This window comes from Faecalibacterium prausnitzii (genome assembly GCF_003287495.1).
GTDB classification, from domain to species: domain Bacteria; phylum Bacillota; class Clostridia; order Oscillospirales; family Ruminococcaceae; genus Faecalibacterium; species Faecalibacterium prausnitzii_I.
Genome location: NZ_PRLE01000001.1, coordinates 226259 through 283187 on the forward strand (window position 1 = coordinate 226259; position 56929 = coordinate 283187).

Sequence of the window (56929 nt, forward strand, 5' to 3'; positions counted from 1 at the left end):
TTCAAAAATGGCAGAGTCTCCTAACTTGCTCAAAATATATTGACAATTTATGAAAACGGGGCTAAAGTATACACAATCATTCGGCAAATGCAATGAACAGGACATGACCCTTTGCACACCCGCTTTGAGAGAGTCGCCGGTCTGATGCGAGGCGACAGCGAAGCACAAAGGGCCCTCACCTGCGAGCAGCCTGCGCGAACAGAACGGTACAGCGCCGTTTCCAGTAGTACATGGCCGTGCAGCCTACGTTACAGGGCGGCGTATCGTTCCCGTTGTTGTGTGGGGAGCTGTACGTTCACAAGCGGCTGTTTTGCAAAACAGCAAACGAAGTGGTACCGCGGAGATCTCAGTGCAGATGCACTGTAGCAAGCCTTCGTCTTCGATGGATGGATGTTTCCTGCATTCCATCTTTTGGAGAGGGAGGCTTTTTTCGACCCCCGCGCCGCCGTTCCGTCTGTGGTTTTGCAAGGCAGCTGCCGTGTCACGGACGCGTTGCCGTTTGAAAGAAAGGAAAGAGGTTCAAAAGAAATGAATACGCTGGTCATCGTTTTGATTGCAGCGGTGTGTCTGTTGGGCGCTTACACGTTCTACGGCCGCTGGCTGGCAAACAAATGGGGCATCGACCCCAAAGCAAAGACCCCTGCTGTCGTCCATGAGGACGGCCGCGACTATGTTCCCACCAATGGCTGGACCGTGTTTGCACACCAGTTCAGCTCCATTGCAGGTGCAGGCCCTGTCACCGGTGCCATCCAGGCTGCCGCTTTCGGCTGGCTGCCCGTCCTGCTGTGGGTCCTGATCGGCGGCATCTTCTTTGGTGCTGTCACCGACTTCGGCGCTCTGTACGCTTCCGTCAAGAATGATGGCAAGTCCATGGGTATGCTGATTGAGAAGTACATCGGCAAGACCGGCCGCAAGCTGTTCCTGCTGTTCTGCTGGCTGTTCTGCGGCATCGTTATTGCCGCTTTCGCAGACATGGTTGCCGGTACCTTTAATGCTTATGGTACCGATGGCGCTCTGTCCGCTGCTGCTCAGACTAACGGCGCTGCCGGCATGGTTTCCATCATGTTCATGGTCTTCGCCGTGATCTTTGGCCTGATCCAGAAGAAGTTCAACTTCTCCGGTTGGAAAGAAAGCGTTATCAGCATCGTCTTCATTGTGCTGTCTTTCGTCATCGGCGCAAATGTTCCCCTGGTCTTCGGCAAGGCAGCCTGGAGCTATATCACCTTTGTTTACATCTTCTTTGCAGCTGTCCTGCCCATGTGGCTGCTCAAGCAGCCCCGTGATCACATGACTACCTTTATGTTCGTGGCCATGATCGCCGGTGCCGTGGTCGGCCTGCTGGTCGCTCACCCCACCATGAACCTGCCTGTCTTCACTGGTTTTACCAACGAGAAGCTGGGCACCATGTTCCCCATCCTGTTCGTCACGGTTGCCTGCGGCGCTGTCTCCGGCTTCCACAGCCTGGTTTCTTCCGGTACTTCTTCCAAGACCGTTGAGAACGAGAAAGACATGCTCAAGGTTGGTTACGGTGCCATGATCCTGGAGAGCCTGCTGGCTGTTCTGGCCCTGTGCGTTGCCGGTGCCGCCGCTGCTGCCGATGGCACCCCTGCTGCCGGTACCCCGTTCCAGATCTTCTCTACTGGTGTTGCCGGTTTCTTTGAGATGTTCGGCGTTCCCGTGTATGCCGCTACTGTCTTTATGACCATGTGCGTTTCCGCTCTGGCACTGACCAGCTTGGATGCTGTGGCCCGTATCGGCCGCATGAGCTTCCAGGAACTGTTCAGTGTGGACGACATGGAGCATGCTGAGGGCTGGCGCAAGCTGTTCTGCAATGTCTATTTCTCCACCTTTATCACCCTGGCTTTCGGCTTCCTGCTGACCAAGATCGGCTATGCTAACATCTGGCCCCTGTTCGGTTCCGCCAACCAGCTGCTGAGCGCTCTGGTTCTGGCCACCCTGTGCGTGTTCCTGAAGGTCACCGGCCGCAGCAACAAGATGCTGTTCCCCCCGCTGATCATCATGCTCTGCGTCACCTTTACCGCTCTGGTGCAGCGCCTGATTGCAATGGTCAAGGCCATCAGCGCAGCCGCTTCTGTCTCCATCCCCGCTGGTGAGACCACTTGGGGTGCTGTGTTTATCGCAAACGGCCTGCAGCTGATCCTGGCCATCCTGCTGATCGTTCTGGGCCTGAACATCGTGTTCCACTCCCTGAACGCTTACAAGAAAGCGGAGAAGAACAGCGAAGCAAAGGTCTGATCTCTCAAATCGGAGCATCCCTTAACAGAATAGGCAAAATGCCGCTGACGGTTTTTATTCCGTCAGCGGCATTTTTATTTTATATGATTTGTGTTTGTGGCGTTCTGCGGGCCGCTCCAAACACTTTTTCACCAGAGGAATTGTAACGGTACATAGCTGCATTTTGCCTTTGGGGCTCTTCCCGTGAAAAAGTATTTTAGAAACGACCGCAGTCGTTTCTAAAATACAGAAACTAAAGATAATGATACCTCTATTTATGCCCAGAGTGAAACGGAGGGCATTCTAAATCAAAAATTCGTTTCTTCCCACGTTTGAAGGACCGCCATCTGCACCGGGGTGTGGAACCAGTGTTCCCCGCCCTCCATGATCGTCAGATGCGCCCCGCTTTCCTGACGGAAGCGCTCGATCAGGGTGCGGCTGGTCAGGGCATCGCTGTCACCATACAGCACCTGCGTGCGGCCATGCCAGTGCAGCGGATGTTCCCGCACCCAGCACAGATACGGCCACGAGAGGGTCTCCCCAAGATCCGTGGGGATCTCCCCTGCCCGCTGCAGCTGTTCCTCGGTCACATGGGCATATTTCATCATATTTGTGATGAGAGCTTCCATATCCACCACCGGAGAGGCCAGCAGGGCCTGTTCCGGCGCGTCTCCCTGCAGCGCCTGCATGGCAAGCCACGCGCCGATGCTCACGCCATACAGCCGGATATGCGCCCACACCGGCTTCATGCGGGCATATACGGCTTCTATCTCCGGCACAGCCACCCACGGCAGTAGCTGCTCGGGGCTGTTTTTCCGTGCGCCATGCTCGGGCAGGTCGATGGCCAGCACCTGCCAGCCTGCTGCACAGGCTGTACCGGCAAAGCGCTCTGCCTCTTCCTTGCAGCCATTCTTGCCGTGGACATAGAGATAGACCCTGCGGCTCCGGCTGCCGTACAGGACAGCCGGGATGCCGGCAATGGTCATGGTCTGTTTTTTCATAAGGGATTCTCCTTATCCGATCATGCTCTCCATTCGGAGAGACGTTTTGTTTACACTGCGCATTGCTTTTCGTCCTCCCTTCTTTCCGTTTTCTCTATGATAGCACATCCGCCCGCCAAACACAAACAAAAAAGGAGCCGCAGCGCCCTGTTACGGGTACTGCAGCTCCCAGATTCAACCCAAAGGTTAAATTACTTCACCATGCTTGCAACTTCAGCAGCGAAGTCGTCAGCGCGCTTCTCCAGGCCCTCGCCCTTCTGGAAACGAGCAAACTTGACGATCTTGATGTCGCCGCCCAGGTCCTTAGCGACCTTAGCGGTGTACTGAGCAACAGACAGGTCGCCGTCCTTGACGAACTCCTGATCGACCAGGCAGTTCTCCTTGAAGAACTTCTTGATCTTGCCCTCGATCATCTTCTGCTTCACAGCCTCGGGCTTGTTGGCGTTCTTCGGATCCTGAGACATCTGAACCAGCATGATCTCTTTCTCCTTGGCAACGACCTCAGCGGGGACAGAAGCCTCATCGACGTAGCTGGGGTTGGCAGCTGCGACCTGCATGGCAATGTCCTTGCCGTAAGCGACGAACTCGTCCTTTGCCTCGATGCCATTGGTGGTCTCGAAGTTGACCAGGATGCCGTGGGTGCCGCCGCCGTGGACGTATGCAGAGCAGACGCCCTCGTAACGGGTGAAGCGGCGAACCTTGATGTTCTCCTTGATGACCAGGATCAGCTCTTTCAGAGCCTGATCGACGGTCTCATCGCCCATCTTGCAGTTCATCAGGGTCTCAACGTCAGCAGGGTTCTGCTCCATGATGACCTTGGTAGCCTTCTTGACGAAATCGACGAACTTGTCGTTCTTGGCGACGAAGTCGGTCTCAGCGTTGACCTCGATGACAACACCGACCTTGCACTCGGGGCAGTAATCAGCGTAGACCATGCCCTCAGCAGCAATGCGGCCAGCCTTCTTAGCGGCGGTAGCCAGACCACGCTCACGCAGGATCTCAATAGCCTTCTCGAAGTTGCCGTCAGCCTCAGTCAGAGCCTTCTTGCACTCCATCATGCCGCAGTCAGTCTGCTTGCGCAGCTCCATAACGTCCTTTGCAGAAATAGCCATTTTAGTATTCTCCCTTACACGTTATTCACAGGTTGTTTGCGGGATCTTTGGGAAATCAGGCGTTTGCGGCGTCCTCAGCGGGAGCGGCCTCCTGGTTGCCCTGCTTGCCTTCCAGCGCAGCGTCAGCCATAGCGCCAGCGATCAGCTTGACAGCGCGGATTGCGTCGTCGTTGCCGGGGATGACGTAGTCGATCTCATCGGGGTTGCAGTTGGTATCAACGATAGCCACGATGGGGATGTTCAGCTTGCGGGCCTCAGCAACAGCAATGCGCTCCTTGTGGGGGTCAACGATGAACATTGCCTTCGGCAGGGTCTTCATGTTCTTGACGCCGCCCAGGTACTTGTCCAGCTTCTCCATCTCGAGCTCGAGTTTCGCAACCTCTTTCTTGGGCAGCAGCTCAAAGGTGCCATTCTCTTTCATCTTTGCCAGCTGATCCATACGGTCGATGCGCTTACGGATGGTGCGGAAGTTGGTCAGCATACCACCCAGCCAGCGAGCATTGACATAGTGCATGCCGCAGCGCAGAGCCTCGTCACGGATGGACTCCTGAGCCTGCTTCTTGGTGCCGACGAACAGGATGTCGCCGCCCTCAGCTGCAACTTCCTTCACGTAGTTGTAAGCCTCATCCAGCTTCTTAACGGTCTTCTGCAGGTCGATGATATAGATGCCGTTGCGCTCGGTGAAGATATACTTCGCCATCTTGGGGTTCCAACGACGGGTCTGGTGACCGAAGTGCACACCTGCCTCGAGAAGCTGCTTCATAGAAACGACTGCCATAGTAAAATTACCTCCAAAAATTTGTTTTGCCTCCGCACACCGTGATCCTGCCGCCGCATCGGACGGGGCCGGACTGCCCTCCACCCGCGATTGGGCACAAAAGGGCATAGTGATGCGTGTGTAATGCTAAGTAATAGTAGCACAAAAGTGAAGAAGATTCAAGTGCTTTTCGCTCTTTTTTACAAAAAGACGCGTCAAAATTCTCTCATTTGTCCGTGCTGCTCTCCCCCAGCCCTGCCATATCCATCCGGTCCAGCGCGTAGCCTTTGCCAAACATGAGGTCATACTGGAGCATCCAGTGGTTCTGATTCCATTTTTGCTGCAGGGCGGTCATCGTATTCGTTGTACTGCCGTCCCGGTTCAGAATCGTGCCGCGGGTATTGCTGCGGCAGGCCACTTGCAATTGCCGGTTGAGATACTGGAAATAGAGCGGCTGCTTCAGGCCGTAAATGTTCATCATCACCGGGGAGATATCGTAAGCGGCGATGGTGCCCAGATCCACCGGCTTGTCCGTGTAGTTCGACCACATCAGCAGGGTGGTCTGGTGGAGCTTTGGGTCCGCGCTGGAATCGCTGGCGTAGCCGCTCCTGGTAAAGACATCGTAGTTGGAGTCAATGGGGTTGTAGTGGTCGCCCCAGAAGACCAGAATGACCGGCTCGTCCACCTGAGAGAAGTATTCCGTCAGCTTGCCCAGCATGGCGTCCGCATCCCGGATGCCCGTTGCAAAGTCCTCCAGCGCACCCACGGTGCTGGCCTTGAGGCCCGCCGGGTGTTCCAGCACTTTCACCCGCTCGTCGTCGGGGTAGTTGTCCTTATTATAATTGGTGTGGTTCTGCATGGTAACGGCATGGAGGAAGACCGGCGCGTCCGAGCTTGCTTTCATGCTCTCATACTGCTGAATGATCTGGTCGGCCATGGAGTCGTCCGTGACCAAGCCGCTGGTCCAGTAGTGCTTGCGCACCTTGTTGACGCCGTGCATTTTTTCCAGGCTGAGGAACGTATCCAGGCCCAGATTGGGGTAAGCCGTATCCCGGCTCCAGTATTTGGCCCAGAAGCAGTGCACTGCCGCCGTCTGGTAGCCCTGTGTCTTGAGGTAGTTGGGCAGAGCGAACATCGGTTTGGTTACATGCTGCTGGTAGGGCTTGCTGCCGTTGGGCAGGAACGAGACGGAGTAACCCGTCAGCGCCTCAAACTCCACATCGCAGGTACCGCCGCCAAAGCTGGGGCTGTAGGCCCGGCCATAGGCACTGGTCTGCTGCAGCCTGTGGAGGTTGGCGGAAACATCTGTGTCAAACTGGTAACCGTACTGCTCCAGCTCCGAGACATCCCAATAGGACTCGTCCATCACATAGAGGATGGTCGGCTTCTGCACGGCCTCGTCCGCCGGGGTGGTTGCCCCGTAGGACTCCGGGTAGAGCGGGCTGGTGGAGTACTTCTCCCCCGCCTCCACGTCATCCAGGATCTCGTTGACCGCCTCTTCCGAATATTCCTCGGGTTTATCAATTTCCAGATTGGTCAGGTTGGTCAGAAAGCTGGTGATGACGCCATAGTAGCGGTAATAACGATCCTGCATCCAGGCGTCCGGCAGGATGCCAAGGCTCTCCGTCACGGCGGACTGCAAAAAGACGCAGAACACCAGCGCGCAGCCGGCGGCTGCGCTGGCGGCAAAGCCTGCCACCCGCTGAGGCCAGCCCAGCTTTGCCCGCTTCCGGTAGAGGAAGAACGAGCCCACCGTCAGCACCAGCACCACCACGATGGAAACGGTCATGCTGGTCTGGATATGGATGCCGGCCGCCGAGGCCACGCCAGCCGCCTCCGAGACCTGCATCAGGTCCCACGGCAGGAACGGTTCACCCCGCAGCTGGAGGGTGTAAAAATCGACCGCCGCGGGCACGCAGCCCAGAATGGCTGTGACCAGCGTGGCCAGCGGCGCAAACCGGGTCAGCCAGTCCACGGTCAGCCAGACCAGGAACAGCAGCGCCCAGGCCAGGGCGTAGGCTTCCCAGTGGGGCTCGATGTACTGTGCAAAGGTATCCGCGTCCAGCGTGCCGCGTGCGATCCACTCCGTCAGCACCAGCACCACCAGCGCTGCCAGCGGCGGGAACACGAGCCGCGCCGCATAGAGCAGCAGCGGCGTACGCGTATCGTTTGATTGCTTGTTCATAAAGAAGTTTCCTTTCACTTCTCATTCATCTATTTTCCAGGGCCTCCGCCCTGTTTCTTTCCCGCGGGATGTGGCGACAAACCATGCCCGCAGTTCTTTATTATAGCGCGGTTTTGGCCAAAATCCAGCCCCTATTGGCCGGAAGATAGCTGAAAATCTTTCACCCTTTCAGCCAGCGGCGCAGCTTTGCGAAAAAGCCCGCCGGTTTTGCCGCTGTTTCCTCGGGCACCGGCAGCTCCGTGCGCACCAGAATGGCATCCAGTCCGATCCGCTCGATCTCATGCCACGGGATGGTCAACGTTTCCTCCCGGCCCATAAGCCCGAACAGCCGGGGCTGTCCCAGCAGCTGCAGGCTGGTGATCTCCGCCGTCTGCGGGTCAAATTCCAGATCATCGGCTTTGCCCAGGCAGACACCGTTTTGCAGCTGGACGATCTCCTTGGTGCACAGATCCCGGAACGTCATCCCCTCACCTCCCTGTTCCCACCCTATGCCGCCGGAGCGGCGTTCATGCAAAAAGAGTGGAAAAAGCTGGGGCAGTTGTGCTATACTAGGCCCGGAATCACACCCAAAATGCAGACAAGATTTGAGGAAACCGGAATGTATAAAAATATCATCTTTGATTTTGGCGGCGTCATGGTCGATTTTGACCCCAAGGAATACCTTGTGGACCGCTTTTGCAACGCCGAGACGGAAGAGCTGGTCAGCCAGCTGACCTTTGAGAGCGAGGAGTGGAAGCTGCTGGATGCCGGCCTGCTCTCCCGTTACGAGGCCAACCAGCGGATGCTGACCCGCGCCAAGGAGCACGATTGTGTATTTGAGGTGCAGGGCGTGCTGGACGACTGGATGCACATTCTGCGCCCCCGCCGCAAAATGCAGGAGCTGGTGCAGAAGCTGAAAGCCCACGGCTACTGCGTCTACTACCTGAGCAACATCCCGGAGGATGTCCTGGCCCTGCTGATGGAGCGGGATTTTCAGGGCCTGTTTGACGGTGGTGTCGCCTCCTGTGAAGTCCACGTCAACAAGCCGGACCCCCGCATTTATCAGGCACTGCTGGACAAATACGGCCTCAAGGCCAGCGAGAGTGTTTTCATCGACGACCGCCAGGATAACGTGCAGGCCGCCTTTGAACTCGGCTTTGTCGGCATCCGGATGAAAGACAGTGTCGGCACGCTGGTGCGCAGCCTGGCCACCTGCAACGTCGTGGTGCGGTAACCTCTCACCGCTTCGTATCAGCAAAATCCCCGCCGGGCCTTTGTGAGAAAGGCCCGGCGGGGATTTTTTGTGCGGGTGAAGTTACTTTTTCTCGTAGTTCTGGCAGTAGTGCGGGGTATCCACCTGCTGGCTGGAGCAGGTGCAGTGTTCCGTCACCTTGATCTGCGGCAGGTCACACTTGCAGGCTTCCACATTGTGGCGGCACTCGCAGACATCGCAGGTAACACCTGTGTTTTCCATTGTTATCACCTCTCTTTGTGCCCTTAGGATACCCCGCTTTGGGAGAGATTATACACAATTTTTGCCCGCGGCAAAAACAGAGGGCCGGGAGTTTCTCCCAGCCCTCTGTAAAAAGCTTCTGTTTCAGGAGCAGCGGCTTACCATGCAGCCAGATCTGCACCCAGCTTGCGGCAGGCAGCCTGTGCGTCGTCATCGGGAGTCTCGTTGCAGATGAGGCCCTCCTCGCTGAACAGGACAGCGCCATCCTCCTTCGCACGCTCGCACCAGTCGCGCATCCACTGGCCATCGCCCCAGCCGTAAGAGCCGAACAGCGCGACTTTCTTGCCGTTCAGAGAGCCCTCCAGCCCTGCGAACATGGGCTCGAACTCGCTCTCCTCCAGCTGCTCAGCACCCATAGCGGGGCAGCCAAAGGCAACCACATCAAACTCACCCAGCTTTGCGGGGGTCATGTCCGCGCAGGGAACGATGGTGGCGGCGGCGCCTGCGCCCTCAGCGATGCAGTTTGCCATGGTCTCCGTGTTGCCGGTTGCGCTCCAGAATACGATTGCTACTTTGCTCATAATGGTCAGCCTCTCTTTTTTGATGTATTTAGTTAGTATTCTCTAACTTAAGCGTGGTTGAAAATGCGCCGCAAACATCTCACGACGCATTCTGTTTGGTTAGGTTTCTCTAACCACGGATAGGATACCACAGCCAATGGCCTCTGTCAAGGCATTTTTGCAAAATAGTTTGTGTTAACTTACCGCAGCAAATAGAACCCAAAATTGAGCACTCCATACAGCACCGGCTGATGCAGCAGATACACCACCAGCGAGTGCCTCCCCAGCCACCCCAGCGCTGGGCAGATGGAACGGCGCAGCGGCTCCATCCGCTCCCGCCCTACCAGGTGGTGCAGGAAGAAGCCTACCCAGAACAGAAACAGCCAGGGCACCAGCGGGAAGTAATCGGTGGAGAAGAACCCCTCCGGGTAAAACCCGAGGTAGGCGGTAAAGAGATTCTGGTATAAAAAACGCGGCAGCAGCACCCAGCCAGCGCCAAAACCGAGATACCCCAGCTGGGCATGGTAGGTCAGCCCGAACAGCGCAGCGCTGACCACAGCGCCCACGGCAGGCGGAATTTTACGCAGTGCCTTTTCCAGCAGCGCAGTGATCACCATGGCCGAGCCCAGCAGCGTGAGCACCCCAAACAGAACGACATCCTCCGGCATGAAAAGCACCGTCACCACCGTGACCAGTGCCCCGGCCCCAAAGACCAGTGCACCGCGCTTGTACGGGTGATGTCCCATGGGCAGGCAGAAACCGGACAGCAGGATGAACACCCAGCAGATGCTCTGCTGCCACAGATGGCCGGGCATCCCGGTATACCATGGTAGCTGCACCCCAAAAAGGAAGACCACATCCCACAGGCCGTGGTAGCACATCATGCTGATGAGGTCGAGACCTCGCAGCTCATCCAGCAGGGCGTAACGGTTTGCAGATACTTTTGACGGATTCATTTTCCCTCTCCCCTTTTCTTTCCATCGCCCTGCTATTGTATTCCCCCGCGCAAGATCTTGTCAAGAAACAAAAAGCTGCCGCGCAGCCAAAGCCACGCGGCAGCTTATCAAATAACTGGGGAAAAATCAGACCTCGGTGTTGAAGTAACGCTTCAGCAGGCCCTCGAAGCCGCGGCCATGGCGGGCCTCGTCCTTGGCCATCTCATGCACGGTGTCGTGGATGGCATCCAGGTTCAGAGCCTTTGCTTTCTTGGCCAGATCCATCTTGCCGGCGCAGGCACCGCACTCGGCCTCAGCGCGCATCATCAGGTTCTTCTTGGTGCTGTCAGTAACGACCTCGCCCAGCAGCTCTGCAAAACGGGATGCATGATCTGCCTCCTCGTAAGCATAGCGCTTGTAAGCCTCGGCGATCTCGGGGTAGCCCTCACGCTCTGCCACACGAGCCATGGCCAGGTACATGCCAACCTCGCTGCACTCGCCCTCAAAGTTTGCGCGCAGGCCATCCACGATCTCCTGAGGAACACCCTCAGCCTTGCCGATGCCGACCACATGCTCGGTCACATAGGTATTGCCAGTCTTCTCCACAAAAGCGGAAGCGGGAGCCTTGCAGACGGGGCACTGAGCGGGGATCTCGCCCTCAGCAATATAACCACAAACGGTGCAAACATATTTTTTCATAAGAATAGACCTCCATCATTCTCAATTTACGTTACAAAATTTTGTGAGAGCAGGAGCTCCGGTGTTGGTACTCACCGGCCCTCCTGATGGCTCTATTATAGCGAATGATTCCTAGTTAGTCAAGGATAATTTTGAGAATTATTCCTATTTGCAAAAATCTGGCAAGGTCACTAAAAACCTTGCCAGAAAGATGGGCACTTTGCCCGATACTCTATTTGAAGCGATCCGAAACTCAGACCTGCAGGTTGGCGCTGGAGGGTGCGTCGGAGCCGTCGGCGGAGTCGAACTCATAGTCGTTGCCGGGCAGGATGGCGTTGAGCGCAATGCCCACGATGGCAGCAATGGCCAGGCCGGACAGGTTGATGGAAACGCCTGCAACGGCAAAGGTCAGGCCGCCCACCGAGTTGAAGCCCAGTGCCGAAACGAGGATGACGGCCGCAATGATGAGGTTGCGGCTGTTGGTGAAGTCCACCTGATTCTCCACCACGTTGCGGACACCAATGGCAGAGATCATGCCGTACAGCACAAAGCTGATGCCGCCGATGATGCCGGTGGGGATGGTGTTGATGACGGCCTCAAACTTGGGGCTGAAGCTCAGGATGATGGCCAGCACGGCGGCGATGCGGATGACGAGAGGATCGTAGATTTTGCTCAGTGCCAGAACGCCCGTGTTCTCGCCGTAGGTGGTGTTGGCCGGGCCGCCCAGCAGGCCAGCCAGAGCGGTTGCCAGACCGTCGCCCATCAGCGTCCGGTTCAGGCCGGGGTCATTGATATAGTTGTGGCCGACGGTGGCGCTGATGGCGGCGATATCGCCCACATGCTCCATCATGGTAGCCAGTGCGATGGGGATGATGGTAAACAGCGCGCTGATAAACTCGGGGCTGCCGTCGATGGCAAACAGACCCATGGCAGACTGATGCAGCGGGATGCCGAACCAGCTTGCCTCGGCAATGCGGGCAAAATCGACGGCACCCGTCACCAGCGCAACGGCATAGGACACCAGCACACCAATGAGGATGGGCAGAATTTTGATCATGCCCTTGCCCCAGATGTTGCAGACAATGACCGTGCCCAGTGCCACAAAGGCCAGCAGCCAGTTGGCCTGGCAGTTGTTGATGGCCGAGGGAGCCAGGATCAGGCCGATGGCAATGATGATGGGGCCCGTGACCACCGGCGGGAAGAACCGCATAATGCGGCGGATGCCAAAGGTGGAGATGAGCAGGCTGACGACCAGATAGAGCAGGCCGGAGAACGCCACGCCTGCGCAGGCATAAGGCAGCATCCGGGTGTTGGCCACGGTCAGGTTGCCGTCTGCATCCGCCAGCATGGGTGCCACAATGGAGAAGCCGCCCAGATAGGCGAACGAAGAACCCAGGAACGCGGGCACTTTCTTTTTGGTGATGAAGTGGAACAGCAGAGTGCCCAGACCTGCGCAGAGCAGAGTGGTGGAAACGCTCAGGCCCGTGAGCAGGGGCACCAGAACGGTGGCACCAAACATGGCAAACATGTGCTGGATGCCCAGAATCAGCATCCGGCCCGTGCCCAGCTGACGGGCATCATAAATGCCCTTGGAATAATCGATGTTTTGCTGCATGGTTTTCCTCCTTTAAGAAACCCACCCCTGAAAAAAAGGCACCGCCGCGCAAAAGCGGCAATGCCTCTGAAATCAGGATGAAATGTAAGATGGAACGGAAACAGCAGCACCCTTGCTTCGGAACATCGAATCTCGCATACCGCTCTCCCCTTTCGTGTTTTACCTTGTAAAGTATACCAGAAACCCGCGGTTCCTGCAACCGTTTTCCGTATTTTGTGCTCTGCATCTTGCAATCAGGGCAGCCGCGCACTATAATGTTACCTATTATAGCAGTTTGCGTTTTTAACGCACAAGCAACATCCGCAAACTGCATCTCGCAAATATGCCGTTTTGATCGGCACTATTTATGAAAATTGCGATAAAACAGTTTATTGATAGAGGATTATTATGATATATCTGGATTATTCCGCCAACACCCCGGCAGATGAGCGGGTGCTGGCGCGGTTTTGCGCGGTGGAGCGCCGCTGCCCTGGCAACGCGAACTCGCACCATCAGGCCGGGTTGGACGCCAAGGCCGAGATCGACCACGCCACCCAGACCATTGCCCGGCTGCTGCGGGTACAGCCTGCCGAGATCATCTACACCTCCGGTGCCAGCGAGTCCAACAACTTTGCCCTCAAGGGGCTGGCCCGGCTCTCCCGCCATGTGGGCAAGCATATCATCTCTACCCCGCTGGAGCACTCGTCTGTCAGCGGCACCCTGACCGCTCTGCAGGAGCAGGGTTATGAGATCGACCTGGTAGACATCAAGCGGGATGGCACCATTGACCTGGACCATCTCAAAGAGCTGATTCGCCCGGACACCATTGTCGTGGCGGTCACGATGGTGGACAGTGAGCTGGGCGTGGTGCAGCCAGTGCAGGAGATTGCCGAGATCCTGAAAGAGTACCCTCACTGCCACCTGCATGTGGACGCCACCCAAGCCGTGGGCAAAATTCCGGTCTCGTTTGAGGGCGTGGACACCATGAGCCTGACAGCCCACAAATTCTATGGTCTCAACGGCATCGGCCTGCTGCTCAAACGGCGGAATCTGGCGCTGGAGCCTCTCATCCACGGCGGAGAGAGCACCACCATCTACCGCAGCGGCACCCCGACGGTGGCTCTGGCCTCCTCGCTGGCGCTGGCACTGGAGCTGGCCGTGGAGCAGCTGCCGGAGCACGCCGAGGCCGTCCAAAAGGCCAATGCATTCCTCCGCACCGAGCTGGCCAAGTATCCCAAAGTCCGCATCAACAGCCCGGAGAACGCCATCCCCCACATCCTGAACCTGAGCGTGCAGGACGTCAAGGGCACGGTCTTCCAGCGGGAGCTCAATGAAGAGGGCGTCTGCGTCTCGGTCAAATCCGCCTGCTCGTCAGACGGGCTCCCCTCCCGCGCGGTCTTTGCCGTCAGCCGGGACCGCCGCAACGCCCTGTCCTCCTGGCGGGTCAGCCTGAGCCATCGAACCACCGAAGAAGACCTGCGCGGCTTTCTGGCCGCCTTTGACCGCTGCTACCGCGGACTGATAGAAACCAAATAAAACAGCCCCAGAAAAAGAGAGGAATTTGTACCCATGAAACGCGAACTGGAACCTTACCAGCTGATCGAACGAAGCATCATCAAAAAATACCGCAAAGAGCTCTGGACCCCGTTCATTGTCGCCGTCAAGCGCTATGAGCTCATCCAGGCAAATGATAAGATCGCCGTCTGCATCTCGGGCGGCAAGGACTCCATGCTGATGGCCAAGCTGATGCAGGAGCTGCAGAAGCACAGCGATGTCCCCTTTGAGCTGGTTTTCCTGGTAATGGACCCCGGCTACAACGAGATCAACCGCCAGAAGATCGAGTCCAACGCCGAGCTGCTCCACATTCCGGTGACCATCTTTGAGAGCAACATTTTCTCGGTGGCAAACAACACCGATAAAAACCCCTGCTACCTCTGCGCCCGGATGCGCCGGGGCCACCTGTACAGCAAGGCCAAGGAGCTGGGCTGCAATAAAATTGCGCTGGGCCACCACTTCAATGACGTGATCGAGACGACCGTCATGAGCATGTTCTACGGTTCCCAGCTGCAGGCCATGCCCCCCATGCTCCACAGCACCAGTTTTCCCGGCATGACCCTGATCCGCCCGATGTACTGCATCCGGGAAGAAGATATTCTAGCCTGGAAGCGCTACAATGACCTGGAATTCATCCAGTGCGCCTGCCGCTTTACCGAGAACTGCACCATGTGCGACAACGGTGGCGGCGGCTCCAAGCGGCAGGAGGTCAAGATCCTGCTCCGCCGCCTCAAGCGCGACAACCCCAACATTGAAAACAGCATCTTCCGCAGCATCCACGCCGTGGCGCTGGATACCATGCCCGGCTACAAATCCGAGGGCGTGGAGCACAGCTTCCTGGAACGGTTCCATGCGATGGAACAATAATCATGGCAATGAAAAATCCCCCTCAGCAATGCTGAGAGGGATTTTTTCATGCCACCGGCGGGGCTTGAACCCGCACTCTGTTTCCAGAAAGGGATTTTAAGTCCCTCGTGTCTGCCAATTTCACCACAGTGGCACAGAAAAGAGCTGCCGATTTACGACAGCTCTTATAATACAATAGAAACCGTTCTTTGTCAAGAACTGCTCTTAGACTTTGCCGCCGTGCAGCTCCGCGTACATGCGGGAGCGACACTCCGCCACAGCCGGGGTCATGTTGACATAGTGCTTGTGGGGGCACTCGATGCGCAGCTCGGTTTCCCAGGTCTCCTCGGTGAGCTGCTGGGCAATGTAAGCTTTCTTCTCCGCGATGGAGGGCAGCTCAATGGCCAGCTCGCCGTTCAGGATATGGGGCACCAGCAGCTGTTTGACCCTGGTGGGGGTGATGGTGATGGTGCGCTCGATGGCATCCGGGTCCAGGTTGACCATCGTCACGGGCTTGCCGGCCTCAATGACCTCGCCATCCATGGCGATCAGGTCGCACTGTGCCTGGCCGTTCTCATCGTAGAGTCGCCAGGGCATCTTCTTGCCGGGGATGATGGCCTTACTGGCGGAATCAGAGCACTTCATCTTGGGCTGATAGCTGCCATCCGCCTGCTTGACGGCCACCAGCTTGTACACGCCGCCGAACACGGGGTCGGAAGCCGAGGTGATCAGGTTTTCGCCCACGCCGTAAGAATCAAAGTGGGCGTGCTCATACAGCTCCATGTTGGCGATCTTTTTCTCATCCAGACCGTTGGAAGCTACCAGCTTGATATAGGGCTTGCCAGCTGCGTCCAGCGCCTTGCGCAGCCGCTTGGAGCCGCGGGCCAGGTCGCCGGAATCGATGCGGGCGCTCTTGACACGGCGGTTGGGGTCATTGGGATATTTCTCAATGAGGTAGTCGTCCAGCTTGATGAGGTTGGGCAGACCGCTCTCCATAATGTTGTAGGTATCCAGCAGCAGGCTGACAGAATCCGGGTAGGTATCCGCAAAAGCCTTGAACGCGTCAAACTCCGTCGGGAAGAACTCGATGAAGCTGTGTGCCACGGTGCCCACGGCCTTGACATCCGAACCATACTTCATCTCGGCCAGACAGTTGGCCGTGCCAATGCAGCCGCCCAGAACCGCCGCATAAGCGCCATCGTTGCCGGCGCTCTCGCCCTGTGCACGGCGGGTGCCGAATTCCATCACGCTGCGGGGGGTGTGAGTGTTCAGGCCCACCACGCGAGTGGCCTTGGTGGTGATGAGGCTGTGGAAGTTCATGGTCTGCAGCAGGTAAGTCTCAATGAGGATGGCACCCACCAGGTCGCACTCAATGCGGACCATCTGGACATGGGGGTAGCAGACCGTGCCCTCCGGCAGGGCGTACATATCGCCTTTCCAGCGGTAGGTGCGCAGGTAATTGCAGAATTCCTCGCTCATACCCTTGGTGCGCAGCCACTGGATGTCCTGCTCATTGAAGTGATAGTTGAGCAGGAAGCGGGTCAGCTTGCGCTGGCCGGCGCTGATGGAATAGCCCATATTGTCCGGGTTCTTGCGGAAGAACATATCGAACACGAGGGTAGTATCCTTGAAGCCGTTCAAAAACAGGCAATTGGCCATCGTGAACTCATAAAAATCCACGACCATTGCGGGGTTATCATAATCTTCGTCCGGAATGTACGGAACAACTTTGATCTCTTCCATGGGGGTTTCCTCTCTTTTTTCTCCATCCGGCAGGATACCGCGCGGTCCTACCGCCTGAAAAACTTCCCGGGACGCCGCGCAGAGGGCTGGCCGGGCGTGTGATCTGCCCTGTCATGACAGGGTGTTGGTAACACTATAGCATGGTTTTTGGCCCGGTGCAAGGCCTTTTGTAAAAAAGGGACTGTGGTTCGGTAAAATCTTTTTGCTGTCACAGCCAGAAGATACAAAAAAGCTGCCCGGCGGCAGTGTGCCGGGCAGCTTTGCGTCTTTCAAATTTTATCAGCCGTTGATGATGCTGGGGGTGGCGTTCTTCAGCATAACGTCATGGCTGCCGCCCTCCACGATGGAGGTGGAGGAAACGACGGTCAGCTTGGCTTTCTGCTGCAGCTCGGGGATGGAGAGGGCACCGCAGTTGCACATGGTGCTCTTGACCTTGTACAGGGTGGTCTGGACACCGTCAGCCAGCGGGCCGGCATACGGAACATAGCTGTCCACGCCCTCTTCAAAGCTCAGCTTGGTGGAGCCGCCCAGGTCATAGCGCTGCCAGTTGCGGGCACGGTTGGAACCCTCGCCCCAGTACTCTTTCATATACTGGCCGTTGATGCGGACCTTGTTCGTGGGGCTCTCGTCGAAACGGGCAAAGTAGCGGCCCAGCATGACGAAGTCCGCGCCCATAGCCAGAGCCAGGGTGATGTGATAATCGTGGACGATGCCGCCATCGGAGCAGATGGGCACATAGATGCCGGTCTCCTTGAAGTACTCGTCACGGGCCTTGGCGACCTCGATGACAGCAGTGGCCTGGCCGCGGCCAATGCCCTTGGTCTCGCGGGTGATGCAGATGGAGCCGCCGCCAATGCCGATCTTGACAAAGTCCGCGCCGGCCTTGGCCAGGAAGCGGAAGCCCTCGGCGTCCACGACATTGCCTGCACCGACTTTCACGGTGTCGCCGTAGTGCTCACGGATCCAGCCGATGGTGCGGCTCTGCCACTCGGAGTAGCCCTCGGAGGAGTCGATGCAGAGGACGTCCACACCGGCCTCGACCAGTGCGGGCACGCGCTCGGCATAATCGCGGGTGTTGATGCCAGCGCCGACCACATAGCTCTTGTTGGCATCCAGCAGCTCGTTGGCGTTCTTCTTGTGGGAATCGTAGTCCTTGCGGAAGACCATATACACCAGGTTGCCCTCAGCGTCCACCAGCGGCAGGGTGTTGATCTTGTTATCCCAGATGATGTTGTTGCAGTCGTGCAGAGAGGTGTTCTCCGGAGCAGTGACCAGCTTCTCGATGGGGGTCATGAACGTGGTGACGGAGGCGTCATCGGGGGTGTGGTTGACGCGGTAATCACGAGAAGCCACAATGCCCAGCAGCTTGCCGTTGGGGGTGCCGTCGGCGGTGATGGCGATGGTGGAGTGGCCGGTGCGGGCTTTCAGCTCCAGCACGTCGTGCAGGGTGGCAGTGGGAGCCAGGTTGGAGTCGGAGACGACATAACCAGCCTTGTAGCTCTTGACGCGGCGGACCATGGCAGCCTCGTTCTCAATGCTCTGAGAGCCGTAAATAAACGAAACACCGCCCTGGCGTGCCAGTGCAATGGCCAGCTTATCGCCGGAGACAGACTGCATGATGGCGCTGATCATGGGGATATTCATTTCCAGCGGGCACTTCTCCTCGCCCTTGCGGTACTTGACCAGCGGGGTCTTCAGGCTGACAGCCGTAGGAACGTTTTCTGCGGAGGAATAGCCCGGCACCAGCAGGTACTCGCCAAAGGTGCGGGAAGGTTCTTCATAAAAATAAGCCATATTCTAAATCTCCTTTTTCTCTCATTGCAGCCCGTCAGGACAACAAATCCTTTTCACTTACAAAGCTTGTAACATGCTCAAAATGATTGTCTATATCATATCACAAAAGCCCGGCAAATACAAAACAAACTTTATAAAACCAAGCCAGAGAAAAACAGACATTTTGTATAGAGAATTTGCCGCAAAGTCACACTTTATTTTGGAAATGCTGGCCGATCTCTTAAATTCAGGGTGCAAAAAAGCTCATCCCTGTTTCAGGATGAGCTTTTTTGCACACGAAGCGAGATACCGCCTGTGCGGTGCGGGGGACTGTCAGCTGTGAAGGAGAACAGCCGGAGGAGGAAGCGCCCGACACCCGGTATCTCTTTAAAAACAAGAAGAAAAAGATTTCATGAACCAGAAAGGCGTCGCATTCCTTTCTGTAACTATATTGTAACTCTTTGCGTCGGATTTTGCAAGAGCTTTTTGTAATTTTTCTGTAATTTCTTTTTTATTTTTTTGTAATCAGTCCCGGTTTATGCTTCCGGTGCCTCAAATTCCAGGTAGCACTCAAAAGCGGCGTGCTCTTCCCTGCGGCCCACCACATACCAGCCCTGCTCCACCGGGGCATAAAAGACCGCCATCTTCTCCCCCATCGGCACCTCGCGGTGATACTTGATGGAGAAAAATTTCAGCTCCCGCGTCCGCCACACTTCCAGCGGGATGGCGTCGCAGGCAATGTCCAGATAGAGCGCGTTGTTGATGTGGCCGTTCAGATCGCACAGGGCGTAATGGGCTACCCACTCCCCCGCGGGCTGCAAGTCCTTGCTCTTGTGCACCAGTTGAGGCAGCTCCTCGGGCAGTTCTTCGTTCTGGAAGCCCTCGGTCTCCCAGCCGGGGGCTCGCTGGATGCGCTCCGTGTCCGTATCCACCAGCATCCAGCGGCAATCCACCAGCGCCAGACGGTTTCCCTCCGTGTCGTTCAGGATGGTCAGGCGCTTCATGGAACCTTTTTTGAACACCTCACAGGCCGTGGTCAGGGTGAATTTTTCCGCCCGCATGGGACGCCGGGTGATCTGCACTGCCGTTTTTGCCACCAGAAAGGCACTGTGATGCTCCGTGAAGAACTGGCGGTCCATACCGTAAGCCCGGGCATGGTCGGCGGAGACCTGCTCCACATACCGCAGCAGGGCGCTGGGCTTGAGCTGGCGGCGGAAATCGCTGTCACCATCCAGCGCGGTCATCGTCTCTGAATATTCTCTGCGTTCCATTGGTTTTCCTTTCTCTTTGCAAAACCCGAAAACAGGCTGCGCTTTTTGCAGCGCAGCCTGTAAAAATAGGGGTCTTTGAATCAGTACATGTTTCGGCTGCGGCGGCGGACCTTGCGCCAGATATTGAAGCAGGCCAGTGCCACCATCGCCGTGAGCAGCAGCAGGAACAGATAGCCGCTGCCGCCCTCGTTGTAGCTCTTCATCTCGCTCCACTTGACGTCCAGCTCATTGTTGACTTCGTCGCTGAGGGCAGTGAAGACTTTCTCCTTGGCCTCGACCTCTTCCGGCGGGAACGCGATCTCGCTGTCCGCCAGATCTTCGTCCAGGATCTCGCGCACGGACTCCATAGGGGTAGTATACCCAATATACTCCGCGTTTGCCTTGCCAATATCCGGTTCGCACATGAAGTTGATGAACATTTCAGCCGCTTCCTTGTGCTCGCTGGTCGCGGGGATGCACATGCTGTCCACGGAAAGCACGCTGCCCTCCTCCGGGAAGACCCAGGCCAGATCCGGGTTGTCGTCGATCATGGTGATGGCGTCGCCGGAATAATAGACACCGATGGCTGCCTCGCCGCCGATCATCTTATCAAAGATCTCGTCCATGACGTAGGCCTGCACCAGGGGCTTCTGAGCCTTGAGTTCTTCCACCACTTCATCCACTTCTTCGGTGGAGTCCGGGTTGATGCTCTTCCCTGCTTTGAACGCGGCAATGGCATAGGCATCGCGGCTATTGTTGAACATCAGGATATTGCCCGCATACTGGGGGTCCCACAGGTCGGCCCAGCTGGTGGGGGCTTTGTCCACCATGGTGGTGTTGTAGATGATGCCCGTGGTGCAGAGCATGTAGGGTACGGTGTAGGCGTTTTCCGGGTCGTAATCCGCGTTGCGGTACACCTCGTCGATATTCTGGAAATTGGGGATGTTGTCGTAATTAAGGGGCATCAGCATCCCCTCCGCGATCATCTTGGCCGCCATATAGTCCGAGGGCACGATGACGTCATAATTGGCTGCGCCGGATTTCAGCTTGGCATACATCGACTCGTTGGAATCGAACGTGGTGTAATTGACTTTGATGCCCGTCAGCTTTTCAAAATCAGACACCACATCCTCGCTGTCGTCCGAGCCATTGGAGATATACTCACCCCAGTTGTAGACGTTCAGGGTCATGTTCTGGCCCTTGAAGCGGGTCCAGTCGTAATCATCGGAGACGGAAACGTCCTCTGTCACCTCAATGGAACCAGCAGCCATGGCCGGCGCCGCCATGCTGAGGGTCAGGGCAGCCGTCAGGGCCAGCACGCTCAGGCGTTTCAGCAGTTTCATACGGCGTCGCCCCCTCTCAGCGCTCTCTGATCCTTGCGATACTCACGGCTCTCCATGGCGTTGGAGAGGAGGATGATGCCCAGGATGACCACAAACATGATGGTGGACAGCGCATAGATCTCCGGGCTGACCTTTTTACGGGTCATGGAGTAGATGGCAATGGGCAGGGTCTCCACGGTGCCGCAGTTGAAGTAGGAGATCATGAAATCATCAATGGAATAGGTCAGGCAGATGAGGAACGCCGACAGGATCGCCGGGCTGATCTCGGGCAGGATGACCTTGAAGAATGCCTGCTTTGGGTCGCAGCCCAGATCCAGCGCTGCCTCATACAGCCGGAGATCCAGCTGCTTGAGCTTGGGCGTCACGTTGAAGATGACGTACGGCACGTTGAACGCAATGTGCGCGATGAGCAGCGTGGGCAGACCCATGATGGTATCGGGCAGGAAGTCCACCCCTTCGGTAAAGCGCTGGTATGCCACAAACAGCAGCATGAGCGAGATGCCGGTGATGATCTCCGGGTTGACCACCGGGATATAGGTGATGTTCGTCACCACCAGGCGGCTTTTGCGGCCCATGGAGGCAATCCCCAGAGAGGCTGCCGTGCCCAGCACCGTGGCAATGACCGCCGAGATCAGGGCCACCTCAATGGACACCCAGAGGGCGTGCAGGATGGCGGAGTTATGGAACAGACTGGCGTACCATTTAAAGGTAAAGCCCGTAAACAGCGCGTAGCCCTTGCTCTGGTTGAAGCTGAACACGATCATATAGGCGATGGGCAGATACATGAAGCAGAAGAACAGGATGACGTAGGCGCGCTGCATCAGACGCAGATGTTTCGTTTTCATCAGGACACACCCTCCATCTCATCCTCGTCAAAGCTCGAGGTAAAGCTCATGCAGAGCAGGACAATGATCATCAGCACCAGGCTCATGGCCGAGCCGACGTTGAGGTTGTAGCTGTTGCCCAGGAACTGCATCTCGATCAGGTCGCCGATGAGCAGGTTGGAGCCGCCGCCCAGCATCCGGCTGATGACGAATGTGGACACCGCCGGGACAAACACCATGGTGATGCCCGTGCTGATGCCGGGCACGCTCATGGGGATGAGCACCCGCACAAGGGTCTTGGTGGTGGAAGCGCCCAGGTCCTGGGCCGCCTCCACCAGGCTCTGGTCGATCTTGGTCATGCTGGTATACAGCGGCAGGATCATATAGGGCACATAGTTGTACACCATGCCCAGCACCACCGCGCCGGAGGTATTCAGCATGGTATAGGGTCCCAGGCCAAACAGGCCCAGCACCGCGTTGACGGGGCCATTGACACTCAGCAGGCCCATCCAGGCATAGGTACGGAGCAGGAAGTTCATCCACATGGGCAGCATGACCAGCATCAACATGATGTGCTGCTTGTTCACCCGCAGGCGGGAGAGGAAGTAGCCCACCGGGAACGCAATGACCAGGCAGATGACCGTAGCGATCAGCGCCAGCAGCAGGCTGCGGGCAAACACCGAGCTGTAGCCGCTGATGGACACCAGATTGTCCAGTGTAAAATGGCCCTCGCTGTCCGTCAGGGCGTAGTACCCCACGATGAACAGCGGCACCACGGTAAACAGTGTCATCCATACAAAGTACGGGTACGCCAGCTTTTTATCGTAAATCTTCATCATGGCCGCATCACCCCTCGGACCGTGCCATGATGTGGATCTCGTTGGGGCCGATCCGCATCCCGATGGTCTCGCCCGGCGTGCAGGCACGGGTGGAGTGGATGAGCCACTCGCGGCCCTCGCAGTCCACATGCATTTCAAAGTGGACGCCCTTGAAGATCACATCGTTGACCACACCGGTCAGCTGGCCCTCCATCGGGGAGACCACCTCGATATCCTCCGGGCGCACGACCACCTGCACGCTCTGTTCCCGGGCAAAGCCGCGGTCCACGCAGGGGAAATCCACACCCGAGAACGAGACGAGGAAGTCCTTGTGCATCACGCCGTCCACAATGTTGGAGTCGCCGATGAAGTCCGCCACAAAGGCGTTCTTGGGCTCGTTGTAAATATCCTCCGGGGTGCCGATCTGCTGCACCTTGCCGCCGTTCATGACCACGACGGTATCCGACATGGTCAGGGCCTCTTCCTGGTCGTGAGTGACATAGATAAAGGTAATGTTCATCTCGCGCTGCAAACGCTTCAGCTCCAGCTGCATCTCTTTGCGCAGCTTGAGGTCCAGCGCGCCCAGAGGCTCGTCCAGCAGCAGGATCTCCGGCTCGTTGACCAGACTGCGGGCGATGGCCACGCGCTGCTGCTGGCCGCCGGACATCTGGCTGATGCTGCGGCGCTCAAAGCCTTTCAGGCCCACGACCTCCAGCATATCGCGCACCTTGCGGCGGATGGTCTCTTCGTCCATCTTTTTCAGCCGCAGGCCAAAGGCCACATTCTCAAACACGTTCAGGTGCGGGAAAAGGGCGTATTTCTGGAACACCGTGTTCACCGGGCGCTTGTAGGGCGGCACGCCCGTGATGTCCTCGCCTTTGAGCAGGACCTGGCCCGCATTGGGCTCCAGAAAACCTGCAATGAGGCGCAGAGTGGTGGTTTTGCCGCAGCCGGAAGAGCCCAGCAGCGTCACAAACTCTTTGTCATGGATGTCGAGGTTCAGCCCATCCAGAATGCGCTGACCATCAAATTCCACCACGATGTCTCGCAGTGAAACGATCACCGAGTTGTCCATAATTCCTTTATCCTCCTTAAACTCAGATACGAAAAAAGACAGGGTATTGACCCCATCCCTCGTACCAGGGTGACCCAGCCCCGCACAACATCCATGACAACCGTAATATTGCGCAGTTATTCTGCCCTGTCCCGTCTATCTTAATCAATCCTTGCCAAAATGTCAATCACTCTGCCGATGTTTGCCGAAACTTTGCATCCCGCAACAAAAAAACATGCGCCGCACCGGAATTTTGGTGTGGCGCACGCTGCGTGATTTTATTCCGATTTCCATGCGTTTTCCGGCAGCAGAAGCGCCTGCACCGTGCTCTGGTCCACGGTATAGAGGGAACCATCCCCCTCCACCATCAGGTAATAGCCGTCCATGCCGCTGGCGTAGCGCAGGGTGACGGTCTTTTCCGCCATGGTCACCTGCACGGTCACCAGCGGGGTGTCAAACCCGGCCGCGGCCGGGTCGGCACCATCCGCAGGGGTAATCTGCCCGCTGACATAACTGCTGAGCGCCGTGAGGATGGCATCCGTTTTGTCCGTGTCGAGGTCTACCGTGGGGTCATTTTCCAGCCGCCAGACCGTCTGATAGGCGGTGCTGTCCGAGGCCGCCTCGCTTGTGCCGCTGCCTGCACTCTCCACCGGCTCCGACATGGCTTTCAGGGAGACCGTCTCTCCATCGGCCAGCGTATAGGAGACTGCCTCGATGGCCGAGCTGGTGAGCCCCGCCGGACTGAACACGCCAAAAAGGGCAGCTTTGTCTTTCAAAAAGCAGTTCAGCTTGGAGGACGCCACCGTATACACAGCGCTCTCCCCTGCCTTTTGCAGGTAGACATCCCCCGTGACGGCATTCCGGGCTCCGAATACCAGTGTTTCCTCGCCGCTGTCCGTGGTGATGGTCACGGTGGCCTGCGGAGCGGAGAAGCCGTAGTCCTCCCCGGCTGCTTCCTGCAACTCACGTTTGGCGTTCAGCGCCGAAACGGCGGTCAGCATGGCGTTGCAGGAGGATTCATCCAGATGGTAGTCCGGGTCTTCCGCCAGAGACCAGCTTCCATCGGCATACGCCAGCGTCAGGGTTCCGCTCCGCGCTTCCATTTGGATCTTCCGGACGGTATCCGACGGGATGGCCAGCACCGGGATGCTGCCGTCGGCTGCTTCACTGGCAGCCTGTTCGGCTTTCCGGTTGGATGCCGTCAGCACGGCCAGTGCGATGCCCGCCAGCACCACAAGGCCCAGCAACAGCAGCAAAACGGCGGTTTCCGGTTTCTTTTTCAGGTACTGCATCTGCTCTGCCCCCTTACTTGCGGCGGCGCAGCAGGACCACAACGGCACCTGCCGCCAGCACCGCAGCGGGCAGAACGATGACAAAGGTCAGGCCCAGCGCCACAGAGGTGGAGTTGGACACTTCCAGCGGGGCTGCCTCCAGTGCCTTGGATTCGATGAGGGTCGTGCTCTCCTCAAAGGCCAGCGCGGTGGCGCAGGCCTGCAGGAATGTCACGTTGCCGGGCAGCACTTGATAGATGCCCTCGTTATCCATATTGCCGCAGTCGATCCAGATGACTTCCGCTTCGGTGTTCTCATTGCGGGCGTAGGCCGCCAGCGTAAACGGGCCGTCCGGGTCGCCGTCCTCCTGCGTAAGGGTCGTCATCTCATAGCCCGCCGTCTTGCTGTAGGCCTCAGCGGAGGTGGTCAGCAGGGCTTCCGAGATCACGTCTTTTGTCTCGGTCAGGGCGATGCCCTGGGCCATCTGAAGCAGGACACCACGGTTTTTGTCCACGTTGTCCAGCACGCCGCTCTCCACCGCAGAGGCGTAATCCGGCAGCAGATAGGTGGGGTAGCCGTTCATAGAATGACTGCTGTCCCCCTCCACCACCAGACCCTCCGTGCGGGAAAGGCCAAACTCTGCCAGCAGGGCATCCAGATTGGGGGTGCGGTTGTAGCTGTCCGTGGTGATCAGCAGTTTGCCGCCCCGGCTCAGGTAGCCGCGCAGGTCGCTCATCTCGTCCACCAGTGCCCCGGCGGAAGCAAAATCCTGCACGGGGTTGTTGATGACGAGCAGGTCACAGTCTTCCGGGATGCTGTCCGAGAGCATATCCAGCCCGGTGAGAGTCAGGTTCTGGTTTTCCAGTGCACTGGTCAGGGTATCCGTCAGCGTCTGCTCCCCGTGGTTGGTGGTGTAGTAGGCGTGATGTTCTTCCCCGCTGGTCAGACGGTAGATGGCCGAAGTGATCTTGTTTTCCCCGTCAAAGGTCACGCTGGAAGTACCTGTGAGGGAATAGTTGCTGTAGTCTTCTTCGTAGAGGTCCGCGGCATCCAGCACCGTGCTGTTTTCGCCGCAGACCAGAATGAGGCTCCCATTGGTCACATCTGTGGCCCCATACTGGGTGGCAAAGGTCGGGTAGAGGGCCGGGTCTTTCAGCTCCCAGCTCAGGTGGCTGCTTTCCGCCGCGTAGTGATCCAGCAGCTTGGAGATAATGACATCCTCGTTGCCCGTCTCCGCCAGATAATAAATTTTAACGTCCTGGGTCAGATTTTTGACCACCTCAATGGAGTTGTCGCTCAGGGTGTAGAGCCCCGCCTCCGAGAGGTCCCACTCCGTATACCGGGACGGGATGGCCCGGACAATGAGGTTGAGCAGAATGACCAGCACCAACACCAGCGCCGTGACCGCTGCGGAATAGACTCCGCTGCGGAAGATTTTACTGGCTGCTTCGCTTTTCTTCCGCTTGTTCCAATTCAATTTCATACCGTTTTCCTCCTCTCAGTTCCATCGGCGCTTCTCGATGCCCTGCGCCGTAAAGAACAGGAACAGCCCCGTCACCGAGAGGTAATACACCAGCGTCGGGAGAGAAAAACTGTTGTTGACGAATTCTTCAAAGGGGGTAAACAGGCACAGCGCGCTCAGCACCGTGCTGAACGCGCTGGTCAGCCAGGCGCTCTTTAAGAGGAAGAGGCCGGACAGCCCCACGCAGAGGGCCGCGAACAGCAGACATCCCAGGGTAAAGCTCCGGGTGCGCAGCCCCACCAGCACGGAGGCTGCTCCCGCCAGCCCAGTAAAAACCGCCAGCGCCACGGCACTGCCCGCGTTGAACATGGTGCGCAGGCTGGGCATCATGTAGGCCAGCAGCAACACTGCCACGCCCATAACGGCGGCAATGATCTGGTTCTCCGTCAGACCGGAGAGGAATTCCCCGATGGCGATGGCCGCACAGCCCAGCAGAAAATAGCATAAAAGGCCCGCGAAGTTGGCCGCCAGTGCCGTGGTGGTGCTGCCCAGCCCCCAGAGAATCAAAATCATGACGGCATCCACGAGGCAGGGAATCGCAAAAATGACCGCCATGGCAAAAAATTTGCCCAGCACGATGCCCCATACCGACACCGGGCTGGTAAGAAGAAGCTGATCCGTGCGGCTGCGGCGCTCCTCGGCCAGCGAGCGCATGGTGAGCACCGGGATATAGAGCAGCAGGATAAAAATGGTGCGGTCGAGCGTGTAGTAGCTGAAATCCGTCATGCCATAGCCCAGATCCAGCGCCAGAAAGTAAAGCCCGGAGGTTGCCAGCAGAAAGGCCGTGAGCACATAGCCCATCATGCCATGGAAATAGCTTTTCAGCTCCCGTTTAAAAATCGCTGTCATGGGGTTCCTCCTCTTCTTCCGGGTCGGTCTGTGCCCCGGTCAGGGCCAGGAAGACTTCTTCCAGGCTTCTGCCGTCCGCGGTCAGCTCCTGCAGGGTGCCGGAGGCCGCCAGTTTGCCTTTGGAAAGGATAAGCACCTGCTGACAGACCGCCTGCACCTCGCTGAGGATATGGCTGGACAAAATGACGGTGTGGGCCTTGCCCAGCTCCCGGATGAGTTTGCGCATTTCGATCACCTGCGCCGGGTCCAGGCCCACGGTCGGCTCGTCCAGAATGATGATCTTTGGGCTGCCCAGCAGAGCCTGCGCAATGCCCACCCGCTGTTTATAGCCCTTGGACAGGCTGCGGATGAGCCGGGGCAGCACTTTTTCCAGCCCCGTCCGCCGGGCGGCACGGAGCACCTGCTCCTTGCGCTGGGCACGAGGGACTTTTTTGAGCTCTGCCACAAAGTTCAGGTACTCCCCCACCGTCATTTCCGGGTAGAGGGGCGGCTGCTCCGGCAGATAGCCCACGCAGGCCTTGGCCTCGTCGGCCTCCTCCGGCAGCGGGTGCCCCGCCACCGTTACCTGCCCGCTGGTAGCCGAGAGATACCCGGTGAGGATATTCATAATGGTAGACTTGCCTGCGCCGTTGGGCCCGAGCAGACCGTAGATCTGGCCGTCCTCCACCGTGAACGAGACATCGTCCACCGCCAGATGACCGCCGTATTTTTTGGTGAGATGGGATACTTCGATCACAGAATAACGCTCCTTATCTCAGCATCTTGTGCTTTATTGTTGGTATATTCTAGGATATAAATGTGTTCAAAATAAGGCAAAGAAGTGTAAACTCCGCAAGACGCCCCATTGCGGCAGAAAACGACACCTGCACAAAACAAAAAGCGCCGCTCCCCGCAGGGAACGACGCTGAGAAAAGACCAGTAATTACTTACGGCCGAAGCGCTTGTTGAAGCGCTCAACACGTCCGCCAGTGTCAACCAGCTTCTGCTTACCAGTGTAGAAGGGATGGCACTTAGAGCAAACTTCGACGTGGATCTCGGGCTTGGTGGAACGAGTCTTGATGACATTGCCGCAAGCGCAGGTAATGGTGCAGTCAACGTAGTTCGGATGGATACCCTGTTTCATTCTTTTCACCTCAATTCTGGTTCTGACTTATTGGGGCCATATTTAATGTATGTGCCCATCACAACCTTCAATATCGGCTACCCCGTCGAGCGGCCTTGGAAACGATTGCCTTAGTATTATAGCACGGATTTTGAGAATTGCAAGAGGGAAATTTTGATTTTTTCGATTTGCAAAAGACAAAATCAAAGATGGTTTATGACATTTCTATGATGGTGCTCAGTATTATTGGTGCCATTGGAGCCTTGCTGACCATTTGGAACCAGTTCAAGCGCTCCTAAGGGAGAAAAACGGCCATGCTGTGAAAACGGCTATGGCCGTTTTGTATTTTACCCTACTCTCTGCCGCTTATCCAGCCGCATTTTATCGGCTATCATCGCGATGAACTCGCTGTTCGTGGGTTTGCCTCTCAGGTTATGAATCGTATACCCGAAATAGCTGTTCAGGGTATCCACATCACCCCGGTCCCACGCCACCTCGATGGCATGGCGGATGGCGCGCTCCACCCGACTGGCGGTGGTGCCGTTTTTCTTGGCGATTTCCGGGTACAGGCGCTTGGTCACGGCATTGATGTAATCCGGTTCATCCATCGTCAGGAGGATGGCGTCCCGCAGGAATTGGTAGCCCTTGATGTGGGCAGGGACACCGATCTGGTGCAAAATCTCGGTAACGGTCAGCTCGTCGCTGTCCACGCTGGTCTGCACCAGAACGCGCTTCTCGTGGCCAAGGGCCACCTTGAGAACCCGGCTGGCCAGAACATTTTCGTCAAACGGCTTGACGAAATAGTACGCGAAGCCCTCATCCAGCAGTTCCTGCACCATTTCTTCGCTCTGGAACGCACCTGTCACAAAAAACGCGGTGTGGCGCTCCCCGGCGGCATTGTACTTCTGTTTGACGGCCAACGCGTCCAGCCCCGGCATAAATGCATCCAGCAGGACCACCTGCGGCCGCACCGAAAGCATTTTCTGCAGGACTTTCAGCCCGTCTTTCTCCACGACCGTCACCTCGACGCCTTTGAGCTCCAGCGCCTCGCGGCAGGCTGCCGTGACTTCTGCACTGGTATCCGACATCAAAAATTTCACTTTATCCATCGTACTTTCCTCCAATGTGTGCTTCAATCTGTGCAGTTCCCTTAACGATTTATATTTTACCATATTATTCCATTCTTTTCAATGGTTATTTTTGACATATTTAGGAAAGTAATGTCGTTTTGGATTTATTTATTTTGCTATAAATTCCCAGATTTTACTCGGTTACCCGTTCTGCCTGTTCCAGCATGGTCTGCGCAAAGATGCCGTACCCCCGGGTGGGGTCGTTGACCAGCACATGGGTGACTGCCCCCACCAGGCGGCCGTTCTGCACGATGGGGCTCCCGCTCATCCCCTGCACGATGCCGCCCGTCTGGGCCAGCAGTTCCCGGTCCACCACCCGGAGGACCATGTTGCGGCGGGGGTCCGCATCGCTGATCTTCTCAATTTTGACCCGGTAAGCCCGGGGCGTCTCGCCGGAGGTGGTCGTCCAGATCTCAGCGTCCCCAGCCTCCACCTCCTGCGCAAAGGCCACCTCCATCTTTTGGCCTGTAAACTGGGCGCGGGTGCTGCCGTAGACGCCGTTTTCCCCATTGATCCGGATGGTGCCGATGGCGTGGGCACTCAGGAAGCGGCCTTTCAGCTCTCCGGGACTGCCTGCCGTCCCCTTGCTGCATCCGGTGATCTGGCAGGGCACGATCTCGCCGCTGCGCAGGGCGATGCTCTCCCCGGTATCGCTGTCACTGATGGGATGGCCCAACCCCGCGAACACGCCCTTTTCCTCGTCGGCAAAGGTCAGGGTCCCCACCCCTGCCGAGGAATCCCGCACCCACATCCCGGCCCGCCACTGGCCTGCCGTGGCGTCCCAGGCAGGGGTCAGGGTGGTTTGCAGCTGTTCCCCGCCGCGGATATAGATGACCTCCACTTCCGCTCCCTGCGCCGCGTCCAGCGCAGCTTTCACGGCGTCATTGTTTTCCGTGGCGGTTTCTCCGATGCAGACCACCCGATCTCCCAGGTGCAGGCCCGCTGCCTTGGCGGGGTTGGCGGTGCTGCCATCTGCCCGGTCCACATCGGAAAAGCCCACGATGAGCGCCCCCTCGGAGAACATCTTGACCCCAAAGGGCGTCCCGCAGACGGTTACGCTGGGGCGTGTTGTCACCACCGTGCGGATGGTCTTGACGGGCAGCCAGCCGCCCAAGGCCAGCGTGGTCTGGTAGCTGCCCACCGCACGGGTGCTGACAACATTCTGGCTCCCGTGCAGGCGCAGCGGCTCCACCCAGCCAAACCGGGGCAGCACAAGGGCCTGCTCAGGTTCCAGGTACACGCGGTCCGGCAGGCAGGCGTTCAGCCAGCCCAGCGCGGCGGCCAGCGCCGCCAGCAGATATACTGCTGCCAGCTTCACCCGCCGTCCTCTTCCGCTCCTGCGGTTCTGCTCTTCCACGCGTTTTGCCCCCTTTTGCGGTTTGGGGGTAGTATGTGCAAAAGAAATGCGAATTATAAACAAAAAGAGCCCCTCAGCCAAAGCTGATGAGCTCATCTGTCTTTATGCGGAAGAAGGGACTTGAACCCTCACTCACGAAGAACTGGTGCCTAAAACCAGCGCGTCTGCCGTTCCGCCACTTCCGCATATACCAACTTGATTAGTTTAGCAAGATTCATGTAAAATGTCAATCATTTGCCGCACGATTCCCCTATTTCCCCCGGTAGACGTTCCTGACGTTCCAGAACCCGCGCACTCGTAAACAGCCCACTGGGCTGTTTACTGCCCCGCCTACGGCGTGGCCGTGCTGTTCAAATCCTCTCCTCCGCACAACAAAAAAACCAGAACACAATGTGTTCTGGTCTTTAGTGCGAAGGAGGGGATTTGAACCCCCAAGGATAAACCACACGCACCTCAAACGTGCGCGTCTGCCAGTTCCGCCACCTTCGCATACATCGGTGGTGCGTCCTGCGGTTTTGAGGTGGAAACCGTTGTGCGGACTGCTTGAGTATATTATCATATTGCTCCTGGAAAGTCAAGCTTTTTCATAGATTTTTTTGGTGCTCATATCCTATAAAAGACCCTTTGAAACAAGAAACAACTTACAAAGGAGGATTTTGGAGATGCGGTTTTCCAAAAAGAATTTTCTGCTCGGTGCAGCACTGTTGTTCTTGGGCACGGCGCTTGGGTTTGGCCTCGGGAATTTCTTTGGTGCGGCGCCGCTCATTGGCTGCCGGGAGAACGATTTGACCCCGGTGCCGGACACGGAATTCCTCACACCTGCCCCCAGCTCTGAGCCCGCTGTGTCCCAGCCGTCTGCACCACCTGAAAAATGGGTCTGCCTGACTTTTGACGACGGCCCCAGCAAAACAACGCCCGCAGTGCTGGAGGCTCTGAACAATGCAGGGGTCAAAGCGACATTTTTTGTCGTTGCCACGGGCTACAACGAAAAATATCTGCCATTGTTGGCGGAAGCATCCGCCGCCGGGCACCAAATCGCGTTCCACTCCGCCTCCCACGAATACAGCGACATCTACCGCGGCTCTGATGCCTACTGGCAGGACATCGCCCTGCTGAAACAGCGCGTCAGTCCTTACATCAACGCCGAGAGCATTCGCTATTTGCGCTTTCCGGGCGGAAGCACCAATACCGTCAGCCGCCGTTATGGCGGAAAAGGGCTGATGAAACAATTAAAATCCGAAGTGGAACAGAAAGGCTACCAGTGGGTAGACTGGAACGTCTGCGCGGAGGATGCTGTGGGCGGGCACCCCAGCGCGGATACCATCTACCGCAACGTGGTGCGGGAGACCGGCGAGCAGATCCACTGCGTGGTGCTGATGCACGACTCTGCCACCACCCGCACCACCGCCGAGGCGCTGCCGGATATCATCCGTTGGTATACGGATAACGGCTATGCCTTTTTGACCGTAGCCGAGGCGCTGCCGCTGGGGTAATGCGCCTTACAGCCACTTTTCAAAGCAGCGTCCCAGCAGCACCCCGGCAGAGACCAGCACCGCCAGCCAGAGCCAGCCTGCACCGCCGGTCACCAACCACCCTGCCGCCAGAATAGCGACAAAGGTGCACACCGGCGGCACAGCGATACGCAGGATACGCAGCAGCTTTTCCCGCCGGGGCGGCAGTCCGGTGTCCAGCTGCTCGGGGTGCACGGCATCGCAGCAGATCTCGTCCCGGTACTTGCCCGGGTTGCGGTAGGCCTTATACGCGATGCCGTCCAGCGAAAACTCCGGGTACATTCCCTCTTTGGTCAGGGCGAAAAGCATTTCCTTTTCCTCTGCGTAGGCCTGCAAAGCCGCCGTAAACTCCTGCGGGGTGTTGATGCTGCCCTGCGGGATAAAGAAAAAGTGCTTCTGATGCTGCACCTGCGCCAGCGTGCAGTAATCCTGCAGCCAGCCGGAGAAGAAGTCCTGCTGCGGGGCGGGGCTTTCCATGCGGGTCAGGCAGGCGTCCACATCCAGCGTGTCCGCCTGCGGAGCCTGCCGGGCAAGGTCGGCGCAAAACTGCATGGCTGCTGCCAGCTGCGCCGCCTGCTGCTCCAGCACGGTCTGCTGGGCTTGCAGCGCCTGCTGCAGGGGCTGTTCCCCGCGCAGCACCGCCTTGATGGTAGGCAGCGGCACATCCAGCATCCGCAGCATACGGATGAGCTTGAGGGTACGGATGTTCCCGGCGGTGTAATCGCGGTAATCGTTGCCCTGCCTGCGTGCCGGTGTGAAGAGCCCCTCTTTTTCATAAAAGCGGATGTTCGGGGCGGACACACCGCTTTGTTCGGAAGCCTGTTTGATATTCATTTGCTTCACCTCCGCCCTTACATTACACCTTAAAGCCGGTTGAAGGTCAAGGCTTTTGCGCAAAAAACAGAGCCGCCGCACAAAAATGTGCAGACGGCTCTGTGAAAAGATGTTTTTATGATATGTATGTCACAGTCTGTGGCCGTGACATACATATTTTTTATTTTTAGTCCGCAGACTGGCAGAACAGGACGAATGCACGGTAAGCCATGTACAGGTCGGTCTTGTGGATGACCTCGAACGGAGAGTGCATGGAAAGCACGGGCACGCCGATGTCAATGACGGGGATGCCGCGGTTTGCCACATACTTGGCAATGGTGCCGCCGCCGCCCAGATCCAGACGGCCCAGCTCACCGATCTGCCATGCCACGTCGTTCTCGTCCATCATGCGGGTAACATAGCCCACCAGCTCGGCGGAAGCGTCGTTGGCAGCGCTCTTGCCGCGGCTGCCAGTGTACTTGAACAGGGCGATGCCGCGGCCTGCGTAGGTGCCGTTCTTGGGCTCAAAGGCGCTGGCCCAGGACGGATCGTAAGCGGCGGTCACGTCGGCAGAGAGGCAGACGCTGTTCTGGAATGCAATGATGTCATCCTGACCGGCGGCGCGGCAGAGCTGCTGCATAAAGTGGAAGACGTACATGCTCTGCATACCGGTCACGCCGTCGGAGCCGATCTCTTCCTTATCGGTCAGGACGCAGACGGTGGTGAACGCGGGGTTCTTGGTCTCGATCTCCGCCATCAGAGCGGGGTAAGCATCGACCCGGTCATCGTGGCCGTAGCCGCCCAGCAGGGCGCGGTCAAAGCCGACGTCACGGCACTTGTAAGCGGGCACGACCTCGATCTCAGCGCGGGTGAAGTCTTTCTCGGTGATGCCGTACTTCTCGTTGAGGAGGATCATCGTGTTGAGCTTGACGGCCTCCTTGATGTCGGCATCCTCCACAGCCTCGGAGCCGATGAGAATGTTGAGCTCCTCCGCCTTGATGCCCTCGCTCAGCTTCCGCTCGTTCTGCTCAGCCCCCAGATGAGGCAGCAGGTCGGTGATGCAGAAGACGGGATCAGACTCGTCCTCGCCCACATTCACGCTGACAGTGGTGCCGTCGGCACGGGAGAACACGCCGTGGATGGCCAGCGGCATGGTGCCCCACTGATACTTGCGGATGCCGCCATAGTAGTGGGTCTTGAAATAGCTGAAATGGTCGGACTCGTACAGCGGGTTGGGGCGCAGATCCAAGCGGGGGCTGTCGGTGTGGGCAATGACCAGGTGGAAGCCCTCCTCATAGGGACGGGTGCCGATGGTGGAAGCCACGACAGCCTTGTTCAGCTGGAGGAAGTAGACCTTATCACCGGGGGCGTAAGTCTTTTTGGGGTCAAACAGCTGGTAGCCAGCGTCTTTCAGCATCTGCTCGCTCTCAGCGGCCACCTCGCGCTCGGTCTTGCCGTTATCGAGGAACTTGCGGTAGCCCTCTGCAAAATCGGCGGCTGCCTTTTTGACATCTGCGGATTTGTCCGCCGCGTAAGCGGGGGTATAGAGCAGCTTTTCGGCCAGCTGCTGGGTCGGAGTTTTTTCTGCCATAGAATTTCTCCTGCCTTTCTGTTTTCTATCCTAAATATTTGAAACCAGCGGGTCTTCCCTGCCGGTTTTACCAAATTTTGTCCGGCTCACGGCGTGCCGTAAAGCCGGGTGTACACGCCGTAGCAGGCGGTGATCTTTTCCACATAGTGGTGCATCTGGTTGTACGGGAAGCCTTTCAGGGTCTGCCCGTCGGAGGAATGCTCCTCCATCTGCAGCAGGGTGTCCACCGTGCCCCAGCCGCTGTGGTAGGCAGCCGCTGCCGTGGCTACATCGTTGCTGTAGCGTTCCATGCACAGGTGCAGGTAGTAGCAGCCAAACCGGATGCTCACGGCAGGGTCGTAGAGGTCACCAAATGTCAGGTCCTCGTCCGGGGCGATCTTGCTCCGCAGCCAGAGGAATGTTTCCTCCGTCATCTGCATCAGGCCCCGGGCCTCTACGGCAGAGGTGGCATCCGGGTCAAACCCGCTCTCCGTGCGGATAAACGAGTAGACCAGCAGCGGGTCCAGCTGATAGGCCTGCGCCCACTGCTCCACAATGGCCTGATATTTGCGGGGGTAGAACTGCTGCTCCACCTGATCGCGGACCGACGGCACCGAGAGCACCACCATCCCCACCAGCGCCAAAAGCACCAGGGCTTTCATCAATTTTTTCAAAATGGACGCGCCACCCCGTCTTTCCCGGCCGCCTCAGCCAGCAGCTGCTCACACAGTGTGTTGGCGGAAGCTTCCAGCGCCTCCAGCGCTCCGTCGTTGCAAAGGACGTAATCCGCATGGGCACGCAGCGTTTCTTCGGGTGTCTGCGCATTCAGGCGGCGGGCAGCCATCTCCGGTGAAATGCCGTCCCGGGCCGCAATGCGGGCCACACTGGTAGCAAAGGGAGCGGTCACGACCGCCAACCGGTCACATTCCGCTTCCGCCTCCGTGCCCACAATGACAGCCCCATCCAGCACAAAGAGGCGGTTTCCAGCTTCCTGCGCCGCCTGTTTCGCTGCCCGGATGCGGCGGAGGATTTCCGGGTGGGTCAGCGCGTCCAGCGCCCGCTTGCCCTCCGGCGTTGCAAAGGCCCGGTCTGCCAGCAGGCGGCGGTCCAGCGTGCCATCTGCCCGGAGGATATCGTCCCCGAACCGCTCCGCCAGCTGGGGCAGCAATGGCGAGCCCGGGAGCAAGATCTCCCGGGACATCTGATCGGCATCGGCCAGCGGGACACCGTGTGCAGCAAAAATAGACGTGACCGTGGATTTGCCGCAGCCGCTGCGGCCCGTAATGCCCAGCGTGATCATAGCTTGATCACCCGGAATGCCGCCGCCCGGATCAGGCGGTTGTAAACAGCCATGGAGAGGCCGTCTTTCTGGGGGCAGCGGGCATAGACCACGGAATCTCCCTGCTCATCCAGTGCGCGCAGGCTCCGGAAGATGTGCTTGGCCTGGTCGGCACCATCGCCCTCGCGGCCATACTCCACGCAGGGCACTCCCAGCTTTTCGGCCTCGCCGGTAAAGCAGAGGCAGCTGGGGTTCTGGTCGGCGTGGGCGTCCACATACGCCTTGAACTGCTCAAAGCTGCCCTCCAGCAGGGTCACATCCGCCTTGGGGGCGTAGTGCTTATACTTCATGCCGGGGCTGCGGACCACAGCGCCCTCCGGCAGCTTTTCGAGGATGGCTTTGGAAACTTCCACTTCCTCGCCGAGGGCGCGTTCCAGCTCTTCCAATGTAATGTGGCCGGGGCGGAACAGGGTGGGCTTCTCGCCCACCACCGAGATGACGGTGGATTCCACGCCCACCGCGCACTCGCCGCCATCCAGGATCAGCGGCAGGCGGCCATCCATATCGGTAAAGACGTCCTGCGCGTTGGTGGGGCTGGGCTTGCCGGAGAGGTTGGCCGAGGGGGCTGCAAAGGCGCAGCCGCTCTGCCGGATGATGGCCTGCACCACCGGGTGGCTGGGCATCCGGATGCCCACGGTATCCAGACCGGCACAGCACTCCGCTGCCACCTCCGGGCCGCGGGGCATGATGATGGTCAGGGGGCCAGGGCAGAACGCCGCCATCAGCAGCTGGGCACGCTCCGGCACCTCACTGACAAGGCCGGGCAGCATGTCCGGGCCTGCAATGTGGACGATGAGGGGGTTATCCTGCGGGCGTCCCTTTGCCACAAAGATTTTTTTGACGGCTTCCCCGTTGCGGGCGTCGGCTGCAATGCCGTACACCGTTTCCGTAGGGAGAGCCACCAGCTCTCCCTGCCGCAGAAGCTCTGCGCCGCGGGCGATGCCTGCCGCATCCGCCGGGCGAAGTTCCGTTTTTATTTTCATACAAATCATCGCTCTTTTCTACTGTAAAGTATAGTTTCTTTACACCGTTTCGTGCGTATTATCTATCGCTTTGCGTGTCCAGCTGGCGCAGCTTTTCAGCCTGCTCGCGCATGGCAAGCGCATCGATGATCTCATCCAGATTGCCGTCCATGATCTTGTCCAGATTATGGACCGTCAGGCCAATGCGGTGGTCCGTGCAGCGGTCCTGCGGGAAGTTGTAGGTGCGGATCTTTTCGCTCCGGTCGCCGGTACCCACCTGCCCCTGCCGGTTGGCATTGATGGCCTCCTGCTGCTCTTTCTGCTTCTGGGCCAGCAGGCGGCTGCGCAGAATTTCAAGGGCCTTATCTTTATTCTGGAACTGGCTGCGCTCGTTCTGGCATTCTACCACCATGCCGGTGGGGAGATGTGTCACACGGATGGCGCTGGAAGTCTTGTTGATGTGCTGGCCGCCGGCACCCGAAGAGCGGAATGTATCAATGCGGAGGTCTTTCATGTCCAGCGCAAAATCCACTTCCTCGGCCTGGGGCATTACGGCTACCGTTGCCGTGGAGGTGTGGATGCGGCCCTGCGTCTCCGTTTCCGGCACTCGCTGCACTCGGTGGACGCCGCTCTCATATTTGAGGCGGTTGTAGGCGCCCCGCCCGTTCACCGCGATGATGGCCTCTTTCACGCCGCCCAGCTCGGTCTCGTTGAGGTTGAGCACTTCCCACTCCCAGCCCCGGCTCTGGACGTACATGCTGTACATCCGCATCAGGCTGTGGGCAAACAGGGCCGCTTCCTCGCCGCCGGCTCCGCCGCGCAGCTCCAAAATCACGCTTTTTTCGTCATTTGCATCCTTGGGCAGCAGCAGAATTTTGAGATTATTTTCCAGCTCCGCCACATCTTGACTCTTTTCGCTGACTTCCTGCTGTACCATTTCCTTAAAGTCCGCGTCGAGGGTCTCCCCCTCCAGCAGGGCTTTGGCCTGTTCCAGATGATCTTTGGCGGTAGCCAGCTTCCGGTAGGCGTCCACCACGGGCTCCAACTCGTGGTACTCCTGCATCAGGCGGCGGAACAACGCCGGGTCTGCAGCCGTTTCCGGCTGGTTCAGGCGGATGGAAAGCTCCTCAAACCGGTGGCTGACCGCCTCCATTTGGGAAAACAGTTTTGGCATATTGGGCAGTTCTCCTTACAACAATTTCCGAATGTGCTGACAGCTGCAAGGCGCTACACCGTGCCCGGTTTGATGACTTTTTTGATGTTCTTTTCAATTTTTGCGCGGGGCAGCATGACCTCGCGGCCACAGCCCGTGCAGCGGATCCTGAAATCCATGCCCACGCGCAGCACCTCAAAGCTTGCAGCGCCGCAGGGGTGCTTTTTGCGGGTGAGGATGGTATCTCCCACTGCAATGTCCATAAGTGTATCCCTCCTGCTTGTACAAAGTGGTACAGGCCGTATGGGCGGGGCACAACCCCACGCATACAGATATAGTATAAACCAAACTCGTGCAAAATGCAAATATCTGCTGCCGGCTGCGCATATGGTGTACCAGCCTGGTGCCACCAGCCGGACCGCAGGCAAAACACAAGAGAAAGAGGAATGAAAGATGATGCAAACATTCAGAACCGAAAGCAACTACCGCAGCGCGAACCGCCTCTCCCCCGCGGAGCTGCGGGCCGCCATGGCCAACCGCGAGATTTTGCAGAGCACCGCCCTCGCCTTTGATACCCAGCGGCAGCTCCGCTTTGAGCTGGGCGGCACCAAAGCGGTGATGCCCTTTGCCCAGTGTGCCGACGGAGCGGAAAACGGCTCGGTGCGGGATATTGCCGTGCTGACACGGGTGGGCCGCCCCACCTGTTTTATCATTGAATCTCTGGATACCGATGAGAGCGGCCAGCCGTTCTACCGGCTCTCCCGGGCTGAGGCCCAGCGGATGTGCAAGGCAGAGTATCTCGACACCCTGACGCCCGGCGATATCCTGCCGTGCACCGTGACCCATATTGAACCCTTTGGCGCGTTTTGTGATGTGGGCTGCGGCATCAGCGCCCTTTTGCCCATTGATTGCATGTCCGTCAGCCGCATTTCTTCCCCCGCTGACCGGGTCAGCGTAGGGCAGCAGATTCTGTGCGCCATCAAGAGCCGGGATGTACAGGGGCGGTTCGTGCTCACCATCCGGGAGCTGCTGGGCACCTGGGCCGAGAACGCCGCCGCTTTTACCGTAGGGGAAACGGTCGTGGGCATCGTGCGGAGCGTGGAGGAATACGGCACCTTTATTGAGATCGCACCCAACTTGGCCGGGTTGGCGGAAAGCTGCCCCGACCTGCACCCCGGCCAGCCCGTGAGTGTCTACATCAAAAATATCCTCCCGGACAAAATGAAGATCAAGCTGGTCATCGTCAACCACAGCCTGAGCCAGAGCCATCGGTTTGAGCTGCGGTATTTCATTACGGAGGGACACCTGGATCACTGGCTCTACTCCACCCCGGAGAGCCACAAACGGATCGAGACGGATTTTGCGGTTGCGGCTTGCAATCCGGCCTGAAACCCTTTATACTAGGGTGGAATAGAAAATAAAACCAGAGGAGATGTGTGAACGATGGCCGCCAACGATGCTTTTACTGCCGGAGTACGTCCCGGCGGGCTGACGAACAGCACCGAGATCCGGCTGCTGCTGTGCTATCTGGTCAAGAATGCCGGGCCCATTACCCGGACGGAGATCGAAAACGCCCTGATGGAGGAAGCGCTGGTCAATTACTTTGAGATCGGCTCCTGTCTGGACGATATTACCCGGCAGAGCCTTGTCACTTTGCAGAACGACCGCTACGCCATCACGGAGAAAGGCCGCAAGGTAGCGCAGGAGCTGGCCTACGATCTGCCCCGCAGTGTGCGGGAGCGGGCCGTGGCTGCCGTCTTTCGGGCCCAGACCTGGGCCCGAAAGGAAGCGGAATACAGTGCCCGCATTACCGAGAAAGCGGACGGCCACTGCTCCGTCCGCTGCACGGTCAAAGCGCTGGACCAGGAGCTGTTCTGCCTGGATTTGGGCACCCCGGACCGTCTGAGCGCCGAGCTGGTCAAAAAGCAGTTCATCCTGAAAGGCAATGAGATCTATCAGATGCTCATTACCAAATTGACCGAAGAAAAAAACTGACCTTTTGCAATTTTTACAAAGAGAACGTCCCCTGCCCCAGCGGCCATTTGCGGCCACACGGGTGCAGGGGGCTTTTTGTCTTACCTCAAACAGCCTCGTTATTTTTTCTACTTTGGCTGAGAATCTTAACAATGGGCAGACTTTATGGTATGCTTATCAGGTGTGAGTATTTTTGACACAGCCGTGGGCGTGATCGTGGCGCTGGCCGTCAACTACTACCTTCCCCGGGAAAAAGTCGTGCCCCTGTGGGAGGGGTTCAAAGCCAGAATTTCCGGTAAGAGCGCAAAATAACCCGTTTTACTGTTTGCCCAGCTGCCAGAACGCCACGGCGCTGGCTGCCGCCACATTGAGCGAATCCACCCCGTGGGACATGGGGATCTTGACCGTGTAATCGCAGGCGGCAATGGTGGAGCGGGCCAGGCCGTCGCCCTCGGTGCCCAGCACGATGGCAAGCTTGGGTTCCTTGGCCAGCTGTTCGTCGTCGATGCTGACAGAACGGTCACTCAGGGCCATGGCAGCCGTTTTGAAGCCCAGCGCATGGAGCTGCTCCATTCCCTTTTCCGGCCAGTCGGCGGGCGTCTGGCCGATCTGCGCCCAGGGCACCTGAAAGACAGTTCCCATGCTCACCCGCACCGCCCGGCGGCAGAGCGGGTCACAGCAGGAGGGGTTGATGAGGACGGCATCCATGTTGAGGGCCGCTGCACTGCGGAAGATGGCCCCCACGTTGGTAGAATCCACAATGCCCTCCAGAACAGCCACCCGCCGGGCATTTTTGCAGAGTTCTTCCACGGAACGGGGTGCCGGACGGCGGAATGCGCAGAGCACGCCCCGGGTAAGTTCAAAGCCCGTCAGAGCCGCCAGCAGCTCTCGATCCGCCGTGTAAACAGGAGCATCCCCGCAGCGGGTCAGGATTTCTGCCGCCGGACCGGTGATTTGTTTGCGCTCCATCAAAAGGGAGAGCGGCTGATAGCCTGCATCCAGCGCCCGGGAAATAACTTTGGGGCTCTCGGCAATAAAGATGCCTTTCTCCGGCTCCAGACGATTGCGCAGCTGGTTCTGGGTCAGCCGGGCGTAGGGGTCCAACTCCGGGGCGTGAAAATCGGTGATCTCGATGATATTCGGCATAGGATGCTCTCCTTTGGCATTGTTCAGAGTTGTGTGGGTTGTGTGGCCTTATTCTAGCACATCCGGCTCCAGAATGCAAAAATGCAGAGTCCGCCTTTGGCTGGCATATCATTTCCACATGTCAGCCATACCCCGGAATCCATCTTGTGCTTTTTGCCAAATGTGCTTATAATAAAGGAGCTGCCTTTTGCGGCGGCAGTCTTTGAAATTCAAGAGAGGTGGAATACTCCATGCAGACCAGCTCGGCGTCCAAGCGCCTGCTGCACGGCCAGATGTCGGAATCGTTCGTCACGGCCATGTTTTTGTCCCTTTCAGGCGGCTTACAGGACGCATATACCTACTTTTTCCGCGGCAAGGTTTACGCCAATGCCCAGACGGGCAACATCGTGTTGCTGAGCCAACACCTGTTTGCCGGAGATTTTCTCACAGCGCTTCATTACCTGATCCCGCTGGTCGCTTTCGCTTCCGGCATTCTGGCGGCGGAACTGTTCCGGGAACACTTCCAGAGCCTGAAAGCCCTGCACTGGCGGCAGATGATCGTTCTGGCAGAGATCCTGCTCCTGTTCAGCGTGGGATTTTTCCCGCAGGAGCTGAACCTGCTGGCCAACGCCATCGTCTCGTTCTCCTGCGCCATGCAGGTACAGACGTTCCGCAAGGTGAACGGCTATGCATATGCCAGCACCATGTGCATCGGCAACATGCGCAGCGGCATGGAGGCTCTGGCTGTCTGGATCGTCAAGCACGACCCCAAAGCCCTGCGCAAAGTTTCCCATTATTTAGGCATCATCTTCCTGTTTGGCGTGGGTGCGGGCCTTGGCTGGGTGGCCGTGGAGCATTTTGCCACCCGGGCCATCTGGTGGTCCTGCCTGCTGCTGCTCATCTGCTTCGCGCTGATGTTCATTCGGGAAGATCTGGAGGACAACCCCGCCATTGAGCAGAACCTTGCCGAGATCCGGCAGGAAGCAGGCGAGATCGACCACCTGCTGAAAGAGGAACTGCACGAGGAGCACGAGGCTCTCCGCGATACGCTGGAACACAAAAACTGAATCTATTTTTCAAATGGCCGCTTTTTCCTCCCGCCGGGGGATGGGCGGCCTTTTTGCATCCATTCTTCCGGGGAATGGATGTGATGAAAATTCCGTATTTTACAAATATCATACTGGATGTTTCCAATCCCATCGTTCTGGTGCGGGCTTCCACAGAAACCGAGTGTAAAAACGGCCCCGTGCAGTCTCCCCTGCCGAGGCTGTTTTCATTTGCTGAATCATCTAAAAACAGAATGGTTCACGATAAAAACCAGCTATTTTACAGAATGATAAAATTGCGGTATTCTATGGTCAGAAAGAATCTCCCCCACGGGATGAAAGAGAGTATCAGTACCACCCGGTTTTAGAAAGGAACTATCTGCTATGATCAAACTGTATGAGAACGGCATCTACCTGGTCAACGGCGAAACGATCTGCTCCTGCCCCGAGGAAGTGGCCCAGAAGTCCGGCCGCGCTACCACCAAAGAGGAGGCCACCAAGGGCACCATGGCCTACGGCATCCTGCAGGCTCACAACCAGAGCGATGACCCCGACGCCCTGCGCCTGAAGTTCGACTCCATGACCAGCCACGACATCACCTATGTCGGCATCATCCAGACGGCCCGCGCTTCCGGCCTGAAGCAGTTTCCCATCCCCTATGTCCTGACCAACTGCCACAACAGCCTGTGCGCTGTGGGCGGCACCATCAACGAGGATGACCACAAGTTTGCCCTCTCCGCTGCTCACAAGTACGGCGGCATCTATGTGCCCACCAACATGGCCAACATTCACAGCTACAACCGTGAGACGATGGCTGCCGGCGGCAAAATGATCCTGGGCTCCGACTCCCACACCCGCTACGGTGCTCTTGGCACCATGGCCGTGGGCGAGGGCGGCGGCGAGCTGGCCAAGCAGCTGCTCTGCCGCACTTACGATTTTGCCCGTCCCGGCGTCATCGCCATCTACCTGACCGGCACCCCCCGCGTCGGCATCGGCCCCCACGATGTGGCCCTGAGCATCTGCGGCGCAGTCTACAAGAACGGCTACGTCAAGAACAAGGTCATGGAGTTCGTCGGCCCTGGCGTGGCTTCCCTGCCCATCGAGTACCGCAACGCCATTGACGTGATGACCACCGAGACCACCTGCTGGTCTTCCATTTGGGTGACCGATGAGGAGACCCAGCGCTACTACACTCTGCATGGCCGTCCGCAGGACTACAAGAAGCTGAACCCCGCTGAGGTCGCTTACTATGACGGCTGCGTCTCCATCGACCTTTCCACCGTGGAGAGCACCATTGCCATGCCCATGCATCCCTCCAACACCTACACCATCCACGAGCTGCAGGCCAACGCCAAGGACATCCTGCATCTGGTACAGGAAGAGGCCAACAAGCAGATCAAGGGTGCCAAGATGAACCTGGACAGCAAGTACCACGATGGCGCTGTCTGGGTGGATCAGGGCGAGATCGCAGGCTGCGCCGGCGGCACGTTCGATAACATCTGCGCCGCTGCCGACATCCTGCGCGGCAAGAGCTGCGGCAACGGTGCCTTTACCCTGAGCATCTACCCGGGCTCCATGCCGGCTCTGGCTGAGCTCATCCGCAATGGCCGCGCCTCCGACCTGGTGGACGCCGGTGCCATCATGCGCGAGTGCTTCTGCGGTCCCTGCTTCGGCGCAGGCGACTGCCCGGCCAACGGCGAGTTCTCCATCCGCCACACCACCCGCAACTTCCCCAACCGTGAGGGTTCCAAGCCGGGCGAGGGCCAGATGAGTGCCGTGGCGCTGATGGATGCACGTTCCATCGCCGCTACCGCTGCCAACGGCGGCAAGCTGACCGCTGCCACCGATCTGGACATCGAGTACACCAAGCCCGAGTACCACTACAATGCAACCCTTTACGCAAAGCGTGTTTACAACGGCTGGGGCCATGCCGAGCCGGAAACCGAGCTGCGTTTCGGCCCCAACATCAAGGACTGGCCTGAGATGCCTGCCCTGACCGACGACCTGCTGGTCAAGGTCTGCTCCTACATCACCGACCCCGTGACCACCACCGATGAGCTCATCCCCTCCGGTGAGACTTCTTCCTACCGCTCCAACCCCGAGCGCCTGTCCGAGTTCGCCCTGAGCCGCCGCGACCCCCAGTACGTCTCCCGCAGCAAAGAGGTGCGCCAGATCGAGCGGGACCGTGAGGCGGGCAAGGCCCTGCCCGAGGAAGTCCTGAATGTCTATGCTGCCCTGACCAAAGCCGGTGTGAAGAACGATCCCGCCCATACCGACATCGGCTCCACCATCTTCGCCAATATGCCCGGCGACGGTTCCGCCCGTGAGCAGGCCGCTTCCTGCCAGCGTGTCATGGGCGCTGCCGCCAACTTTGCCAAGCAGTACGCCACCAAGCGTTACCGCTCCAACTGCATCAACTGGGGCATGACCCCGTTCCTGGTGGAAAACCCGGAAGTCTTTGCTCTGGGCGATTACATCTTCATCCCCGGCCTGCGGCAGGCTGTACTGGAAAATAAGGCCAGCTTCTCCGCTTACGTCGTCAAGGCAGACGGCACGGTCACTGAGTTCCCGGTCTCCACGGGTGTCCTGACCGAGCCTGAGCGCCAGATCATTGCCGATGGCTGCCTCATCAACTACTACCGCAACAACCAGTAAGATGGGGCGGCATGGGCTTGCACATTCGTCCACAAAACAGTATACTGAAAAAAGACCGAAAAAAGGACGGAACATGCTATGGATGAAAAAGATCTGCAGATCTTCCTGACCCTTGCCGAGACGGGCAACCTGACCCGGACGGCGGAGAAGCTCTATCTGGCACAACCTACCCTGAGCAAGCGGCTACAGAACCTGGAGTCCGAACTGGGTGCCACCCTGTTCCTGCGCAGCAAGCACGGCGTGACCCTGACACCCGCCGGGGAGGCGGCACGAGAGACGTTCCTGCACACCACCAAGGATTTTGAGGACCTGCGGGAGCGGCTGCAGAGAGGCCGCGGCATCGTCAGCGGTACGCTGCGCATCGCTACTTCCATTGATTACTCCACCTACCGCCTGCCGGAAGTGCTGGCGCAGTACACCACCCACTACCCGGAGGTCAAGCTGCAGATCTACAGTGAGCACAGCCGGGAGTGCGTGCGGCAGATGCAGACCGGCCGCCCCCACATTGCCATCATGCGGGGCGAGTGCGAGTGGGACGAGGGTAAACTCCTGCTGGAGCGGGAATCCGTCTGTCTCATCCGGAACAAGGCCAATGCGGACACGCCGCTGGAAGAGCTGCGGTACATTGACCGGGACGCGAATCCCGAGCACCAGAGCATGAAAGCCCGCTGGCTGATGGAGCACAAGCTGGAGCCCTCCAGCATCCTGAATGTGGAGGGCCTTTCCACCTGCGTGGCCATGGTCAAGGCAGGTCTGGGCTGGAGCATCGTGCCGGAGATCTGCCTCTCCTACTTTGACGGCATTGCCGAGCCGCTCTTCTTTGCGGATGACACGCCGCTCACCCGCTCCACCTACCTGCTCTACCGCAGACGGGAAGCGGAGCTGCCCCAGGTACGGGCATTCATCCAGACCGTCTGTGAGCGGGAGAACATCCCCTCCCCCGTGCCGCGCGTCTGACCGATTTCCAAAACCGCAGTCCACTTGCAGTCTTCTGCAGGCAGGCTGCGGTTTTTGTCATTTTCTCGCAGAATCCAATTGCAGAGCCGGAATTGGTGTGGTATACTATTAACATTGTGTTATTGAAACAGGAAGAGGGGTCAACGAATGAAAAAAGGCTTTGACAACGATAAATATCTTCTCATGCAGTCCCAGCACATCCGGGAGCGCATTGCCCAGTTTGACAACAAGCTCTACCTGGAGTTTGGCGGCAAGCTGTTTGATGACTACCACGCCTCCCGCGTGCTGCCCGGCTTCCAGCCGGATTCCAAGCTGCAGATGCTGCTCCAGCTGAAAGACCAGGCGGAGATCGTCATCGTCATCAGCGCGGAGGACATCATCAGCAGCAAGGTTCGCGGTGATTACGGCATCACCTATGATCTGGACGTGCTCCGCCTCATCGACGCGTTCCAGGGCGTTGGCCTGTTTGTGGGCAGTGTCTGCATCACCATGTACACCGCCGCCCCCGAGGTGGAGCAGTTTGAGCAGCGGCTCAACGGGCTGGGCATCCGGACGTTCCGCCACTACAAGATCCCCGGCTACCCCAACGATGTGGCCCGCATCGTCAGCGACGAGGGCTACGGCAAGAACGAGTACATCGAGACCCAGCGCCCGCTGGTGGTCATCACGGCCCCCGGCCCCGGCAGCGGCAAAATGGCCACCTGTCTGTCCCAGCTGTACCACGAGTACAAGCGAGGCGTCAAGGCCGGTTACGCCAAGTTTGAAACGTTCCCCATCTGGAACATTCCCCTCAAACACCCGGTCAACCTGGCCTACGAGGCCGCTACCGCCGACCTGAACGATGTGAACATGATCGACCCGTTCCATCTGGAGGCCTACGGCAAGACCGCTGTCAACTACAACCGCGACATTGAGATCTTCCCGGTGGTCAACGCCATGTTTGAGCTGATCGCGGGCAAGAGCCCCTACCACTCTCCCACCGACATGGGCGTGAACATGGCCGGCAACTGCATTGTGGACGATGCTGTCTGCCGCGAGGCTTCCCGCAATGAGATCGTCCGCCGCTACTTCAAGGCCCTGTGCGACCAGAAAGTCAGCGGAAACGCCAGCAGTGAGCTGTTCAAGCTGGAACTGCTCCTCAATCAGGCAGGCCTCACCGTGGGCAGCCGCCCGGTAGAGCAGCAGTCTCACGCTGTCTCTGAGAAGACCGGCGGTGCTCCCGCTGCCGCCATCCAGCTGCCGGATGGTACCGTTGTCACCGGCAAAACCGGCCCTCTGCTGGGTGCTGCTTCCTCTGCCCTGCTGAATGCCCTCAAGAAGCTGGCCGGCATCGACCAGGAAGAAGACCTCGTCTCCTGCCGCGCCATTGAGCCCATCCAGACCCTGAAAACCAATTATCTGGGCAGCAAGAATCCCCGCCTGCATACCGACGAGATCCTGATTGCCCTTTCCAGCTCGGCTGCCGAGAACGAGACTGCCGCCAAGGCCCTGCGCCAGCTCTCCATGCTGAAAGGCTGCGACATGCACTCGACCGTCATCCTGTCCAGTGTGGACACCGATACCATCAAACGGCTGGGCATGTACCTGACCTGTGAGCCGGTTTATGAGGAAGAGGACCGCAAGTACCACAAGCGCTGATTTTCCTCCCCTATGACACAAAAAGCCCGTTCCGCGAAGCTTTCACGGAACGGGCTTTTCTGATGCGTTTTATTCGGAATAGTGTGCCAGGAACTGTTTGGTACGCTCCTCCTTGGGATGGTCGATGAGCTCTTTGGCAGGGCCCTCTTCCACCACCACGCCGCCATCCATAAAGAGGATGCGGTCTGCCACGTCGCGGGCAAAGTGCATCTCGTGGGTGACGATGATCATCGTGGTCTTCCGATCGGCCAGGTCTCGCAGCACCCGGAGGACTTCGCCGGTCAGCTCCGGGTCCAGCGCGGAAGTGGGCTCGTCAAAACAGAGGATGTCCGGGTGGAGAGCCAGCGCGCGGGCAATGGCCACGCGCTGCTGCTGGCCGCCGGAGAGCTGGTGTGGGTAGTGGTTTGCCCGCTCCGAGAGGCCCATCTGGGCCAGCAGCTCTCTGGCCTGTGCTTCCAGCTCGGCGTGGATGGCCTTTTTGTTGGCCTTATAATCCGGCCGCTCCTTTGCCAGCAGCTCTCCGGCCAGCATTACATTCTGCAGGGCCGTGTACTGCGGGAAGAGGTTAAAGTTCTGGAACACGAGGCCGAAGTGGAGCCGCTTTTTGCGGATCTCGCTCTCCCGCTGGGTGGCGGGGTCGGCGGCATCCCACATGGTCTCACCGTTGACCTTGATGACGCCGGTATCCGGCCGCTCCAGAAAGTTGAGGCAGCGCAGCAGCGTGGTTTTGCCAGAACCGGAGGAACCAATGATCGCCAGCGCCTCGCCTTTTTCCAAAGTCAGTGAAATGTCCTTGAGGACCTTGGTATCCTCAAAATTTTTCCCGATGCCGGAGGCTTCGAGTAATGCCATCATGTTTCGCCCTCCTCAGCAGCGGAAATAGTCCATCTTCTTCTCGGCCCAGTTGAGCAGGAGCGTGAGAGCTCCCACAAAGACGAGGAAGAAGATCGCGGTGGAAAACAGCGGCCAGATGAGGCCCTTTGCGCTGTATTCCTTTGCCATCATGATGATTTCTTTGTTTGCAATGGTGTTGGCCAGCGAGGTATCCTTGACCAGGGTAATGATCTCATTGCCCATGGGAGGCAGGATGCGTTTGATCACCTGCAGCAATGTGACCTTGAAGAAGATCTGGGTCTTGGTCATGCCCAGCACCTGCCCGGCCTCAGTCTGGCCCTTGGGCACCGCCTCGATGCCGCCGCGGTAGATCTCCGAGAAGTAGCAGGCGTAGTTGATGGCAAAAGCCACCACCGCCGCCACCAGACGGCCATTGGAGCCGGAGGGCCAGGGGTTATTGAAGCCCATCAGGCCCGGGCCTAAATAGATGACGATGATCTGAAGCATCAGCGGGGTGCCGCGGATGATCCAGACGAACGTCTTGACCGCGCCGCGCAGGGGGGCGCAGCGGCTCATGGAGCCAAACGCCACCACCAGCCCCAGCGGCAGGGAGAACACCAGTGTCCAGAAAAAGAGCTCACAGTTGAGCAGAAACGCGCCGGAAAGGCGCTCAAGAATCACAGTCACAAACACACACCCATCAATTCAAACGTACGTTCGGTTTTTACTCCGCCAGAGTCAGACCATATTTCTCGGCCAGAGCGCCCATGGTGCCATCGGCCTTGAGCTCGTCAAAGGCGGTGTCCACAGCGGCGGCCACATCGCTGCCCTTGCGGAATGCCACGCCGTACTCTTCCACATTCATCTCGTCCACCATTTTCAGGTTGGCGTAATCGGTGCCCTCGCCGATCATGGCCGAAGCCAGGGTCAGGTCCAGCACAGCAGCGTCGGCGGTGCCGGCGGCAACTTCCATCAGGCAGTCCGTCTGGACGCTCTTGGAAACGTAATCGGCCTGTGCCAGGTTCTCGTCCTCCTGGATGGTGGTCTCACCGGCGGAACCGGCCTCGGCGACCACGGTCTTACCCACGAGGTCTGCGGTGGAGGTGTACTCGGTGCCATCCTTGACCACAACGACCTGTGCGTTCTTGACGTAGGGCTTGGTGCAGGCCATGTTCTCCTCACGGTCATCCGTCAGGGTCAGGCCGTTCCAGATGCAGTCGATGCTCTTGGCGGCCAGCTCGGTCTCCTTGGTGTCCCAGCTGATCTCCACGAACTCCGGCTCCACGCCCAGCTTCTCGCAGACGGCGGTTGCCAGCTCGGTGTCAAAGCCCGTAAAGTTGCCGTCAGCATCGGTGTAGTTCATGGGCTCATACACGGTGTAGCCAATGACCATCTTGCCGTTGGACTGGATGTAGGCCAGGTCGCTGTCCGCGTCCGAGACCGCGGAAGCAGCGGCAGAACCAGCCGCCGCGCTGGAAGCCGTGGAAGAAGCAGCCGTGCTGGAAGCACCACCACAGGCAGCCAGGCTCAGTGCCATGGCACCGGCCAGAAATGCAGATACGATTCGTTTCATAAGATCTTCCCCTCTCATTGTCCCATGGCACCAGCCCCGTACCGATCGGGGCGGGCGGCTTCGTTTCACCGCTTTACCATGCTAAATTGTTAAACTGTGACTATAGAATAACGCGTTTGCCTCCGTTTTGCAAGAGGCAAACGCGTTTTTTCGCAGTTTGACGGTTTGAGAGGGTCATTCCGCCCTTATGGCGGTGAATCTGCACAAGTACCGCGGGGTTACTCTGCCAGCGCCGCCTCAATGTTGGCCAGCACTTTCTGGCTCAGCAGCACAAAGGCCTGCTTGGTGCGGCCTGCCGAGACATTGGCGCAGTGGACATTGGGCCGCTCAAAGAAGCCTTCGGCCACCGGGCCGGCTGCGGCGCGGGTGTCACAGAAATAATAAGTGCCGGGCTGGTCCAGCCATGCTTCCAGAGCCTCAGAATCAAAGCCGGGGCCGATGGAAGTGTTGAACAGCACCTTTCCCGCACCCAGCCGGGCAAACTCTTCCCTGCCCAGCAACAGGACGTTTTTGTTCAGGCAGGTGAACACCACCTCGCTCTCGGCCAGCAGCCGGGCCAACGGCTTGTACTGCATCCCCTGCTGCTCGGCCTCCGGTTTGCGGGTGCGGCTGTAGTAGGAGATGTCGGCCCCCAGATAGGCCAGTGCATCGGCGATCATTTTACCGGAAACGCCCAGACCCACGATGCCCACTTTCAGGCCTGTGATCTCCACCGGCTCGTCCCGCAGCATGGGCATTCCAAAGCCATGGAGCAGACCAGTCAGCTCGTGGAGCACATACTCCACCACGCCCTTATCGCCGTAATCCCGGATGCCCAGCACTTTGATGCCGTGCTGGCGGGCATACGCGATGTCCACATTGGCGCTCTCCTCCGAGTAGAGGCTGCAGCACATGCCAATGTACTTGAGGTTGGGGCAGCGCTCAATGACATTTTTGCCCATGCGGGAGGTATAGCTCAACAGGGCGGCATCCGCGTCCCCGATGCGGCGGACGATCTCTTCGTCATCCGCCGGAATATCCCGGTAAAGGACGACTTCCTTAGCATAATCATGCAGTTTTTCTTCAGCGGACGGGATGAGGCTGACGGGCTCAATGGCAACCAGTTTTTCAAACATGGCAAAGTTCCTCCTTTTTAATAGAAGCAGACGGGCGAAGCCAGATTGCGCAGCAGGGAGACAACGCTCCAGCCTGCAATGGCGCTGGTGCTGGAGCAGATGTCCACCACTGCCTTGACACCCTCGATCTCGGCCGTAATGCGGTGGTCATCGCCCACCCAGCCCGGCACCGAGTGCATGGTCACGCCGGTGATCTCCGGGCCCGTGGTGGCCAGCGAGGTAGCAACCGCCACATTGACCCGGCGCGGGAATGTGGCAATGGCCTGCTTGGCGTTGCCGGTAAACACCGTTGTCTTCTCAGTATCCGTCAGCAGATGGTCGGCCCACACCGGCGTGTTGCGGAAACCCTTGGCTCCTGTGTGCGTCTCGATGCCTGCTGTCTCGCTCAGCTGCCGGGCCCGCGCCATCAGGGTAACGGTCTGCAGCACATCAAAGCCGCCGATGGCACCGCTGGCCAGATGCACCTTTGCCCCGCCCTCCCGGGCGGCCTGCTGCACCTGTGCGTAGAAATCCAGATCCGCAAAGGCACCAATGGAAATGATCACAAGGTTGACTCCCCGGCGCAGCACCGGGATGGCCATGGCACGGACCGCCTCCACCGAAGCCGTCTCTACAATGTACTCCGGCTCCAATGCCAGCAGCTCTTCCACATCCGCACAGGCCCTGCAGCCCACATTGGAAGCAGTCTTCTCGCTGGAAGCAGGCGTACGGCTGGTGACACCCACCAGCTCATAATCCTCCAACAGACCGTTTTTCCAGGCGTCTGCCACGATATTGCCCAGGAAACCGCAGCCCACGATGCCAAATTTCGTTTTCATGTTCGTTTCTCCTTTTCCGTTCCGGCCCAATGGCCGTATCATATTCAGTATACCATTTCTTTGGCTGGCATTCTATCCAAAGAGCACGCCGCAACTTCGAGCATTCTGCCAAAGTTTCCTCCAAAACATCGCAAAAAGCCGCCCTTTGCAGAGCGGCTTCAAAAATCATCCTTTATTTTGCTTCTTCCAGCGCTTTGGCGGCGGCTTTTTGCAGATCGGTCACATCAATGGTGCATAGGGCAGCCAGGTCCGCATCCGAGTCCTCCGCCGGGAGCTTTGCGATCTCTGCAGCGGTCTTTCCCTTGAGGTAAGAGCAGAAGCCCTCGCTGTGCTCGTACCATTCCTTGCCCAGAGAGGAAGCACCCCGCATCCCGTAGCTGTCGCCCTGCTCCAGCTTGGTTTTCACGGCGTCCGGAGCCATAACATTGCCGTCCGACATCACGGTCAGGGCGGGCTCCGCCATATCCCCGATGGCACTGGTCACCCGGCCATCGGAATCGGTGGTCAGGGCCACGATCGTCACATCCACCTGCGCGTTGACATCCTTGTCATCGGTGGCCGTCACGTCCGAAGAAGCGTTGGCTGCCTCAATCCCCAGCGAGACCCGGTCGCCTTTGGCGGCACCCAGTGCCTCGGCGTTGGCGCAGGCCTTCGCAACGGCGTCCCGGTAACCGTCAATGGCAATGGTGCAGCTGGAAAGCAGGTCGGCATCCTTGGGCTTCCCGTCTTCCTCCGTCTCCAGCTTGGCAACTTTTTCGGCTGTCATCCCTTTGAGGTAGTCGGCAAAGGCATCCGCCTGCTCCGTCCACCCTTTTTTGATGCCGGAAGCCGCCGCCAGCGGGTAATCGTCCCCTTTCTGGCGTTTGGTGCGGTAATCCGTAGGCATGGAGAGCACCCCGCTGCCATCGGCAGAGATGGTGCTCTCCAGCTCATCAAAGGTCACGTCGATGATCTTCCCCTCACCGTCCAGCAGGACAGCCGCCGCCACAAGGTTGATCTTGCCTGTGCGGTGGTCGTCTGTTGTCTCGGTCAGGACTCCCAGGCCGGTTTTCCAGCCCCCATTTTGAGCCGTGCTGGCGGTGCTGCTGCTCATGCCGGACGAGCTCATACTGCCGGAGCCGGAATTCGATTTGCCGCAGGCCGTCAGCAGCAGCGCCGCTGCCACCACTCCGCTCCAAAGCGCCGTGTGTTTCAGTTTCATTTGTTACGCTCCCCTTTCCATCCGCCCTGATCAGGCGGAGGCTTTTGGGGAAAGTTTACCCGGAGGCTCCCAAGAATATTCATGGTTCAGAATCCAACCGAATCACATCAGGGGGCTGAGCAGGCGGAGCACACTGTCCAGCAGGGTGCCCAGCAGGTTGGTGCGGCAGTCCGAGAGCTGCACTTCCCGGCATTTGCGCAGGGTGTTGAGGACATCGTCCCGCAGGGCCAGGATCTGGCTGTTGCGGTAAAGCAGGGTGCCGCACTCAAAGTGGAGGAACAAACTGCGGTAATCCATATTGATGCTGCCCACCACGGCCACATGGTCGTCACTGACATAGCACTTGGCGTGGAGGAAACCGGGCGTGTACTCGTATATTTTCACCCCGGCCCGGAGGAGAGGCACGTAGTAGGAGCGGGTCAGCCGGAAGACCAGCTTTTTGTCCGGGATGCCGGGCAGGATGAGCCGGACGTCCACGCCCCGTTTGGCCGCGCCTTTCATGGCCCCCAGCAGCTCCTGCCCCACGGAGAAGTAGGGCGTATAGAGATAGACATAGCGCTTGGCCTGGGCCAGAATGTTCAGGTAAACCGTCTCCGCCACGTTTTCCTCGTCCAGCGGGCTGTCCGCGTAGGGCTGCACCAGCCCGTCCGAAGTCTCGGGCAGCTGCTCCGGCGTTGGGGCAAAGGGGGTATAATCCGTCTCACTGGGGCGGAACGCGTTCCAGACGTTGAGGAATGTGACCGTAAAATTCCAGGCGGCGGCTCCTTCCAGCCGGATGGCGGCATCTTTCCAGTAGCCAAAGCGTTTTTCCGCGTTGATATATTCATCCGCCAGGTTGACGCCGCCCGTGTAGGCCACACTGCCATCCACCACCACGATCTTGCGGTGATCCCGGTGGTTCATCACCACGGAGACCAGCGGCACCACCGGGTTGAACGGGATGCAGCGGATGTGATGCCGCTCCATCCGGACCACGAAATCCTTGGGCAGGCCCAGAAGACTGCCAAAATCATCGTAGATCAGGCGGACATCCACCCCCTGCGCGGCCTTGCGCATCAAAATCTCTTCCACGCCACTCCACATTTTGCCGGAGCGGACAATGAAGTATTCCAGAAAGATGAATTTCTCGGCTTTTTCCAGATCGGCCAGCAGCTTCGGGTACATGGCCTCTCCGCAGGAAAAATACCGCGCCTGTGTCTTATCCCATACCGGGAACGGACCGTACCGGGCCACATAGCGGCTCAGGCCGGAAAAATGATCTCCCGCCAGCTGCCGCGCCGGCCCGGGCTGCTGGGCCAGATCTCCCGTGTGGGCTTTCTCCACGCTCTGCATCCGGCGGCGCATCCCTTTGGAGGGTGCTTTGTTGCCAAATACCAGATACAGGGCTCCGCCCAGCAGCGGCAGCAGACCGATCAGAACGATCCAGATGATCTTATAAGAGCTGTCCTCATCCTTGCGGACCAGATACAGCACGATGAACAGACTGAGCAGCCGGAGTGCCGCATTGACCCATATCCGGCCTGTGGTCAGGTAGCTGAACGCCCAGAGCAGCCAGCCCGCCTGCAACAGAACAAGGGCCACCGTAATGGTAGCCCTGTTGAGAAGTCTGCTGAAAAATTTTACGATCGGCAGTCGAAAGAACATCCGCGCCACCTCTCTCCCCGGTCAGTTTCTCTGGAATGAAGATAGTATAGCGCGTTTTTTCAGTTTTATCAAGCTCAGGCTTCGCCGTCCTCATAGCCCACCAGCAGGCCGCCCAGCTCTGCATAGTAGCTGCACAGGCCGCCGCAGGGCGTCACCGTCACCTCAGCCCCGTCAAAGACCGCCTGCACCATGTGCTTGAGGCGCTCGGCCGCCGCAGGGTTGTCGCAGTGAGAGATCTGCAGTTTGCCGCCGTTGTAGCCGTGGCCCTTGAGCTCCAGCACGATGCGCTCCAGAGCACCGTGCTCCCCGCGGGTCTTGCAGAGAACATCCAGCTCGCCGATCTCGCTCGCCTGCCCGATGACCCGGATGCCCAGCATCCGTGCCACAGCGGCCACGGCGGGCTTCACCCGGCCATTGCGGGCCAGATTGGCCAGCGATTCCAACGAAAAGAGCAGATGGGTGTGCTTGTGGTAGCGCAGCATCTCCTCACAAACGGCGTCAAACTCGTGCCCGGCGGCAAGCTCGCTCTGCAGGTGCTCCGCCAGCAGGTACTGCTCCGGGCCGGTGGAAAGGCTGTCCAGCACGAACACCCGCTTGCCGGGGTTCTCCTGCTGATACTCCTCCGCCGCCAGCTGGGCCGCGTTGTAGCTGCCTGAGAGAGTGCCCGTGATGGTGATGGCATAGACCTCATCGGCCCCCTCATAGGCGGCCAGCCAATCGCTGACATTGGGGCAGGAAGTGGACGTTTTGCCCTTATAGGTGCGCAGGGTCCGGGCCATGCCCACAGCATCCAGCGTGCCATCGTCTAAATATTCGGCATCGTCAGTGATGATCTTGAGCGGGACGCAGGCAAAGTCCACACCTTTCAATGCGTACAGGCTGGAAGCCGAGTCCACAACGATCTTGGTTTTCATAGCAATTCTCCCTATCTTACAAGCGGACGTCTGCCGCGTTTTTCTCTGGTTGTAAAAACACTATATCAGTTTTTCAAAAACCTGTCAACAGATTTCAAAAATTATTTAAAAAGTTTTTGTTTTCCCGTTGACCCTCATTTTAAAATGCGCTATACTGACAGCATGAAACAGGAATTGAACCGCCGCGTTGCGGCCTGTGCCGCAGGCTTTGCCCTGCCCCGGTACAGTGACCTGCCCCAGGTGGGGCTGTATCTGGACCAGACCGTCCAGTTCATCAACGGCTATTTCCGGGATTTCCCCGGGGTGGAGCTCACCCCCTCCATGGTGAGCAACTATGTGAAGAAAGGCATCATCAGTCACCCCGTCAAAAAGAAGTATACCCGGGAGCAGCTTGCTTCTCTCATGTATATTGCGGTTTCCAAGACCGTGCTCTCGATGGAAAACATCGACGCGCTGTTCCAGATGCAGCGCGCGCACTGCACCGCCGAGGAAGCCTATAACTACTTCTGCGACGAGATGGAAAACTGCCTGCCCTTTGTGTTCGGGGCGCGCAACACCATCCGGGACCTCGCCGTGGATGCCGCCACCGAGAAACGGCTCCTCCGCAGCACCATTCTGGCCGCTGCCAACAAAATGTATCTGGACTGTTTCTTCGCGGCCCAGCGGCAGGAAGAAGCTCTCTGGCCGGATATTCTGGCAGACCTAGCCTAAAGGAGTTTTGCTCATGCGTGAATTGCAGATCGGGCGGGTATACCGCCACTTCAAAGGGGACTATTATCTGGTGGAGGGGGTCGCCAACGATTCCGAGACCGGGGCCCCGTTTGTCATTTACCGCAAGCTTTACGGCGACGGCGGGCTCTGGCTCCGCCCGCTGGAGATGTTTTTGAGCAAGGTGGATCAAGAAAAGTACCCGGATTGCCCCCAGGAGTACCGTTTTGAGTTGCAGGAGATTCCCAGCAAAGCGGGACACTGAATCATAAACAGCAGAAAAACCGCCCATGCAGTCTTCGTGTGAAGAACGCATGAGCGGTTTTGTGATTTACAGGGAGGATCAGGTGTCCTGCAGCTCGCCACGGGAAGCGGCTTTCAGGTAAGCGAAGATGAATCCGTCGAGGTCGCCGTCCATCACGGCATCGACGTTGCCGGTCTCGTAGTTGGTGCG

General features: G+C 58.3%; 55 protein-coding genes and 3 tRNA genes (1 of these 58 only partly in view). 14 read left to right on the top strand and 44 right to left on the bottom strand.

Annotation, left to right across the window (positions count from 1 at the left end; all coding sequences use genetic code 11):
- Positions 1-528: 528 nt before the first annotated feature.
- Complete coding sequence (locus C4N22_RS01125; RefSeq protein WP_112147678.1) at positions 529-2256, top strand: carbon starvation CstA family protein; 1728 nt, start codon at positions 529-531, stop codon at positions 2254-2256.
- A gap of 287 nt (positions 2257-2543) precedes the next feature.
- Here the strand turns inward: C4N22_RS01125 and C4N22_RS01130 are convergent, their stop codons facing one another.
- From C4N22_RS01130 to C4N22_RS01150, 5 genes are all read right to left on the bottom strand, one after another.
- The gene (locus tag C4N22_RS01130; RefSeq protein ID WP_112147680.1) at positions 2544-3236 is read right to left on the bottom strand and encodes an alpha/beta hydrolase; all 693 of its coding nucleotides are present in this window, start codon (positions 3234-3236) and stop codon (positions 2544-2546) included.
- 191 nt (positions 3237-3427) lie between these two features.
- On the bottom strand, positions 3428-4348 hold the full coding sequence (gene tsf / locus C4N22_RS01135) for a translation elongation factor Ts (protein ID WP_022257113.1): 921 nt from the start codon (positions 4346-4348) through the stop codon (positions 3428-3430).
- A 55-nt stretch (positions 4349-4403) separates the two neighbouring features.
- Positions 4404-5126, bottom strand: coding sequence for a 30S ribosomal protein S2 (rpsB, locus tag C4N22_RS01140; RefSeq protein WP_022257112.1), 723 nt, complete (start codon positions 5124-5126; stop codon positions 4404-4406).
- 205 nt (positions 5127-5331) lie between these two features.
- Positions 5332-7290 carry an LTA synthase family protein gene (locus C4N22_RS01145; RefSeq protein WP_112147682.1) on the bottom strand — a complete coding sequence of 653 codons (1959 nt, stop codon included), beginning with the start codon at positions 7288-7290 and terminating at the stop codon, positions 5332-5334.
- A 160-nt stretch (positions 7291-7450) separates the two neighbouring features.
- Complete coding sequence (locus tag C4N22_RS01150) at positions 7451-7753, bottom strand: PRC-barrel domain-containing protein (protein WP_022257110.1); 303 nt, start codon at positions 7751-7753, stop codon at positions 7451-7453.
- A 135-nt stretch (positions 7754-7888) separates the two neighbouring features.
- Between C4N22_RS01150 and C4N22_RS01155 the strand changes: the two genes are divergently transcribed.
- Positions 7889-8503 carry an HAD family hydrolase gene (locus C4N22_RS01155; RefSeq protein ID WP_112114827.1) on the top strand — a complete coding sequence of 205 codons (615 nt, stop codon included), beginning with the start codon at positions 7889-7891 and terminating at the stop codon, positions 8501-8503.
- Positions 8504-8584: 81 nt separating this feature from the next.
- Here C4N22_RS01155 and C4N22_RS01160 read toward each other — a convergent pair whose 3' ends face one another.
- The 5 genes from C4N22_RS01160 to C4N22_RS01180 all read right to left on the bottom strand — a co-directional run bounded on the left by C4N22_RS01160 (position 8585) and on the right by C4N22_RS01180 (position 12510).
- Positions 8585-8743, bottom strand: a complete 159-nt coding sequence (locus C4N22_RS01160; protein ID WP_022257108.1) for a DUF1540 domain-containing protein — start codon at positions 8741-8743, stop codon at positions 8585-8587.
- Positions 8744-8880: 137 nt separating this feature from the next.
- Positions 8881-9303 carry a flavodoxin gene (locus tag C4N22_RS01165; protein WP_022257107.1) on the bottom strand — a complete coding sequence of 141 codons (423 nt, stop codon included), beginning with the start codon at positions 9301-9303 and terminating at the stop codon, positions 8881-8883.
- A gap of 179 nt (positions 9304-9482) precedes the next feature.
- Complete coding sequence (locus C4N22_RS01170; RefSeq protein ID WP_112147683.1) at positions 9483-10238, bottom strand: heparan-alpha-glucosaminide N-acetyltransferase; 756 nt, start codon at positions 10236-10238, stop codon at positions 9483-9485.
- Positions 10239-10364: 126 nt separating this feature from the next.
- On the bottom strand, positions 10365-10916 hold the full coding sequence (locus C4N22_RS01175; protein ID WP_005926148.1) for an NADH peroxidase: 552 nt from the start codon (positions 10914-10916) through the stop codon (positions 10365-10367).
- A 232-nt stretch (positions 10917-11148) separates the two neighbouring features.
- On the bottom strand, positions 11149-12510 hold the full coding sequence (locus C4N22_RS01180) for a uracil-xanthine permease family protein (protein WP_112147685.1): 1362 nt from the start codon (positions 12508-12510) through the stop codon (positions 11149-11151).
- Positions 12511-12897: 387 nt separating this feature from the next.
- Between C4N22_RS01180 and C4N22_RS01185 the strand changes: the two genes are divergently transcribed.
- Complete coding sequence (locus C4N22_RS01185; RefSeq protein ID WP_112147687.1) at positions 12898-14025, top strand: cysteine desulfurase family protein; 1128 nt, start codon at positions 12898-12900, stop codon at positions 14023-14025.
- A gap of 33 nt (positions 14026-14058) precedes the next feature.
- Positions 14059-14910, top strand: coding sequence for a tRNA 2-thiocytidine biosynthesis TtcA family protein (locus C4N22_RS01190; protein ID WP_112147689.1), 852 nt, complete (start codon positions 14059-14061; stop codon positions 14908-14910).
- A gap of 49 nt (positions 14911-14959) precedes the next feature.
- Here the strand turns inward: C4N22_RS01190 and C4N22_RS01195 are convergent.
- The 17 genes from C4N22_RS01195 to C4N22_RS01275 all read right to left on the bottom strand — a co-directional run bounded on the left by C4N22_RS01195 (position 14960) and on the right by C4N22_RS01275 (position 31414).
- Positions 14960-15043 (bottom strand) — tRNA-Leu (locus tag C4N22_RS01195).
- Positions 15044-15114: 71 nt separating this feature from the next.
- Positions 15115-16632, bottom strand: coding sequence for a nicotinate phosphoribosyltransferase (locus tag C4N22_RS01200; RefSeq protein ID WP_112147690.1), 1518 nt, complete (start codon positions 16630-16632; stop codon positions 15115-15117).
- Between the two features lie 279 nt (positions 16633-16911).
- Positions 16912-18426 carry an IMP dehydrogenase gene (locus tag C4N22_RS01205; RefSeq protein ID WP_112147691.1) on the bottom strand — a complete coding sequence of 505 codons (1515 nt, stop codon included), beginning with the start codon at positions 18424-18426 and terminating at the stop codon, positions 16912-16914.
- A 515-nt stretch (positions 18427-18941) separates the two neighbouring features.
- Positions 18942-19676: an acyl-[acyl-carrier-protein] thioesterase gene (locus C4N22_RS01210; RefSeq protein ID WP_112147693.1), complete on the bottom strand. Its 735-nt coding sequence runs from the start codon at positions 19674-19676 to the stop codon at positions 18942-18944.
- A gap of 80 nt (positions 19677-19756) precedes the next feature.
- A complete protein-coding gene (locus C4N22_RS01215) occupies positions 19757-20989 on the bottom strand; it encodes an ABC transporter substrate-binding protein (RefSeq protein WP_112148005.1) in 1233 nt (410 codons plus the stop codon).
- A gap of 5 nt (positions 20990-20994) precedes the next feature.
- Positions 20995-21843, bottom strand: a complete 849-nt coding sequence (locus tag C4N22_RS01220; protein WP_112147694.1) for an ABC transporter permease — start codon at positions 21841-21843, stop codon at positions 20995-20997.
- Entirely contained in the window at positions 21843-22658 is an 816-nt protein-coding gene (locus C4N22_RS01225; RefSeq protein WP_112114987.1) for an ABC transporter permease, read from the bottom strand. The genes C4N22_RS01220 and C4N22_RS01225 overlap by 1 nt, the downstream gene beginning before the upstream one ends.
- Positions 22659-22668: 10 nt before the next feature.
- Positions 22669-23715: a spermidine/putrescine ABC transporter ATP-binding protein gene (gene potA, locus C4N22_RS01230; protein WP_022257097.1), complete on the bottom strand. Its 1047-nt coding sequence runs from the start codon at positions 23713-23715 to the stop codon at positions 22669-22671.
- Between the two features lie 257 nt (positions 23716-23972).
- Positions 23973-24986: a DUF4340 domain-containing protein gene (locus C4N22_RS01235; protein ID WP_112147697.1), complete on the bottom strand. Its 1014-nt coding sequence runs from the start codon at positions 24984-24986 to the stop codon at positions 23973-23975.
- Between the two features lie 13 nt (positions 24987-24999).
- Positions 25000-26448, bottom strand: a complete 1449-nt coding sequence (locus tag C4N22_RS01240; RefSeq protein WP_112147698.1) for a Gldg family protein — start codon at positions 26446-26448, stop codon at positions 25000-25002.
- 15 nt (positions 26449-26463) lie between these two features.
- Positions 26464-27336, bottom strand: a complete 873-nt coding sequence (locus tag C4N22_RS01245; protein WP_112147699.1) for an ABC transporter permease — start codon at positions 27334-27336, stop codon at positions 26464-26466.
- Positions 27320-28072: an ABC transporter ATP-binding protein gene (locus C4N22_RS01250; protein ID WP_112147700.1), complete on the bottom strand. Its 753-nt coding sequence runs from the start codon at positions 28070-28072 to the stop codon at positions 27320-27322. The genes C4N22_RS01245 and C4N22_RS01250 overlap by 17 nt, the downstream gene beginning before the upstream one ends.
- Before the next feature lie 186 nt (positions 28073-28258).
- The gene (rpmE, locus tag C4N22_RS01255; RefSeq protein WP_005926533.1) at positions 28259-28459 is read right to left on the bottom strand and encodes a 50S ribosomal protein L31; all 201 of its coding nucleotides are present in this window, start codon (positions 28457-28459) and stop codon (positions 28259-28261) included.
- A 326-nt stretch (positions 28460-28785) separates the two neighbouring features.
- Positions 28786-29547, bottom strand: coding sequence for a sporulation transcription factor Spo0A (gene spo0A / locus C4N22_RS01260; protein WP_022257089.1), 762 nt, complete (start codon positions 29545-29547; stop codon positions 28786-28788).
- 154 nt (positions 29548-29701) lie between these two features.
- Entirely contained in the window at positions 29702-30886 is a 1185-nt protein-coding gene (gene spoIVB / locus C4N22_RS01265; RefSeq protein WP_242980913.1) for a SpoIVB peptidase, read from the bottom strand.
- Positions 30887-31030: 144 nt separating this feature from the next.
- A tRNA-Leu gene (locus C4N22_RS01270) sits at positions 31031-31110 on the bottom strand.
- Positions 31111-31333: 223 nt separating this feature from the next.
- Positions 31334-31414 (bottom strand) — tRNA-Leu (locus tag C4N22_RS01275).
- Between the two features lie 173 nt (positions 31415-31587).
- On the opposite strand from C4N22_RS01275, the gene C4N22_RS01280 reads away from it, so the two are divergent.
- Positions 31588-32418, top strand: a complete 831-nt coding sequence (locus C4N22_RS01280) for a polysaccharide deacetylase family protein (protein ID WP_112147704.1) — start codon at positions 31588-31590, stop codon at positions 32416-32418.
- 6 nt (positions 32419-32424) lie between these two features.
- Here the strand turns inward: C4N22_RS01280 and C4N22_RS01285 are convergent, their stop codons facing one another.
- The 7 genes from C4N22_RS01285 to C4N22_RS01315 all read right to left on the bottom strand — a co-directional run bounded on the left by C4N22_RS01285 (position 32425) and on the right by C4N22_RS01315 (position 38536).
- Entirely contained in the window at positions 32425-33270 is an 846-nt protein-coding gene (locus C4N22_RS01285; RefSeq protein WP_112147706.1) for a MerR family transcriptional regulator, read from the bottom strand.
- Between the two features lie 166 nt (positions 33271-33436).
- The gene (locus tag C4N22_RS01290; RefSeq protein ID WP_112147708.1) at positions 33437-34840 is read right to left on the bottom strand and encodes an aminopeptidase; all 1404 of its coding nucleotides are present in this window, start codon (positions 34838-34840) and stop codon (positions 33437-33439) included.
- An 86-nt stretch (positions 34841-34926) separates the two neighbouring features.
- Positions 34927-35493: a lytic transglycosylase domain-containing protein gene (locus C4N22_RS01295; protein ID WP_242980914.1), complete on the bottom strand. Its 567-nt coding sequence runs from the start codon at positions 35491-35493 to the stop codon at positions 34927-34929.
- Positions 35490-36119, bottom strand: coding sequence for a dephospho-CoA kinase (gene coaE, locus C4N22_RS01300; RefSeq protein WP_112147711.1), 630 nt, complete (start codon positions 36117-36119; stop codon positions 35490-35492). Before coaE ends, C4N22_RS01295 begins: the two co-directional genes overlap by 4 nt.
- Positions 36116-37141 carry an L-threonylcarbamoyladenylate synthase gene (locus C4N22_RS01305; protein ID WP_022257082.1) on the bottom strand — a complete coding sequence of 342 codons (1026 nt, stop codon included), beginning with the start codon at positions 37139-37141 and terminating at the stop codon, positions 36116-36118. The genes coaE and C4N22_RS01305 overlap by 4 nt, the downstream gene beginning before the upstream one ends.
- Before the next feature lie 58 nt (positions 37142-37199).
- Positions 37200-38294 (bottom strand): peptide chain release factor 1, encoded by a 1095-nt coding sequence (gene prfA, locus C4N22_RS01310; RefSeq protein ID WP_112147713.1) that lies wholly within the window; start codon positions 38292-38294, stop codon positions 37200-37202.
- 53 nt (positions 38295-38347) lie between these two features.
- Positions 38348-38536, bottom strand: a complete 189-nt coding sequence (locus tag C4N22_RS01315; RefSeq protein ID WP_022257080.1) for a DUF951 domain-containing protein — start codon at positions 38534-38536, stop codon at positions 38348-38350.
- A gap of 190 nt (positions 38537-38726) precedes the next feature.
- Between C4N22_RS01315 and C4N22_RS01320 the strand changes: the two genes are divergently transcribed.
- The 3 genes from C4N22_RS01320 to C4N22_RS12815 all read left to right on the top strand — a co-directional run bounded on the left by C4N22_RS01320 (position 38727) and on the right by C4N22_RS12815 (position 40559).
- Entirely contained in the window at positions 38727-39662 is a 936-nt protein-coding gene (locus C4N22_RS01320; protein ID WP_112114808.1) for a S1 RNA-binding domain-containing protein, read from the top strand.
- 54 nt (positions 39663-39716) lie between these two features.
- Positions 39717-40268 carry a DUF4364 family protein gene (locus tag C4N22_RS01325; protein WP_022257078.1) on the top strand — a complete coding sequence of 184 codons (552 nt, stop codon included), beginning with the start codon at positions 39717-39719 and terminating at the stop codon, positions 40266-40268.
- A gap of 144 nt (positions 40269-40412) precedes the next feature.
- Entirely contained in the window at positions 40413-40559 is a 147-nt protein-coding gene (locus C4N22_RS12815) for a hypothetical protein (protein ID WP_181567145.1), read from the top strand.
- Positions 40560-40565: 6 nt separating this feature from the next.
- Here the strand turns inward: C4N22_RS12815 and C4N22_RS01330 are convergent, their stop codons facing one another.
- Positions 40566-41393: a TrmH family RNA methyltransferase gene (locus C4N22_RS01330; protein ID WP_022257076.1), complete on the bottom strand. Its 828-nt coding sequence runs from the start codon at positions 41391-41393 to the stop codon at positions 40566-40568.
- Between the two features lie 230 nt (positions 41394-41623).
- Here C4N22_RS01330 and C4N22_RS01335 point away from each other — a divergent pair, with 230 nt between their 5' ends.
- The 4 genes from C4N22_RS01335 to C4N22_RS01355 all read left to right on the top strand — a co-directional run bounded on the left by C4N22_RS01335 (position 41624) and on the right by C4N22_RS01355 (position 47668).
- Complete coding sequence (locus tag C4N22_RS01335; RefSeq protein WP_242980915.1) at positions 41624-42439, top strand: YoaK family protein; 816 nt, start codon at positions 41624-41626, stop codon at positions 42437-42439.
- Between the two features lie 363 nt (positions 42440-42802).
- Positions 42803-45073 (top strand): hydratase, encoded by a 2271-nt coding sequence (locus tag C4N22_RS01345; RefSeq protein WP_112147717.1) that lies wholly within the window; start codon positions 42803-42805, stop codon positions 45071-45073.
- A 78-nt stretch (positions 45074-45151) separates the two neighbouring features.
- A complete protein-coding gene (locus tag C4N22_RS01350) occupies positions 45152-46030 on the top strand; it encodes a LysR family transcriptional regulator (protein WP_112147719.1) in 879 nt (292 codons plus the stop codon).
- A gap of 147 nt (positions 46031-46177) precedes the next feature.
- Positions 46178-47668: a DUF1846 domain-containing protein gene (locus C4N22_RS01355; protein ID WP_022257072.1), complete on the top strand. Its 1491-nt coding sequence runs from the start codon at positions 46178-46180 to the stop codon at positions 47666-47668.
- A gap of 69 nt (positions 47669-47737) precedes the next feature.
- On the opposite strand, the gene C4N22_RS01360 is transcribed toward C4N22_RS01355, so the two are convergent.
- From C4N22_RS01360 to C4N22_RS01395, 8 genes are all read right to left on the bottom strand, one after another.
- Positions 47738-48520 (bottom strand): amino acid ABC transporter ATP-binding protein, encoded by a 783-nt coding sequence (locus C4N22_RS01360; RefSeq protein ID WP_022257071.1) that lies wholly within the window; start codon positions 48518-48520, stop codon positions 47738-47740.
- Positions 48521-48535: 15 nt separating this feature from the next.
- Positions 48536-49183 (bottom strand): amino acid ABC transporter permease, encoded by a 648-nt coding sequence (locus tag C4N22_RS01365; RefSeq protein WP_181567156.1) that lies wholly within the window; start codon positions 49181-49183, stop codon positions 48536-48538.
- Between the two features lie 43 nt (positions 49184-49226).
- Complete coding sequence (locus C4N22_RS01370; protein WP_112147721.1) at positions 49227-50075, bottom strand: amino acid ABC transporter substrate-binding protein; 849 nt, start codon at positions 50073-50075, stop codon at positions 49227-49229.
- A 218-nt stretch (positions 50076-50293) separates the two neighbouring features.
- Positions 50294-51190 carry an NAD(P)-dependent oxidoreductase gene (locus C4N22_RS01375; protein ID WP_112147723.1) on the bottom strand — a complete coding sequence of 299 codons (897 nt, stop codon included), beginning with the start codon at positions 51188-51190 and terminating at the stop codon, positions 50294-50296.
- Between the two features lie 17 nt (positions 51191-51207).
- Entirely contained in the window at positions 51208-52008 is an 801-nt protein-coding gene (locus C4N22_RS01380; RefSeq protein ID WP_112147724.1) for an aspartate dehydrogenase domain-containing protein, read from the bottom strand.
- 172 nt (positions 52009-52180) lie between these two features.
- A complete protein-coding gene (locus C4N22_RS01385; protein ID WP_112147726.1) occupies positions 52181-53209 on the bottom strand; it encodes a hypothetical protein in 1029 nt (342 codons plus the stop codon).
- A 102-nt stretch (positions 53210-53311) separates the two neighbouring features.
- Positions 53312-54853 carry a cardiolipin synthase gene (gene cls, locus C4N22_RS01390; RefSeq protein ID WP_112147728.1) on the bottom strand — a complete coding sequence of 514 codons (1542 nt, stop codon included), beginning with the start codon at positions 54851-54853 and terminating at the stop codon, positions 53312-53314.
- A 74-nt stretch (positions 54854-54927) separates the two neighbouring features.
- Positions 54928-55767, bottom strand: coding sequence for a DegV family protein (locus C4N22_RS01395; RefSeq protein WP_112147729.1), 840 nt, complete (start codon positions 55765-55767; stop codon positions 54928-54930).
- Positions 55768-55929: 162 nt separating this feature from the next.
- On the opposite strand from C4N22_RS01395, the gene C4N22_RS01400 reads away from it, so the two are divergent.
- The gene (locus tag C4N22_RS01400) at positions 55930-56478 is read left to right on the top strand and encodes a DUF1836 domain-containing protein (RefSeq protein ID WP_112114983.1); all 549 of its coding nucleotides are present in this window, start codon (positions 55930-55932) and stop codon (positions 56476-56478) included.
- Between the two features lie 13 nt (positions 56479-56491).
- Positions 56492-56740, top strand: coding sequence for a DUF1653 domain-containing protein (locus C4N22_RS01405; protein WP_112114797.1), 249 nt, complete (start codon positions 56492-56494; stop codon positions 56738-56740).
- 78 nt (positions 56741-56818) lie between these two features.
- On the opposite strand, the gene prfB is transcribed toward C4N22_RS01405, so the two are convergent.
- On the bottom strand, positions 56819-56929 hold the end of the coding sequence (gene prfB / locus C4N22_RS01410; RefSeq protein ID WP_022257063.1) for a peptide chain release factor 2. 1011 nt of this gene lie beyond the right edge of the window; the window shows 111 of its 1122 coding nt (coding positions 1012-1122); its start codon lies off the right edge, out of view; the stop codon is at positions 56819-56821.

Bases quoted from the DNA above. Each gene is read 5' to 3' on its own strand.
- C4N22_RS01380 (WP_112147724.1), bottom strand. From the start codon at position 52,008: ATGAAAACGAAATTTGGCATCGTGGGCTGCGGTTTCCTGGGCAATATC.
- C4N22_RS01185 (WP_112147687.1), top strand. From the start codon at position 12,898: ATGATATATCTGGATTATTCCGCCAACACCCCGGCAGATGAGCGGGTG.
- C4N22_RS01165 (WP_022257107.1), bottom strand. From the start codon at position 9,303: ATGAGCAAAGTAGCAATCGTATTCTGGAGCGCAACCGGCAACACGGAG.
- C4N22_RS01130 (WP_112147680.1), bottom strand. From the start codon at position 3,236: ATGAAAAAACAGACCATGACCATTGCCGGCATCCCGGCTGTCCTGTAC.
- C4N22_RS01385 (WP_112147726.1), bottom strand. From the start codon at position 53,209: ATGAAACTGAAACACACGGCGCTTTGGAGCGGAGTGGTGGCAGCGGCG.
- C4N22_RS01240 (WP_112147698.1), bottom strand. From the start codon at position 26,448: ATGAAATTGAATTGGAACAAGCGGAAGAAAAGCGAAGCAGCCAGTAAA.
- C4N22_RS01125 (WP_112147678.1), top strand. From the start codon at position 529: ATGAATACGCTGGTCATCGTTTTGATTGCAGCGGTGTGTCTGTTGGGC.
- C4N22_RS01190 (WP_112147689.1), top strand. From the start codon at position 14,059: ATGAAACGCGAACTGGAACCTTACCAGCTGATCGAACGAAGCATCATC.
- C4N22_RS01375 (WP_112147723.1), bottom strand. From the start codon at position 51,190: ATGTTTGAAAAACTGGTTGCCATTGAGCCCGTCAGCCTCATCCCGTCC.
- C4N22_RS01225 (WP_112114987.1), bottom strand. From the start codon at position 22,658: ATGAAGATTTACGATAAAAAGCTGGCGTACCCGTACTTTGTATGGATG.
- C4N22_RS01235 (WP_112147697.1), bottom strand. From the start codon at position 24,986: ATGCAGTACCTGAAAAAGAAACCGGAAACCGCCGTTTTGCTGCTGTTG.
- tsf (WP_022257113.1), bottom strand. From the start codon at position 4,348: ATGGCTATTTCTGCAAAGGACGTTATGGAGCTGCGCAAGCAGACTGAC.
- C4N22_RS01175 (WP_005926148.1), bottom strand. From the start codon at position 10,916: ATGAAAAAATATGTTTGCACCGTTTGTGGTTATATTGCTGAGGGCGAG.
- C4N22_RS01370 (WP_112147721.1), bottom strand. From the start codon at position 50,075: ATGAAACGAATCGTATCTGCATTTCTGGCCGGTGCCATGGCACTGAGC.
- C4N22_RS01405 (WP_112114797.1), top strand. From the start codon at position 56,492: ATGCGTGAATTGCAGATCGGGCGGGTATACCGCCACTTCAAAGGGGAC.
- C4N22_RS01335 (WP_242980915.1), top strand. From the start codon at position 41,624: ATGCAGACCAGCTCGGCGTCCAAGCGCCTGCTGCACGGCCAGATGTCG.
- C4N22_RS01220 (WP_112147694.1), bottom strand. From the start codon at position 21,843: ATGAAAACGAAACATCTGCGTCTGATGCAGCGCGCCTACGTCATCCTG.
- C4N22_RS01400 (WP_112114983.1), top strand. From the start codon at position 55,930: ATGAAACAGGAATTGAACCGCCGCGTTGCGGCCTGTGCCGCAGGCTTT.
- C4N22_RS01150 (WP_022257110.1), bottom strand. From the start codon at position 7,753: ATGACGTTCCGGGATCTGTGCACCAAGGAGATCGTCCAGCTGCAAAAC.
- C4N22_RS01360 (WP_022257071.1), bottom strand. From the start codon at position 48,520: ATGGCATTACTCGAAGCCTCCGGCATCGGGAAAAATTTTGAGGATACC.
- C4N22_RS01290 (WP_112147708.1), bottom strand. From the start codon at position 34,840: ATGGCAGAAAAAACTCCGACCCAGCAGCTGGCCGAAAAGCTGCTCTAT.
- C4N22_RS01245 (WP_112147699.1), bottom strand. From the start codon at position 27,336: ATGACAGCGATTTTTAAACGGGAGCTGAAAAGCTATTTCCATGGCATG.
- C4N22_RS01395 (WP_112147729.1), bottom strand. From the start codon at position 55,767: ATGAAAACCAAGATCGTTGTGGACTCGGCTTCCAGCCTGTACGCATTG.
- rpmE (WP_005926533.1), bottom strand. From the start codon at position 28,459: ATGAAACAGGGTATCCATCCGAACTACGTTGACTGCACCATTACCTGC.
- C4N22_RS01180 (WP_112147685.1), bottom strand. From the start codon at position 12,510: ATGCAGCAAAACATCGATTATTCCAAGGGCATTTATGATGCCCGTCAG.
- C4N22_RS01205 (WP_112147691.1), bottom strand. From the start codon at position 18,426: ATGGCTTATTTTTATGAAGAACCTTCCCGCACCTTTGGCGAGTACCTG.
- C4N22_RS01155 (WP_112114827.1), top strand. From the start codon at position 7,889: ATGTATAAAAATATCATCTTTGATTTTGGCGGCGTCATGGTCGATTTT.
- C4N22_RS12815 (WP_181567145.1), top strand. From the start codon at position 40,413: ATGGTATGCTTATCAGGTGTGAGTATTTTTGACACAGCCGTGGGCGTG.
- coaE (WP_112147711.1), bottom strand. From the start codon at position 36,119: ATGATCACGCTGGGCATTACGGGCCGCAGCGGCTGCGGCAAATCCACG.
- C4N22_RS01345 (WP_112147717.1), top strand. From the start codon at position 42,803: ATGATCAAACTGTATGAGAACGGCATCTACCTGGTCAACGGCGAAACG.
- C4N22_RS01325 (WP_022257078.1), top strand. From the start codon at position 39,717: ATGGCCGCCAACGATGCTTTTACTGCCGGAGTACGTCCCGGCGGGCTG.
- spo0A (WP_022257089.1), bottom strand. From the start codon at position 29,547: ATGGATAAAGTGAAATTTTTGATGTCGGATACCAGTGCAGAAGTCACG.
- cls (WP_112147728.1), bottom strand. From the start codon at position 54,853: ATGTTCTTTCGACTGCCGATCGTAAAATTTTTCAGCAGACTTCTCAAC.
- potA (WP_022257097.1), bottom strand. From the start codon at position 23,715: ATGGACAACTCGGTGATCGTTTCACTGCGAGACATCGTGGTGGAATTT.
- C4N22_RS01280 (WP_112147704.1), top strand. From the start codon at position 31,588: ATGCGGTTTTCCAAAAAGAATTTTCTGCTCGGTGCAGCACTGTTGTTC.
- C4N22_RS01170 (WP_112147683.1), bottom strand. From the start codon at position 10,238: ATGAATCCGTCAAAAGTATCTGCAAACCGTTACGCCCTGCTGGATGAG.
- C4N22_RS01145 (WP_112147682.1), bottom strand. From the start codon at position 7,290: ATGAACAAGCAATCAAACGATACGCGTACGCCGCTGCTGCTCTATGCG.
- rpsB (WP_022257112.1), bottom strand. From the start codon at position 5,126: ATGGCAGTCGTTTCTATGAAGCAGCTTCTCGAGGCAGGTGTGCACTTC.
- C4N22_RS01305 (WP_022257082.1), bottom strand. From the start codon at position 37,141: ATGAAAATAAAAACGGAACTTCGCCCGGCGGATGCGGCAGGCATCGCC.
- C4N22_RS01200 (WP_112147690.1), bottom strand. From the start codon at position 16,632: ATGGAAGAGATCAAAGTTGTTCCGTACATTCCGGACGAAGATTATGAT.
- C4N22_RS01355 (WP_022257072.1), top strand. From the start codon at position 46,178: ATGAAAAAAGGCTTTGACAACGATAAATATCTTCTCATGCAGTCCCAG.
- C4N22_RS01210 (WP_112147693.1), bottom strand. From the start codon at position 19,676: ATGGAACGCAGAGAATATTCAGAGACGATGACCGCGCTGGATGGTGAC.
- C4N22_RS01315 (WP_022257080.1), bottom strand. From the start codon at position 38,536: ATGGACATTGCAGTGGGAGATACCATCCTCACCCGCAAAAAGCACCCC.
- C4N22_RS01285 (WP_112147706.1), bottom strand. From the start codon at position 33,270: ATGAATATCAAACAGGCTTCCGAACAAAGCGGTGTGTCCGCCCCGAAC.
- C4N22_RS01330 (WP_022257076.1), bottom strand. From the start codon at position 41,393: ATGCCGAATATCATCGAGATCACCGATTTTCACGCCCCGGAGTTGGAC.
- prfA (WP_112147713.1), bottom strand. From the start codon at position 38,294: ATGCCAAAACTGTTTTCCCAAATGGAGGCGGTCAGCCACCGGTTTGAG.
- C4N22_RS01320 (WP_112114808.1), top strand. From the start codon at position 38,727: ATGATGCAAACATTCAGAACCGAAAGCAACTACCGCAGCGCGAACCGC.
- C4N22_RS01160 (WP_022257108.1), bottom strand. From the start codon at position 8,743: ATGGAAAACACAGGTGTTACCTGCGATGTCTGCGAGTGCCGCCACAAT.
- C4N22_RS01350 (WP_112147719.1), top strand. From the start codon at position 45,152: ATGGATGAAAAAGATCTGCAGATCTTCCTGACCCTTGCCGAGACGGGC.